Source organism: Variovorax sp. FW305-3-2-15-B-LB1 (assembly GCF_058787635.1).
On the sequence record NZ_JBYSZY010000045.1, the window covers coordinates 1 to 48,950 of the forward strand.

General features: G+C 69.3%; 51 protein-coding genes and 1 pseudogene. 17 read left to right on the forward strand and 35 right to left on the reverse strand.

All coding sequences use genetic code 11. The features are described from left to right. Positions 1–350: 350 nt before the first annotated feature. The 5 genes and pseudogenes from dxs to ispC all read left to right on the forward strand — a co-directional run. Positions 351–1,931, forward strand: a pseudogene (gene dxs, locus AC3WQR_RS23290) (1-deoxy-D-xylulose-5-phosphate synthase); the annotation flags it as partial. Between the two features lie 17 nt (positions 1,932–1,948). Beyond that, entirely contained in the window at positions 1,949–2,890 is a 942-nt protein-coding gene (locus AC3WQR_RS23295; protein WP_062480112.1) for an SAM-dependent methyltransferase, read from the forward strand. A 35-nt stretch (positions 2,891–2,925) separates the two neighbouring features. Further along, entirely contained in the window at positions 2,926–3,792 is an 867-nt protein-coding gene (gene ispH, locus AC3WQR_RS23300; RefSeq protein ID WP_492743992.1) for a 4-hydroxy-3-methylbut-2-enyl diphosphate reductase, read from the forward strand. Next, entirely contained in the window at positions 3,789–5,087 is a 1,299-nt protein-coding gene (gene ispG / locus AC3WQR_RS23305) for a flavodoxin-dependent (E)-4-hydroxy-3-methylbut-2-enyl-diphosphate synthase (RefSeq protein ID WP_492743952.1), read from the forward strand. Before ispH ends, ispG begins: the two co-directional genes overlap by 4 nt. Before the next feature lie 10 nt (positions 5,088–5,097). Then, a complete protein-coding gene (gene ispC, locus AC3WQR_RS23310) occupies positions 5,098–6,345 on the forward strand; it encodes a 1-deoxy-D-xylulose-5-phosphate reductoisomerase (RefSeq protein ID WP_492743954.1) in 1,248 nt (415 codons plus the stop codon). 94 nt (positions 6,346–6,439) lie between these two features. Here ispC and phnY read toward each other — a convergent pair whose 3' ends face one another. The 4 genes from phnY to psrA form a co-directional block, all read right to left on the reverse strand. Then, positions 6,440–7,897, reverse strand: a complete 1,458-nt coding sequence (phnY, locus tag AC3WQR_RS23315; protein WP_492743956.1) for a phosphonoacetaldehyde dehydrogenase — start codon at positions 7,895–7,897, stop codon at positions 6,440–6,442. Positions 7,898–7,918: 21 nt separating this feature from the next. Then, the gene (phnA, locus tag AC3WQR_RS23320) at positions 7,919–9,166 is read right to left on the reverse strand and encodes a phosphonoacetate hydrolase (protein ID WP_492743958.1); all 1,248 of its coding nucleotides are present in this window, start codon (positions 9,164–9,166) and stop codon (positions 7,919–7,921) included. A 44-nt stretch (positions 9,167–9,210) separates the two neighbouring features. Continuing rightward, complete coding sequence (locus AC3WQR_RS23325) at positions 9,211–10,527, reverse strand: MFS transporter (RefSeq protein ID WP_307638488.1); 1,317 nt, start codon at positions 10,525–10,527, stop codon at positions 9,211–9,213. A gap of 111 nt (positions 10,528–10,638) precedes the next feature. After that, entirely contained in the window at positions 10,639–11,733 is a 1,095-nt protein-coding gene (gene psrA, locus AC3WQR_RS23330) for an iron-containing alcohol dehydrogenase PsrA (RefSeq protein ID WP_307638487.1), read from the reverse strand. Between the two features lie 175 nt (positions 11,734–11,908). On the opposite strand from psrA, the gene AC3WQR_RS23335 reads away from it, so the two are divergent. From AC3WQR_RS23335 to AC3WQR_RS23360, 6 genes are all read left to right on the forward strand, one after another. Next, positions 11,909–12,793: a LysR substrate-binding domain-containing protein gene (locus AC3WQR_RS23335; protein WP_492743961.1), complete on the forward strand. Its 885-nt coding sequence runs from the start codon at positions 11,909–11,911 to the stop codon at positions 12,791–12,793. A gap of 87 nt (positions 12,794–12,880) precedes the next feature. Then, the gene (locus AC3WQR_RS23340) at positions 12,881–14,434 is read left to right on the forward strand and encodes a class I adenylate-forming enzyme family protein (RefSeq protein ID WP_492743994.1); all 1,554 of its coding nucleotides are present in this window, start codon (positions 12,881–12,883) and stop codon (positions 14,432–14,434) included. Positions 14,435–14,438: 4 nt separating this feature from the next. Beyond that, positions 14,439–15,566: an SLC13 family permease gene (locus AC3WQR_RS23345; RefSeq protein ID WP_492743963.1), complete on the forward strand. Its 1,128-nt coding sequence runs from the start codon at positions 14,439–14,441 to the stop codon at positions 15,564–15,566. Between the two features lie 40 nt (positions 15,567–15,606). After that, positions 15,607–16,296, forward strand: a complete 690-nt coding sequence (locus AC3WQR_RS23350; RefSeq protein ID WP_492743965.1) for a helix-turn-helix domain-containing protein — start codon at positions 15,607–15,609, stop codon at positions 16,294–16,296. A 64-nt stretch (positions 16,297–16,360) separates the two neighbouring features. Continuing rightward, positions 16,361–17,212 carry a DMT family transporter gene (locus tag AC3WQR_RS23355; RefSeq protein ID WP_492743967.1) on the forward strand — a complete coding sequence of 284 codons (852 nt, stop codon included), beginning with the start codon at positions 16,361–16,363 and terminating at the stop codon, positions 17,210–17,212. 79 nt (positions 17,213–17,291) lie between these two features. After that, complete coding sequence (locus AC3WQR_RS23360; protein ID WP_062482731.1) at positions 17,292–17,618, forward strand: hypothetical protein; 327 nt, start codon at positions 17,292–17,294, stop codon at positions 17,616–17,618. A gap of 31 nt (positions 17,619–17,649) precedes the next feature. Here the strand turns inward: AC3WQR_RS23360 and AC3WQR_RS23365 are convergent, their stop codons facing one another. The 7 genes from AC3WQR_RS23365 to AC3WQR_RS23395 all read right to left on the reverse strand — a co-directional run bounded on the left by AC3WQR_RS23365 (position 17,650) and on the right by AC3WQR_RS23395 (position 26,289). Further along, the gene (locus AC3WQR_RS23365) at positions 17,650–18,693 is read right to left on the reverse strand and encodes an NADP-dependent oxidoreductase (protein ID WP_369645443.1); all 1,044 of its coding nucleotides are present in this window, start codon (positions 18,691–18,693) and stop codon (positions 17,650–17,652) included. A gap of 118 nt (positions 18,694–18,811) precedes the next feature. Beyond that, positions 18,812–19,174 (reverse strand): DUF3325 domain-containing protein, encoded by a 363-nt coding sequence (locus AC3WQR_RS23370; RefSeq protein WP_447747628.1) that lies wholly within the window; start codon positions 19,172–19,174, stop codon positions 18,812–18,814. Between the two features lie 31 nt (positions 19,175–19,205). Then, positions 19,206–19,844: a DUF4198 domain-containing protein gene (locus AC3WQR_RS23375; RefSeq protein WP_492743970.1), complete on the reverse strand. Its 639-nt coding sequence runs from the start codon at positions 19,842–19,844 to the stop codon at positions 19,206–19,208. 58 nt (positions 19,845–19,902) lie between these two features. After that, positions 19,903–22,077 (reverse strand): TonB-dependent siderophore receptor, encoded by a 2,175-nt coding sequence (locus AC3WQR_RS23380; RefSeq protein ID WP_492743972.1) that lies wholly within the window; start codon positions 22,075–22,077, stop codon positions 19,903–19,905. A gap of 171 nt (positions 22,078–22,248) precedes the next feature. Beyond that, positions 22,249–24,732 carry a TonB-dependent siderophore receptor gene (locus AC3WQR_RS23385; RefSeq protein WP_492743974.1) on the reverse strand — a complete coding sequence of 828 codons (2,484 nt, stop codon included), beginning with the start codon at positions 24,730–24,732 and terminating at the stop codon, positions 22,249–22,251. Between the two features lie 86 nt (positions 24,733–24,818). Next, a complete protein-coding gene (locus tag AC3WQR_RS23390; RefSeq protein WP_492743976.1) occupies positions 24,819–25,757 on the reverse strand; it encodes a FecR family protein in 939 nt (312 codons plus the stop codon). Then, entirely contained in the window at positions 25,750–26,289 is a 540-nt protein-coding gene (locus AC3WQR_RS23395) for a sigma-70 family RNA polymerase sigma factor (protein WP_174250314.1), read from the reverse strand. Before AC3WQR_RS23395 ends, AC3WQR_RS23390 begins: the two co-directional genes overlap by 8 nt. Positions 26,290–26,468: 179 nt before the next feature. Between AC3WQR_RS23395 and AC3WQR_RS23400 the strand changes: the two genes are divergently transcribed. From AC3WQR_RS23400 to AC3WQR_RS23410, 3 genes are read left to right on the forward strand one after another with little or no spacing between them, the layout of a single operon-like run. Continuing rightward, entirely contained in the window at positions 26,469–27,662 is a 1,194-nt protein-coding gene (locus tag AC3WQR_RS23400) for an efflux RND transporter periplasmic adaptor subunit (RefSeq protein WP_492743978.1), read from the forward strand. Further along, positions 27,659–29,635 (forward strand): MacB family efflux pump subunit, encoded by a 1,977-nt coding sequence (locus AC3WQR_RS23405; protein WP_492743979.1) that lies wholly within the window; start codon positions 27,659–27,661, stop codon positions 29,633–29,635. The genes AC3WQR_RS23400 and AC3WQR_RS23405 overlap by 4 nt, the downstream gene beginning before the upstream one ends. 8 nt (positions 29,636–29,643) lie before the next feature. Further along, positions 29,644–31,017: an efflux transporter outer membrane subunit gene (locus tag AC3WQR_RS23410; protein WP_492743980.1), complete on the forward strand. Its 1,374-nt coding sequence runs from the start codon at positions 29,644–29,646 to the stop codon at positions 31,015–31,017. Here AC3WQR_RS23410 and AC3WQR_RS23415 read toward each other — a convergent pair. The 10 genes from AC3WQR_RS23415 to AC3WQR_RS23460 form a co-directional block, all read right to left on the reverse strand. Further along, positions 30,998–32,398, reverse strand: a complete 1,401-nt coding sequence (locus AC3WQR_RS23415) for a sensor histidine kinase (protein WP_095950133.1) — start codon at positions 32,396–32,398, stop codon at positions 30,998–31,000. The genes AC3WQR_RS23410 and AC3WQR_RS23415 overlap by 20 nt on opposite strands. Beyond that, positions 32,395–33,093 carry a response regulator transcription factor gene (locus tag AC3WQR_RS23420; protein WP_062478915.1) on the reverse strand — a complete coding sequence of 233 codons (699 nt, stop codon included), beginning with the start codon at positions 33,091–33,093 and terminating at the stop codon, positions 32,395–32,397. The genes AC3WQR_RS23415 and AC3WQR_RS23420 overlap by 4 nt, the downstream gene beginning before the upstream one ends. A gap of 50 nt (positions 33,094–33,143) precedes the next feature. Further along, positions 33,144–33,524, reverse strand: coding sequence for a hypothetical protein (locus AC3WQR_RS23425; RefSeq protein WP_492743982.1), 381 nt, complete (start codon positions 33,522–33,524; stop codon positions 33,144–33,146). 5 nt (positions 33,525–33,529) lie between these two features. Next, positions 33,530–34,021 carry a DUF4260 domain-containing protein gene (locus AC3WQR_RS23430; RefSeq protein WP_095747040.1) on the reverse strand — a complete coding sequence of 164 codons (492 nt, stop codon included), beginning with the start codon at positions 34,019–34,021 and terminating at the stop codon, positions 33,530–33,532. Next, a complete protein-coding gene (locus tag AC3WQR_RS23435; RefSeq protein ID WP_159279625.1) occupies positions 34,014–34,478 on the reverse strand; it encodes a Spy/CpxP family protein refolding chaperone in 465 nt (154 codons plus the stop codon). Before AC3WQR_RS23435 ends, AC3WQR_RS23430 begins: the two co-directional genes overlap by 8 nt. A gap of 89 nt (positions 34,479–34,567) precedes the next feature. Next, a complete protein-coding gene (locus tag AC3WQR_RS23440; protein ID WP_062478905.1) occupies positions 34,568–34,951 on the reverse strand; it encodes a hypothetical protein in 384 nt (127 codons plus the stop codon). A gap of 247 nt (positions 34,952–35,198) precedes the next feature. Continuing rightward, a complete protein-coding gene (gene ptsP, locus AC3WQR_RS23445; RefSeq protein WP_492687402.1) occupies positions 35,199–37,010 on the reverse strand; it encodes a phosphoenolpyruvate--protein phosphotransferase in 1,812 nt (603 codons plus the stop codon). A 10-nt stretch (positions 37,011–37,020) separates the two neighbouring features. Further along, positions 37,021–37,290 carry an HPr family phosphocarrier protein gene (locus AC3WQR_RS23450; protein ID WP_062478901.1) on the reverse strand — a complete coding sequence of 90 codons (270 nt, stop codon included), beginning with the start codon at positions 37,288–37,290 and terminating at the stop codon, positions 37,021–37,023. Continuing rightward, positions 37,259–37,714, reverse strand: coding sequence for a PTS sugar transporter subunit IIA (locus AC3WQR_RS23455; RefSeq protein ID WP_062478898.1), 456 nt, complete (start codon positions 37,712–37,714; stop codon positions 37,259–37,261). The genes AC3WQR_RS23450 and AC3WQR_RS23455 overlap by 32 nt, the downstream gene beginning before the upstream one ends. 188 nt (positions 37,715–37,902) lie before the next feature. Next, positions 37,903–38,439, reverse strand: a complete 537-nt coding sequence (locus tag AC3WQR_RS23460) for a hypothetical protein (RefSeq protein ID WP_159274724.1) — start codon at positions 38,437–38,439, stop codon at positions 37,903–37,905. 102 nt (positions 38,440–38,541) lie between these two features. Here AC3WQR_RS23460 and AC3WQR_RS23465 point away from each other — a divergent pair, with 102 nt between their 5' ends. After that, positions 38,542–39,039: a TlpA disulfide reductase family protein gene (locus tag AC3WQR_RS23465; protein WP_070061896.1), complete on the forward strand. Its 498-nt coding sequence runs from the start codon at positions 38,542–38,544 to the stop codon at positions 39,037–39,039. 65 nt (positions 39,040–39,104) lie between these two features. Here AC3WQR_RS23465 and AC3WQR_RS23470 read toward each other — a convergent pair whose 3' ends face one another. Then, positions 39,105–39,551 (reverse strand): c-type cytochrome, encoded by a 447-nt coding sequence (locus tag AC3WQR_RS23470; protein WP_062478890.1) that lies wholly within the window; start codon positions 39,549–39,551, stop codon positions 39,105–39,107. Positions 39,552–39,711: 160 nt separating this feature from the next. Between AC3WQR_RS23470 and AC3WQR_RS23475 the strand changes: the two genes are divergently transcribed. Both AC3WQR_RS23475 and AC3WQR_RS23480 read left to right on the forward strand, forming a co-directional pair. Then, a complete protein-coding gene (locus tag AC3WQR_RS23475) occupies positions 39,712–40,419 on the forward strand; it encodes a cytochrome b/b6 domain-containing protein (RefSeq protein ID WP_062478887.1) in 708 nt (235 codons plus the stop codon). Then, entirely contained in the window at positions 40,416–41,006 is a 591-nt protein-coding gene (locus AC3WQR_RS23480) for a GNAT family N-acetyltransferase (protein WP_492743987.1), read from the forward strand. Before AC3WQR_RS23475 ends, AC3WQR_RS23480 begins: the two co-directional genes overlap by 4 nt. Before the next feature lie 7 nt (positions 41,007–41,013). Here AC3WQR_RS23480 and AC3WQR_RS23485 read toward each other — a convergent pair whose 3' ends face one another. The 13 genes from AC3WQR_RS23485 to AC3WQR_RS23545 all read right to left on the reverse strand — a co-directional run. Then, on the reverse strand, positions 41,014–41,520 hold the full coding sequence (locus AC3WQR_RS23485; protein ID WP_159274727.1) for a peroxiredoxin: 507 nt from the start codon (positions 41,518–41,520) through the stop codon (positions 41,014–41,016). Between the two features lie 83 nt (positions 41,521–41,603). Then, complete coding sequence (rpsQ, locus tag AC3WQR_RS23490) at positions 41,604–41,873, reverse strand: 30S ribosomal protein S17 (protein ID WP_062478880.1); 270 nt, start codon at positions 41,871–41,873, stop codon at positions 41,604–41,606. A 9-nt stretch (positions 41,874–41,882) separates the two neighbouring features. Then, positions 41,883–42,092, reverse strand: coding sequence for a 50S ribosomal protein L29 (gene rpmC / locus AC3WQR_RS23495; protein ID WP_056577224.1), 210 nt, complete (start codon positions 42,090–42,092; stop codon positions 41,883–41,885). Between the two features lie 55 nt (positions 42,093–42,147). Further along, entirely contained in the window at positions 42,148–42,564 is a 417-nt protein-coding gene (gene rplP, locus AC3WQR_RS23500) for a 50S ribosomal protein L16 (RefSeq protein WP_007838137.1), read from the reverse strand. Positions 42,565–42,616: 52 nt separating this feature from the next. Further along, on the reverse strand, positions 42,617–43,528 hold the full coding sequence (gene rpsC / locus AC3WQR_RS23505) for a 30S ribosomal protein S3 (protein ID WP_062478877.1): 912 nt from the start codon (positions 43,526–43,528) through the stop codon (positions 42,617–42,619). Positions 43,529–43,545: 17 nt separating this feature from the next. Continuing rightward, positions 43,546–43,878, reverse strand: coding sequence for a 50S ribosomal protein L22 (gene rplV / locus AC3WQR_RS23510; protein ID WP_007838134.1), 333 nt, complete (start codon positions 43,876–43,878; stop codon positions 43,546–43,548). Between the two features lie 9 nt (positions 43,879–43,887). After that, entirely contained in the window at positions 43,888–44,166 is a 279-nt protein-coding gene (gene rpsS, locus AC3WQR_RS23515; protein ID WP_062478874.1) for a 30S ribosomal protein S19, read from the reverse strand. 10 nt (positions 44,167–44,176) lie between these two features. Continuing rightward, positions 44,177–45,001 carry a 50S ribosomal protein L2 gene (rplB, locus tag AC3WQR_RS23520; RefSeq protein WP_056576555.1) on the reverse strand — a complete coding sequence of 275 codons (825 nt, stop codon included), beginning with the start codon at positions 44,999–45,001 and terminating at the stop codon, positions 44,177–44,179. Positions 45,002–45,003: 2 nt separating this feature from the next. Further along, positions 45,004–45,339: a 50S ribosomal protein L23 gene (rplW, locus tag AC3WQR_RS23525; protein WP_056576559.1), complete on the reverse strand. Its 336-nt coding sequence runs from the start codon at positions 45,337–45,339 to the stop codon at positions 45,004–45,006. Then, entirely contained in the window at positions 45,336–45,956 is a 621-nt protein-coding gene (rplD, locus tag AC3WQR_RS23530) for a 50S ribosomal protein L4 (RefSeq protein WP_062478869.1), read from the reverse strand. Before rplD ends, rplW begins: the two co-directional genes overlap by 4 nt. Beyond that, the gene (rplC, locus tag AC3WQR_RS23535; protein ID WP_062478866.1) at positions 45,956–46,636 is read right to left on the reverse strand and encodes a 50S ribosomal protein L3; all 681 of its coding nucleotides are present in this window, start codon (positions 46,634–46,636) and stop codon (positions 45,956–45,958) included. Before rplC ends, rplD begins: the two co-directional genes overlap by 1 nt. Before the next feature lie 237 nt (positions 46,637–46,873). Continuing rightward, positions 46,874–47,428, reverse strand: coding sequence for a hypothetical protein (locus AC3WQR_RS23540; RefSeq protein WP_062478864.1), 555 nt, complete (start codon positions 47,426–47,428; stop codon positions 46,874–46,876). Positions 47,429–47,445: 17 nt separating this feature from the next. Continuing rightward, positions 47,446–48,950, reverse strand: a 1,505-nt coding sequence (locus tag AC3WQR_RS23545) for a hypothetical protein (protein ID WP_492743990.1), incomplete at its 5' end; no start/stop codon positions are given.

Below are 48,950 nucleotides of genomic sequence, written 5' to 3' on the forward strand. Positions count from 1 at the left end.
ACCTCGCACCGCGGCCGTTTTGGAACGGCCGTGGCGGTCGTGCGCGCGCGCCGCACCATCCAAAAAACTAATTAAAACCTCGGGGGTAAATAACCCGGGGTATCAAAAAATTTGCAGCCGTATTCGCTTGCGTGCGCCAAATCCATCCCCTACGCTGACCTCCTGATTTCGCCCGACCCGGAATTAAAAACCCGGAGCCGACGCGCTTTCAGGTTCCCTCGGAGGCTTTGACAAGGAAATTGAACCGTCAATTTCCAAGGCATTGTTTTGTCCGAAATTAGCCAGTACCGCATCGCATAAAAAATTCAGTCGCCACGGCCCGCGCGTTTCCATCTCACGGAGAAACAGGAATGCATGCCCTGCTCGAAGCCATCGATTCGCCCCATTCGCTGCGCCAGCTCGGCATTGCGCAATTGCTGGGCCTTGCGGATGAATTGCGATCCTTCATCGTCGACAGCGTGTCCCGCACGGGCGGCCACTTCGCCTCCAACCTGGGCACGGTCGAGCTGACGGTCGCCCTGCACTACGTGTTCGACACCCCGCGCGACCGCATCATCTGGGACGTCGGCCACCAGAGCTACGCCCACAAGATCCTGACCGGCCGGCGCCAGGCCATGCCCACCTTGCGCCAATTCGGCGGTATTTCCGGATTTCCGAGGCGCACCGAATCCGAGCACGATCATTTCGGTACTGCGCATTCCAGCACCTCCATTTCCGCCGCCCTGGGATTTGCACAGGCCGCCCGCATTTCCAATTCGACCGACCACGCCATTGCGGTGATCGGCGACGGGGCCTTGAGCGCCGGCATGGCTTTCGAGGCCATGAACAATACGCAGGCCTGCGGCCGCTTATTGGTGATATTGAACGACAACGACATGTCGATTTCGCCGCCCGTCGGCATGCTTCGCCTTTATCTGGGCGGATTGATTTCAGAACGCGCCTATGCCAGCGCCAATGAAGCCAGCCGGCAAAGATTGCGCGCCATGCGCCCGGCGCTGGCCCCCTGCGAGCCCTCGGAACTCGGCCTGTCGCCCGCCACCCTGTTCGAGCAATTCGGCTTCCACTACACCGGCCCCATCGACGGCCACGACCTGGGCGCATTGATTCCGGCCCTGCAGAAGCTGCAGGCGCAGCCAGGCCCACAGCTGCTGCACATCGTCACCCAGAAGGGCCACGGCTACCGCCCGGCCGAGCAGGACCCGGTCCTGTACCACGGCCCCGGCAAGTTCGACCCCGCCGCAGGCATCAAGACCGCCCCCGCGTCAGCCCCCGCCAAGCCGACCTACGCCCAGGTCTTCAGCGACTGGCTCTGCGACGAGGCCGAGGCCGATGCGCGCGTGGTCGCCATCACGCCGGCCATGCGCGAGGGCTCGGCCCTGATGGACTTCGAGCGCCGCTTTCCCGAGCGCTACTTCGACGTCGGCATCGCCGAGCAGCACGCCGTGACCTTCGCCGCAGGCCTCGCGGCGGCGGGGATGCGGCCGGTGGTCGCCATCTACTCGACCTTCCTGCAGCGCGCCTACGACCAGCTGATCCACGACGTGGCCTTGCAGAACCTGCCGGTCGTGTTCGCGGTCGACCGCGCCGGCATCGTCGGCGCCGACGGCGCGACGCACATGGGCGCCTTCGACGTCGCCTACCTGCGCTGCATTCCGAACATGGTCGTGATGGCCGCGTCCGACGAAGACGAGTGCCGCCAGATGCTGCACACCGCCCTGCGCCACGACGGCCCGGCCGCCGTGCGCTACCCGCGCGGCGGCGGGCCCGGCGCGCTGCCCGTGCGCGCGCTGCAGCCGCTGCGCATCGGCCGCGGCCAGGTGCGGCGCGAGTCGACACAGCCGATGGGCGCGCGCATCGCCATCCTGGCCTTCGGCACCATGGTCGCGCCCAGCCTGGCCGCCGCCGAACGGCTCGACGCCACGGTCGCCAACAGCCACAGGAGAACCCGATGAGCACAGCCACCGCACGCCGCATCGACGCGCCCGCCCCGCCTTCGCTTCAAGTGATCCGGGGTGCCGAGGCCAACCCGTACCACGCCAAGGTCGAGTACACCTACCAGGACGACCCCGAGGACTGGCGCAAGGCCATCGGCGAGGACCTGATGTTCCAGTTCGGCGTCTACGACGACCCGCGCTCGGTGCCGCCGATCTCGCTCAACGAATCGGGCCTGCGCTACTTCGACCAGCAGATGGAAATCGCGGGCCTGGACCAGCCCCCGCCGTTCCCCATCCGCCGCATCCTCGACGTGGGCTGCGGCTGGGGCTTCGGCCTGCGCTACCTCGCGGAGCACTTTCCGCAATGCCGCCAGCTCGACGGCATCAACATCAGCGAGACGCAGCTCGCGCACTGCGCCCGCTACCACGCCCAGCAGCACCTGAGCGACCGCGTGAACCTGTACCTGTGCGATGCGCAGGACGTCGCCCTGCTGCCCAACCCCGACACGCCCTACGACCTGGTGACGATCCGCGGCGTCATCTCGCACTTTCCGAACGACCTGTACGAACGCTCGATGAAGCAGGTGGCCGCGCGCATGCGCCCGGGGGCCAAGGTCGTCATCTCCGACAACCTCTACAACATCCCGCTGGACAACTACCGCTCCGACATCGAGGACGAGGTCGACCGCCTCGCCTGCAAGCACCGCAAGACGCCGGCCTACTTCCGCCGCGTGCTCGAAGAAAGCGGCTTCGTGGTCGAAGACATGCGCGTGCTCCCGCGCAACATCGACGTGGCGCGCTGGTTCACCGACGTGAAGGAAAACATCGAGAAGAACTTCACGCCCGACACCATCCCGCCGCCGCTGGAAGAGCTGCGCGTGATGGCGGTCAGCCTCTCGGTCGCGCTGATCAAGGACAAGTTCTCGACCTACAGCGTCATCGCGCGACGCCTCTGAATTTCCCCCACCAGGAGCGCCCACACCATGCAAGCATCCGCGCAAGCCGTCGGCATCGACGTCATCCACAGCCGCACAACAAGCACGTCGTCGACGACCTGAAGGCGCAGGGCGCCGTGTTCGTCGAAGAGCTGGCCGAAGTGCCCGCGGACGCGGTGGCGATCTTCAGCGCGCATGGCGTGAGCCACGCGGTCGAGGTCGAAGCCCGCGCGCGCGGCCTGCGCGCGATCGACGCCACCTGCCCGCTGGTCACCAAGGTGCACGAGCAGGGCCGCCGCTATGCCGCCAAGGGCTATGCGCTGATCCTCATCGGCCACGCCGGGCACCCCGAGGTGACCGGCACGCTGGGGCAGATTCCCGCGCCGGTCACGCTGGTGCAGACCGAGGCCGACGTGGACGCGCTGGTGCTCGATGCCGACACGCCGCTGGCCTACATCACGCAGACCACGCTGTCGGTGGACGACACGCGCGGCATCATCGACGCGCTGCAGCGGCGCTTTCCGCAGATCGTCGGGCCCGACACGCGCGACATCTGCTACGCCACGCAGAACCGGCAGACGGCCGTGCGCGAGCTGAGCCAGCAGGTCGACGTGGTGCTGGTGGTCGGCGCGCAGAACAGCTCCAACTCGCAGCGCCTGCGCGAGATCGCGGCGCAGGCCGGCGTGCGCAGCTACCTCATCGCGCAGGGCAGCGAGCTCAAGCCCGACTGGGTGCGCGACGCCGGCGCGGTGGGCGTCACCGCCGGCGCCTCGGCGCCCGAGACCATGGTGCAGGACGTGGTCGCCGCGTTGCGCCGGCTGGCCGAGGTGGAACTGCTGACGCTGCCCGGGCGCGAGGAGCACGTGGTGTTCCGGCTGCCGGCCGAACTCGCGGCGGACACGGCCATAGAGGCCGCGCCATGAAGCCCCCGGTCGCACGCCGCCGCTCGCGGCAGGTGCGCGTCGGCACCGTGCGCATCGGCAGCGACGCGCCCGTGGCCGTGCAGGCCATGACCAACACCGACACCGCCGACGCGGCCGCCACCGTGGCGCAGGTGGCGGCGCTCGCGCGCGCGGGGGCCGAGCTGGTGCGCCTCACGGTCAACAACGAGGAGGCCGCCGCGCAGGTGGCGCCGATCCGCGATGCGCTCGCGCGCCAGCAGGTGAATGTGCCGCTGGTGGGCGACTTCCACTTCAACGGCCACCGCCTGCTCGCGCAGTACCCCGACTGCGCGCAGGCGCTGGCCAAGTACCGCATCAACCCCGGCAACGTCGGCCGGGGCGACAAGCGCGACGCGCAGTTCTGCCAGCTCATCGAGATCGCCTGCCGCCACGGCAAGCCGGTGCGCATTGGCGTGAACTGGGGCAGCCTCGACCCCGCGCTGCTGGCGCGCCTGATGGACGTCAACGCGCAAGCCGCGCAGCCGCAGCCGGCCGACGAGGTGATGCGCCAGGCGCTCATCGTCTCGGCGCTGGAGAACGCCGCGCGCGCCGAGGACGTCGGCCTGCCGCCCGATCGCATCGTGCTGTCGGCCAAGGTGAGCCAGGGGCAGGACCTGATCGCCGTGTACCGCGAACTGGCCGCGCGCTGCGACTACCCGCTGCACCTGGGCCTGACCGAAGCGGGCATGGGCTCCAAGGGCATCGTGGCCTCGGCCACCGCGATGGGCGTGCTGCTGCAGCATGGCATCGGCGACACCATCCGCGTGTCGCTCACGCCCGAGCCGAACGGCGACCGCACGCGCGAGGTGCTGGTGGCGCAGCAGATCCTGCAGTCGATGGGCCTGCGCGCCTTCACGCCCAGCGTGACCGCCTGCCCCGGCTGCGGGCGCACCACGAGCACCTTCTTCCAGTCGCTGGCCAGCCAGATCGAAGCTTGGCTGCACGCGCAGGCGCCGGCCTGGCGCGTGCGCTTTCCGGGCGTGGAAGACATGCACGTGGCCGTGATGGGCTGCGTGGTCAACGGCCCCGGCGAGAGCCGCCTCGCGCACCTGGGCATCTCGCTACCGGGCTCGGGTGAGCAGCCCGTGGCCCCCGTCTACATCGACGGCGAACGCGCGCTGACGCTCAAGGGCGAGCACATCGCCGACGACTTCACGCGGCTGGTCGAGACCTACGTGGCCGCGCGCTACGGCGCCGATGCCGAGGCGAGCGAGCGGCTCGGTGCGTGGATGAAGCCGTCGTCGCGCGAGCGCGTCGTGCCGATCGCTGCCGTCTGAAGGCATCTCCATGGCCACGCAACGCCTCACCCTGCTCGGCGCCACCGGGTCGATCGGCGACAGCACGCTCGACCTGGTGGCGCGCCACCCCGACCGCTTCACGGTGCATGCGCTGACGGCGCACCGCAACCTCGACAAGCTCTTCACGCACTGCGTCGCGTTTCGCCCCGAGATCGCGGTGGTCGGCGATGCGCCAGACGCCATGCGGTTGCAGGCGCGGCTGCGTACGGCCGGCCTGCGCACCGAGGTCATGCACGGCCCGCAGGCGCTGTGCGAGGTGGCGCAATCGGCGGGCTGCGACACGGTGGTGGCGGCCATCGTCGGCGCGGCGGGGTTGCTGTCGTCGCTGGCGGCGGCGCGGGCGGGCAAGAAGATCCTGCTGGCGAACAAGGAGGCGCTCGTGATGTCCGGCGCGCTGTTCATGCGCGCGGTGGCCGCGCACGGCGCCACGCTGCTGCCGCTGGACAGCGAGCACAACGCGATCTTCCAGTGCCTGGCGGGCGCACCGGCCGGCGGCGCGGGCGTGCAGCGGCTGGTACTCACCGCCTCGGGCGGGCCGTTCCTGCACCGCCCGCTGGAGGCGCTGGACCGCGTCACGCCCGACGAGGCCTGCGCGCATCCCACCTGGCGCATGGGCCGCAAGATCTCGGTCGACTCCGCGACGATGATGAACAAGGGCCTCGAGACCATCGAGGCGCGCTGGCTGTTCGCGATGCCGCCCGAGCGCATCGAGGTGGTGATCCACCCGCAGAGCGTGATCCATTCGATGGTGGCCTATGCCGACCAGTCGGTGCTGGCGCAGCTGGGCCGCCCCGACATGCGCACGCCGATCGCGCACGCGCTGGCCTGGCCCGAGCGCATCGACTCGGGCGTGGCGCCGCTGGACTTCCTGCAGCTCGCCCACCTGAGCTTCGCCGCGCCCGAGCTGAAGCGTTTTCCCTGCCTGCGCCTGGCGCTGGAGGTGCTGCGCTCGGGGTGCGCGGCGAGCGTGACGCTCAATGCGGCGAACGAAGTGGCGGTCGATGCCTTCCTGAACGGGCGCTTGCGCTACACCGACATCGCCTGCGTGGTGGAAGACTGCCTGCAGCAGGCGCCCTCGTCCGCGCACGAGAACCTGGACGACATCCTCGCGGCCGATGCGCGCGCGCGCGTGCTGGCGGGTCAGGCGATCCAGCGTGCGGCGTTGCGGTCCCCGTCGCCGGCAGTCCCTCTTTCCGAGTCGGTCACCTTGGCCAAAGGCATCGGCGCGCGGCTGTAGCGCGACAGCCACTTGGCCGCCACGGCCAGCGCCATCGGCGGTGGGGTTTCACGCACGGCGCGCGATGCGCCATGCGCCTCGTGCGCCGCGCCGCTCACCATGGCAGCGAGTAGGTCTTGGTGTTGGTGAAGCTCTTCATCGCTTCGAGCACGCCTTCCTTGTAACCCAGGCCCGAGTCCTTGATGCCGCCGAAGGGCGTGAGCTCCAGGCGGTAGCCCGGCACCTCGCGCACATTCACGCTGCCCACGTTCAGCTCGCGGATGAAGCGCGTGATGTAGTCCAGGCGGTTGGTGCAGATCGACGACGACAGACCGTAGGCGGTGCCGTTGGAGATGCGGATCGCCTCGTCGATGTTCCTGAAGCGGATCACCGGCGACACGGGGCCGAAGGTCTCGTGCTTGGCGACGGTCATCTCGGGGTCGACGTGGTCAAGCACGGTGGGCGAGTACAGCGCGCCGCGGCGCTCGTTGCCGTAGAGCAGCTTGGCGCCGGCCGCGATGGCTTCGTTGACTACCGCTTCGAACTGCTTGGCAGCCGCTTCGTCGATCACGGTGCCCATGTCGGTGTCCGGGTCCATCGGATCGCCGTACTTCAGCGCGCGGGTCTTCTGCACCAGCAGCTCGACGAAGCGATCTGCGACCGACTCGTGCACCAGCATGCGTTTGACTGCCGTGCAGCGCTGCCCCGAGTTCTTGTACGACCCGTTCGCAGCGAGCGTCGCAGCCTCTTCGATGTCCGCGTCTTCCATCACGATGATCGGGTCGTTGCCGCCCAGCTCCAAAATCTGGCGCTTGTAGGTGGCCTTGCCCGCGATGTACTTGCCGATGGGCACGCCGCCGGTGAAGGTGACGAGGTCGACGTCGGCGTTGGTCAGCAGCTCGTCGGCGATCTCCTTCGGGTCGCCCGTGAGCACCGACAGCATCTGCGGTGGCAGTCCTGCCTCGTACAGGATGTCGGCCAGCAGGAAGGCCGTGAGCGGCGTCTTCTCGCTGGGCTTCAAGACGATGCGGTTGTTGGTCGCAATGGCCGGCGCCACTTTGTGGATCACCTGGTTCAGCGGATGGTTGAACGGCGTGATGGCGGTGATGGCACCCAAGAGCGGCTCGCGCATCGTGTAGACCTTGCGGCTCTTGCCGTGGTGCGTGAGGTCGCAGGAGAACACCTGGCCGTCGTCCACCAGCGCCTGGTTGGCGGCGAACAGCAGCACGTCGGAGGCGCGGCCCACTTCGTACAGCGAGTCCTTGCGCGACAGGCCCGACTCGAGCGTGATGGTGCGCGACATTTCATCCAGGCGCGAAGCGATGATCTCGCCGGCGCGCATGAGGATCTTGTAGCGCTCGTAGCGCGTGAGCGTGGGCTTGTAGTCGCGGGCGATGCGCAGGGCATTGCGCACATCGTCCAGCGTGGCCTTGGGCACGGTGGCGATCACCTCGCCGGTGTACGGGTAGGTGACCTCGATGGTGCGGTCGCGGTGGACTTTCTCGCCGGCGATGCGCAGCGCTTCGCGGTACACGGTGCCGGGCTTCAGGGCGGCGTGGTCGGACTTGCTCATGGAATGCTCCGTCAAATAAGTTCAGGCGGCGGCCACCAGCGGGCCTTGGGCGTGGTTCAGTGCGAGGTCGAGCGCGTCGAAGTTGCGCAGCCGCCGCGTGCTCGCCACGCCTGCGACGGGGCGGTTGCAGATCAAGGGCACCTTCTGCTCCGACACGCCACCGTGCGAACGCAGCGGCACTTCGAGCGCCGTGAGATCGTGGCGCGTGGCCGAGGTGCCGATGACGGTGCTTTGCTCGCTCACCACCACGATGTCGCCGATGCGGTCGGGCGGCAGCTCGAAGCGCTGCGCGGCCTCCTTGCGCGAGAGCACGAACTGCATGCCGGGGATGCGCTGGATGCGGTCGATCCAGCCGGGCACCTCGTCCTCGCTGGGCACATACACGGTGGCAAACGAGCCGAGCGCGCCGTGGTGCACCACGTACGGATCGGTGATCGGCAGGATCACGCGCGCGCGGTCCGGGCCGTACCAGCCGTCGAGCACGTCCTGCAGGTAGATGACGTTGGGCGAACCGTCGGCACCATGCTTGTCGTTCATGCCGTGGTCGGCCGTGAGCACGATGGTGGCGCCGAGTGCATCGAGCTGTGCCAGGTAGCCGTCCATCATTTGGTAGAAGGCATTCGCTGCGGGGCTGCCCGGCGCGGCCTTGTGCTGCACGTAGTCGGTGGTCGACAGGTACATGAGGTCGGGGCGGCGCGATTCCATGAGCTTCACGCCGGCGGCGAACACGAACTCCGACAGCTCGGCGCTGTACACCGAAGGCACCGGCATGCCGACCATGTCGAGCACGTTGTCGATGCCGTTCTCTTCCATCGTCACCTGGTCCGACTTCTCCGACGAGAAGCAGATGCCCTTCATCTTGTGGCCCAGCAGCTTGCGCAGCTTGTCCTTGGCCGTGACCACCGCGAGCTTGGCGCCCGCGTCGGCAAAGGCCGCGAGCACGGTGCCGGCGCGCAGGTACTTGGGGTCGTTCATCATCACTTCCTGGCCCAGCTCGCGGTCGAAGAAGTAGTTGCCGCAGATGCCGTGCACCGCGGGCGGTGCACCGGTCACGATCGACAGGTTGTTGGGGTTGGTGAACGAGGGCACGACGCAGTCGGCGAGCAGGTCGGCGCCGTCCTTGCGCATGGCTTCGAGGTACGGTGCCACGCCGGCGGCAATGGCCGCATCGAGGTACGCGGGCTCGCAGCCGTCGACGCAGACGACGACGACCGGGCGGACCATCCAGCGGTAGCTGCGGCCGTTCACTTCGAGTCGATCGGATTTCATGAAGAGATGCTCCTTGGCAAGTTGGGTGTGTCGGTGCGCAGGCCTCAGCGGCGGATGAACAGCGCGATGAAGGCACTGATGAGGCAGCTGGCCGCGACGATGGGGAACACCACCGAGGTGCTGCCCGAGTGGTCCAGCATCCGGCCGATCAGCGGTTCGCCCAGGCCGGCCAGCAGGTACGAGAAGAAGTTCATGACACCGGTGGCGGTGCCGGCGCGCTTGGCGCCCACGAGGTCGGGGCACAGGGCCCAGAACGACGAGGCCGGGCCGTAGACGAAGAAGCCCGCCAGGAACAGCAGCCCCAGGCCGAGGATGCTGGTGGGCAGCAGGTACATGCCCATCGAGGCGATGGCCCCCAGCAGCATGTACAGCACGATGGCCTTGTAGCGCTTGGAGCCGAACACCTTGTCGGAGATCCAGCCGTTGGTGAGCGCGCCGAAGGCCATGCCCACGGGCAGCGCCACCGAGATCCAGGCCGGGTCGATCATGCCGTCGGCGGCCTTGGCCCAGTCCTTGCCCAGGAAGTGCACCGGCACCCAGACGATGAGGCCGTAGCGCGCTGCGTTCTGGAAGCCGATGGCCAGCGCGGCGATCATCAGCTTGGGGTTGCTGAGCACGGCCTTGTAGCGCGACCACGAACTCTCTTGCGGTTCGCCGTCGGCCACGCCGGCCTTGTCGGCGTCCTGCGGGTTGTTGTTGGCCACGCCGGTGTCGGGCGACTTGAAGCCCAGGTCTTCCGGCCGTTCACGGGCGATCAGGTAGAAGGCGATGCCGCCCACCAGCATCAGCAGCACGGGGAGCCGGAAGATCCAGCGCCAGTCCAGGTGCAGCACGTTGACGACGATGATCGAGGTCACGAACGACAGCACCGAGGCGCAGCCGGCGGCGAACACGTAGAAGCCGTAGACCTTGCCGCGCTCGCCCGCGCCCCACCAGTTCGACAGCAGCCGGCTGCCCGGCGCCCAGCCCAGGGCCTGGAAGTAGCCGTTGATGCCCCACGGGATCGCCAGGCTCTTGAAGCCGACCGCGAAGCTCACGACCCAGTTGGCGGCGCACGAAAGGATGGCGCCGGCGGTCATCACGCGGCGCCCGCCGAACTTGTCGCCCAGGTTGCCGTTGATGGCCTGCCCGACGGCATAGCACCACAGCAGCGAGGTCGAGGCCCAGCCCAGCATTTCCTTGGAGAGGCCGAACTCCTTCTGGATGCCGGGGATGGCGAAGCCGAAGGTCTGCCGCCCCGTGTAGAAGAAGAAGTAGCAGAACATGGCCGCCAGCAGCATCCGCCACTGCGCCTTGCGGAACGAATTGTCGAGGGGGCGTGCGTAGGTGCCCGCCTGCAGGATGGGATTGGCCGCTTGCATGGTATGTCTCCTTGTCTTGACGGGCGTGGGGCCCGTGGGGCCGGCTCGATGGCCGGCATATGGCTGTCTGTCTTGTCTTGCTGACTTGTCTCGCTGCGCAGTCCCTGTCCGTCAGGCCAACGCCGCCGCGCCGATGAAGTTCTTGCCGCGCGCCCCGTCCATGGCGCGCGCGATCATGGCCGCCGCTTCGCTGTCCGCCACGCCATAGTCGGCAAACTCGGTCTTCACGCCAAGCCCCTGCAGGAAAGCCCGCAGTCGCTGCGTGGCGGTCGCCAGGTCGGTGCCGAACAGCAGCTGCAGCGTCCGGTCGCGGTCGGGCGAGCGGGCCCAGGCTTTCTCCAGCACGAGGGGCAGCGTGAACGAGCACGCGATGCCGTGGGCCAGGCCGTGGCGCAGCGTCATCTCGTAGGAGATGGAATGCGCCAGCGCCGTCTTGGTGTTGGAAAACGCCATGCCGGCCTTCAGCGCGGCCAGCGCCATGCGCTCGCGCAGGTCGAGGTTGCCCAGGTCTTTCAGCAGCGCCGGCAGGCAGTCGAAGATGTCGCGCACGGCCGAGACGGCGAAGGTGTCGGAGACCGGGTTGGCATTGACGTTCCAGATCGCTTCGAGCGCGTGCGACAGCGCATCGAGCCCCGTCGACACCGTGGTGCCCGCCGGCACCGAGAGCATGAGCTCGGGGTCGACGATGGCGGCCTCGGGCCAGGTGGCGTCCAGGTGCAGCGAGTATTTCTTCTGGTTGCCGGCGTCCCAGATGGTGGCCCAGGGCGTTACTTCGCTGCCGGTGCCGGCGGTGGTCGGCACGGCGATCAGCGGCTTGACGCTGGCGGGCACGAAGGGCTTGCCGGTGGCCAGCAGCGCAACGAGCTCGTCGAACTGCCCGTTGGCCGTGCCCACCATCAGGGCCTTGGCCGTGTCGATGGCGCTGCCGCCGCCGACCGCCACGATGGCGTCGCAGGGCGCGTCCGACTGCCAGAAGGTGTTGTACAGGTCGCGCAGGTGGGCGACGTCGGGGTTGGGGCGCACGTCGTCGATCACGGTGACGAGCGCGTCGCCCAGCAGCGCCTGCAGGCGATCGACCAGGCCCAGGCCGCGGGCCTCGGGGAAGGTGACGAGGGCGACGCGGCGCCCCGCCAGGAGCGAGGGCAGCCGTGCGAGGCTGCCTCGCCCGGAATGAATGGACACGGGGTTGCGGTAGGCGTGGGGCATGTTTTTTGTCTCCGGTTTCTGTCTGGGCCGCAGTGTCGAAGCGGCGCACCGGGGCGTCCAATCGCATTTCGCGCGTGCAACCCGTCCAAAACCGATGGATGCCTTCGGGAAAGCCTGCATAGGCGCCGGCGCCGCATCTGAGGGAGGCTCGGCGCACGCCCCTCACGATCGCCCCATGTTTCACCAGTACTACAAGTGGATCCGCTGCTTCCACGCCGTCGCCAAGACCGGCGGCTTCACCACGGCCGCGCGCTACCTGCACATCGGCCAGCCCACCGTGACCGACCAGGTCAAGGCGCTGGAAGAGCGCTTCAACGTCGAGCTGTTCCTGCGCAGCGGGCGCGCCGTGCGGCTCACGGCCGCGGGTGAGCAGCTGTATGCGATCACGCAGGGCCTGTTCGGGCAGGAGGAAGAGGCGATGCAGTTCCTGCAGCGCGCCCACAAGCTGCGCACGGGGCTGGTGCGCGTGGGCGCGGTGTCGCCGCCCATTGCGCTGGAGCTGGCGCGCAGCTTCAAGCGCAGCCACGCCGGGCTCGACCTGACGGTGTCGATCGGCTCCGAGGCCTCCACGCTCAGCGGGCTGCAGGACTTCGACATCGACGTCGGCATCCTCGTGGAGCCGCCCGAGATCGAAGGCCTGCACCAGGTGCCGTACCGCGTGGAGCGCATCGTGGCCGTGGTGCCGGCGAAGCACCCGTGGGCGAAGAAGCGCACCATCGCCACGCGCGACATCGCGGGCGAGCCCGTGATCCTGCGCGAGCCCGGCTCCAAGACGCGCCACCGCGTGGAGCGCGCCTGCGCGCAGCAGGGCGTGCAGATGCACTGCGTGATGGAGATCAACAGCCGCGAGGCCATCCTGCACGCCGTGGCCAACGGCATGGGCGTGGGCTTCGTGACGCAGATCGAGTGCATTCCGCTGCCCGGCCTGAAGATGGTGGAGATCGACGACGACGAGCTGTCGATCAGCTACTCGCTGTGCTGCCTGGCGGTGCGCAAGGACCGGCCGCTGATCCGCGCGCTGTTCGAGGTGGCGCAGCAGGGCGACGACACGGCCGACTGATCAGGGTTTCGTCGCGGGCGGCACACCCCGCGCCGGGCTTCTTCGCTATCCTGCCGTCTGGCCCCAGACGAAGGATCGACCTTGAACTTGCACCCCGCCCTCCAGGACGCCGCCGCGCGCGACTTCGGCACCCTTGCCGACCTGGTCCGCCTCCACGCCCAGCACACCCCCGAGCGCCCCGCGCTGGCCGATGCCCAGCAGACGCTGGACTACCGCGCGCTCGACGCGCTCATGGACCGCATCGCCGCCGCCCTGCAGCGCGACGGCCTGCGCGCCGGCGACGCCATCGCCGTCTGCGCCGCCTCGTCGGTGCCTTATGCCGCCGTGTTCCTGGGCGCGCTGCGCGCGGGCGTCGCGGTGGCCCCGCTGGCCCCCGGCTCGGCGCCCGCCAGCCTGGCGCGCATGATCACCGACGCCGACGCGCGCCTGCTGTTCACCGACGCCTCGGCCGCCGAGGTGGTCGGCGCCGCGCAGGCCACGGGCCTGCCGCACATCGCGCTCGACGGCTCCGGTGTCGGCCGCGCGCTCGACGACTGGCTCGCGGCGCCCGGCGCGAAGCCGGAACCCGTCGAGGTGCAACCCGACTGGGCCTTCAACATCATCTATTCGTCGGGCACCACCGGCGAGCCCAAGGGCATCGTGCAGGGCCACGGCATGCGCTGGTCGCACATCCAGCGCGGCGCCAAGTACGAGTACGGGCCCGAGACGGTCACGCTGCTGTCGACGCCGCTGTACTCCAACACCACGCTGGTGGTGTTCTTCCCCACCCTCGCCTTCGGTGGCTGCGTGGTGCTGATGCCCAAGTTCGACGCGCTGGGCTACCTGCAGCTGGCCGTGCAGCACCGCGTGACGCACACCATGCTCGTGCCGGTGCAGTACCAGCGCCTGATGGCGCACCCGCGCTTCGACGCGCACGACCTGTCGACCTTCCGCCACAAGTTCAGCACCAGCGCGCCCTTCAACGCGGCGCTCAAGGCCGACGTGCTCAAGCGCTGGCCGGGCGGGCTGGTCGAGTTCTACGGCATGACCGAGGGCGGCGGCACCTGCATCCTGGAGGCGCACCTGAACCCGACCAAGCTGCACACCGTGGGCCAGCCCGCGCCGGGCAGCGACATCCGCCTGATCGACGAGGAAGGCAACGAGCTGCCGCGCGGCGACACCGAGGTGGCCGGCGAGGTGGTGGGCCATTCGGCCGGCATGATGACCGGCTACCACCGCCAGCCCGCGAAGACGCGCGAGGCCGAGTGGTTCGACGCCACCGGCAAGCGCTTCATCCGCACCGGCGACGTGGGCCGCTTCGACGCCGACGGCTTCCTCACGCTGTTCGACCGCAAGAAGGACATGATCATCAGCGGCGGCTTCAACATCTACCCGAGCGACCTCGAAGGCGTGCTGCGCGGCCATGCGGCGGTGGCCGACGTGGCGGTGGTCGGCGTGCCGTCCGAGCAGTGGGGCGAGACGCCCGTGGCCTTTGTGGTGCGCCGCGAGGGCGACGCCACCACCGAAGACGCGCTGCTGCAGTGGGCCAACGCCCAGGTCGGCAAGACCCAGCGGCTGGCGCGCCTGCGCTTCATCGACGAGCTGCCGCGCAGCGCGATCGGCAAGGTGCTCAAGCGCGAGCTGCGCGACCTGAGTGCCTGATCGAGTGAGCGCCTCCCCGACTGTTGACACCGCCGCCCCGTCCGAACACGGCGGCGGCAACGGCCTGCTGTGGGTGCTGGTGGCCGTGGCGGTCGTGTTCGCCTTCGTGCGCCCGCGCGCGCCGATGGACTGGCTGCGGCTGGTCGACTGGCAAACGGTGGGCGCGCTCGCGGGCCTGCTCGCCATCACGCAGGGCGTGGAGAAGAGCGGCATGCTGCAGGCCGCCGCGCGGCGCCTGCTGGCGCACACGCACAGCCAGCGCGGGCTGGCGATGGCGCTCACGGCCACGGCCGCGCTGCTGTCGGCGCTGGTCACCAACGACGTGAGCCTGTTCCTGCTGGTGCCGCTCACGCGCGTGCTGGCCGTGCAGGCGCACCTGCCGCTGGCGCGGCTGGTGGTGCTGCAGGCGCTGGCCGTGAACGCGGGCTCGGCGCTCACGCCCATCGGCAACCCGCAGAACCTGTACCTGTGGCACCGCTCGGGCGAGAGCTTCTTCGGCTTCATGGCCATGATGGGACCGACCGTGGCGATCATGCTGTTCTGGCTCTTCGTGGCCGTGTGGTGGCTGGTGCCGCGCACGCCCATCGCGCTGCGCGAGGAGACCGAGGCCGCGCCCGTGCAGCCGCGCCTGCTGGCGCTGGCCGGCGTGCTGTTCGTCGGCTTCGTGGTCGCGCTCGACCGCCACTGGTTGTTGCCCGGCCTGGGCGCGGTGTTCGGCGTGCTGCTGCTCACCTACCCGCGCGTGCTGCGCGGCATCGACTGGGCCTTGCTGGCCATCATCGCCCTGATGTTCGTCGACCTGCGCCAGGCCGCCGAGCTGCCCGCCATCGCGGCGCTGCTGGGCCACTGGCCCATCGGCGAAGGCTGGCGCGCCTACCTCGCGGCCATTGCCGCTTCGCAGGTCATCAGCAACGTGCCGGCGGCGATCCTGCTCGACCGCTACGTGCACGACCTGCCCGCGCTGGCGGCCGGCGTGAGCGTGGGCGGGTTCGGCTGCGTGCTGGGCTCGCTGGCCAACCTGATCGCGCTGCGGCTGGCGAAGCTGCCGCACGGGCTGCGCGAGTTCCACCGCATCAGCATTCCCTTCCTGCTGGTGTGCGCGGCCTCGGCGCTGCTGCTGCGGCTGGGGTAATGACAGGCGGCGGGGCGGCGCGGACAATCGGTTCCGCGTCATGAACACCTCCGCCCCCGTCCTCTCGCTGCGCGACTACACGCAATCTCGCGGCAGCCACGCGCACGACCACTTCCAGGTGCTGCTCGGGCTCGACGGCGTGCTCGAGATCGAAGTCGAAGGCCGCGGCTCGGGCATCGGCACGGGCCAGGCCCAGGTGGTCGCGCCCGGCGACCGGCACGACTTCGAGGCCCGGCGCGGTGGCAGCGTCTGCCTCGTGCTCGACACGCCGCATGCCCCGTGGGCGCGCTGCGTCGAACAGCCGCCGGCCGATGCGCCCCGGCTGCATGCGCTGGCCCGCTACCTCGCGCACTGCCTGCAGCAGCCGCAGCACGCGGCCCTCGCCCTGCAGCACGGCCCGGCGCTGCTGCTCGAGGCCTGGGGCGCCGCCCCTTCGGTCGCGGACACGCGCCGCCGCCGCATCGACTGGCCGGCCCTCGCGGCCTGGGCGCAGGCGAACTGGCACCGGCCGCTGGGCGTGGCCGACCTGGCCGAGGTCGCCTGCCTGAGCCCCAGCCAGTTCGCGCAGCGCTGCCGCGAGGAACAAGGCCAGAGCGCGATGCTCTGGCTGCGCACGCTGCGGCTGGCCCATGCGCGCGAGCTGCGGCTCGAAGGCCTGAGCGTGGCCGAGACGGCACGCCGCACGGGCTACCGGTCGCCGTCGGCGCTCACGGCCGCGCTGCGCCGCTGACACCGTCGTTGCGCGACGACGCACCGTCGGGCCGCGACGAACGCGGCGCGTAGCCTCGGCGTCCATGCCCGCCACCTTCTACGCCCTGCTCGCCATTGCGCTGTGGGCCACGCTCGCCACCCTCGGCACCGCGCTGTCGCACCTGCCGCCCTTCCTGCTGACGGGGCTGGCGCTGATCGTCGGCAGCGTGCCGAGCTGGCCGCTGGTGCTGCGCGACCGCCGCGCCTGGCGCGTGCCGCCGCGCACGCTGGCGCTCGGGGTGTACGGGCTCTTCGGCTTTCACTTTCTGCTGTTCATCGCGCTGCGGCATGCACCGCCGGTCGAGGCCAACCTCGTGAACTACCTCTGGCCGCTGCTGATGGTGGTGCTGGCGCCGGTGCTGCTGCCGGGCGTGTCGCTGCGCCCGCTGCACGTGGTGGCGGCGCTGCTGGGCTTCGCGGGCGCGGCCATCGCGATCCTCGGCGCGCGCGGCGGCAGTGCGGTGCTTCCGGGCGCGCCCGCCACGTACTGGGGCTTCCTGCCGGCGGCCGGCTCGGCCTTCATCTGGGCCAGCTACTCGCTGTGGACCCAGCGCGTCACTCCCTTCCCGACCTCGGCCATCGGCCTGTTCGGGCTGGTGTCGGGTGCGCTCTCGCTGGCCTGCCATGCGCTGCTGGAGCCGTCGGTGGCGCTGTCGGCGAAAGACGGGCTGCTGGTCGCGCTGTGCGGCCTGGGCCCGCTGGGCGCGGCCTTCTTCGTGTGGGACATGGCGCTCAAGCGCGGCGACGCGCGGCAGATCGGCATCCTGAGCTACCTCACGCCGCTGGCCTCCACCGCGCTGCTGCTGGCCGTGACCGGCCGCGCGCTCACGGCCAGCATCGCGCTGGCGGCGGCGCTGATCATCTCGGCCGCGGTGATGGGCACGCGTGCGAAATGAGACAAATCAGGGCGATGCCCGACAGAGCTTGTCGTTTTTTGTGGCTAGAGTGGAGGCTCAGGAAAAAGGAGTCACCCCCATGGATCAGAAGAACAACAAGACCGAGGATTTCGAGATCACGCCCAAGCTGGTGTTCGACATGAACCTGGCGCTGTACCTCGACCTGGTGGCCGCGCTGGAGGGCGCGGGCGCCGTCACCTACCGGCAGATGGCGGCGCGGGTCCTGAACATCAGCATGGACGCCCGCACCGACGGCGACACCAACCTGTCGACCGTGCTCGAAGGCATCGCCCAGGGCTTCGCAGGCCACGGCGACGGCCTCTCGATCGAACTGCTGAAGGCCGCACGCGGGCTGCGCGAGGACGATGCGATGGGCGACATTCCGATGCGGCCCACCGACGATTGAGGTTCCGGGCGCCGCGGCGCCCCTTCTCTTGTTACTCCTCGGCGACCTGCAGCACCAGCTTGCCGAAGTTCTCCCCCGCGAACAGCTTGTTCAGCGACTCGGGGAAGGTGTCGAGGCCCTTCACGATGTCTTCCTTGCTCTTCATGCGGCCGTCCTTCAGGTAACCGGCCATCTCGGCGATCGCGATCGGGTAGCGGTCGGCGTAGTCGAACACCACGATGCCTTCCATGCGCGCGCGGTTCACCAGCAGGCTCAGGTAGTTCTTCGGGCCGGCGGCCGGCATGCTGTTGGCGTTGTTGTACTGGCTGATGGCGCCGCAGATGATCACGCGGGCCTTGCGCGCCAGGCGTGCCAGCACGGCGTCCAGGATGTCGCCGCCGACGTTGTCGAAGTAGATGTCCACGCCCTTCGGGCAGTGGGTCTTCAGGCCCTCGCGCACCGCGCCCGCGCCGGCCTTGTAGTCGATGCAGGCGTCGAAGCCCAGCTCCTTGACCACCCAGTCGCACTTGGCGGCGCCGCCGGCGATGCCGACCACGCGGCAGCCCTTGATCTTGGCCAGCTGGCCCACGGTCTGGCCCACGGCGCCGGCCGCGCCCGAGACGACGACGGTTTCGCCTGCCTGGGGCATGCCCACGTCCATCAGGCCGAAGTAGCCGGTCATGCCGGGCATGCCCAGCACGTTGAGCCACTGGGTGATGGTGCCCACGCGCAGGTCGACCTTCACGAGGCCGTTGCGCTTGATCTGGTCCTGCGGGATCAGCATGTATTCCTGCACGCCGAGCGTGCCGTACACGGTGTCGCCCACGGCGAACTGCGGGTTCTTCGAGGCCACCACGCGGCCGATGCCGCCGGCGCGCATCACCTCGTCGATGGCCACGGGCGGGATGTAGCTCTTGGCGTCGTTGAGCCAGCCGCGCATGGCGGGGTCGAGCGACAGCGACAGCGTCTTGACCAGCACGCCGCCCTCGTCGGGCTGGGCCACGGGCTCGGTGCTGAAGCGCCAGTGCTCGCGCGTGGCCGTGCCCTCGGGGCGCTTGGCAAGACGGACCTGGTGGTTGGTGAGGGCGCTGCTCATGGTGTCTCCTTGATGGGTGAATGTGCCGGGCATCGGCGACGCAGCCGCATCGTAGTCGCGGGCCAAGACCCCGCGCGTAGCGCAGGCGACAGCCCGCGCGCGCCCTCCGGGCACCCTGCTATGGAAGCAGGAGCAGCCCGTACGCCGCCGCCGTGGCGACGCCCAGCACCGAGGCCACGGCGCCGACGCGCCGCGCCCAGCCGGGCCGGTAGCTCACGAGGCCGACCACCACGAGCGCGGCGGCCGTGAGGGCGCCCAGCCACAGCACCCAGCCCATGGCCGGCCCGCGCAGCCGCAGCGCGGCGACCAGCGACAGCCCCAGCAGCGCCGCGCCGCCCAGCTGCTGCCAGGGCCGCGACGGCCCCGGCGTGCGGCCGCGCCCGTGGGCGTCTTCGTAATGCCGGTCCATCGCCAGGCTCAGCGTGACGAAGCCGCCGAGCGCCGACGCGAACAGGGCGCACACCAGCGCGAAGGTGCTCATGGGCAGCACCCCCGCGCCGGAAGCCCCGCCCTCACCGGACGACGAAGCTCAGCGTGGCGACGTGGCGCGTCTGCGTGTAGGGCTTGCCGTCCCAGGTGCCCTTGCCGTCCTTGTCGGTGTGGTTCACCTCGACCACGTACTGGCCGGGCCAGGGCGTCTGCAGCGTGACCTTGCCGGCGTCGTCGGTGGTGAACTTCTTCTCCCACTTGGGCGGGCCGAACACGACCACCTCGGCCTTGGGCAGCGGCTTGCCCGCCAGCAGCAGCGTGAAGCTGTTGCTGTTGGCGGCCTGCGGCACGAGCTCGAGCGTGTGGCGCGCGACGGTTTCGGTGCGGCCGGTGCGCGCCTGGTAGAGGCTCGCCACGCCCTTGTCGCTGACGTAGGCGCCCACGAGCCGCGCGTCGCCGCTGGCGTCGGCCTTGACCACGAAGTGGTCGGCATGGCGCGTGGCCGGCGTCTGCTTGCCGTCGGCGGCGATGCCGCGCGGCGCGCTGACCAGCTTCAGGTGGCCGGACTCGGTCTCGCGCAGGTCGTCGGCCCATTCGCCGAAGTAGGCCTTGGCCTCGCCGCCCGCGGCGGGCTCGAGCCAGACGAAGTGGGCGTGCGCGGCGCCCGAGAAAACGAACGCGGCCGCCGCGAGGGTGGCAAGGGAGAACAGGGGTTTCTTCATGGTCGATGCTCCTAGGTTGATGGATGGCATGGTTGAGACGGAATGGAAGACGGCTTGTTCAGAACTTGGCGCGCAGGGTCAGGCTCACGTTGCGCGGCTCGCCCCAGAACACGCTGTCGTAGAAGCCCACGTTGCGGTAGTACTTCTTGTCGAAGACGTTGCGGATGTTCAGTTGCGCCGTGACGTTCTTGTTGATCTCGTAGCTGGCCATGAGGCTGAAGACCGCGTACGCCTTCTGCGAGATGCGCGGCAGCGGGTCCTTCATGCTGAACAGCGGCGGCTGCCCATACCACGACTCGCCGTAGATGCCGCTTTGCGCCGTCATGTCGCCGCCGACCTTCAGGCCGCGCCAGGCGCCACTGAAGCGGTAGGCGGTCGACAGGCGCAGCAGGTGCTTGGGCTGGTTGGGCACGGCACGCGCGCCCTTGGCGGTCTTGGCATCGAGGTACGTGTAGCCGGCGGCCACGTTCCAGTCGGGCGTGATCTGGCCCGACACGTCGAACTCGAGGCCGCGCGCCGTCACGCCGTCGCCGCTGGCCACGTAGGCCTGACCGCCGTCGGGCAGCCGAAAGCCCGCGGGCACGCTGCGGTCGAGCTCGGCCAGGTTCTTCTTCTTGACCTGGAACACGGCGGCCGACGCATTGAGCGCGCCGCCAAAGTACTCGCCCTTCAGGCCCAGTTCGGCGCTGGTGCCGGTCTCGGGCGTGAGGTACTGGTCGTTGCGGTCCTTCGAGGTCTGCGGACGGAACAGTGTGGTGTAGCTCGCATACAGCGAGTGCTGCTTGTCCAGGTCATAGACCGCGCCGACATACGGCGTGACCTCGTCCTTCGACTCCGACTTGCCCGTGGTGCGCGTGTACTGCAGCGCCGTGTTGTAGGCGTGCGTGTAGCTGCGGTAGTTGCTCACGCGCGCGCCGACGATCACGCTCAGCGGGTCGGTGAGGCTGAAGCGACCCGCCACGTAGCCGCCGTTGAGCTGCGTGAAGCCCACGGTCTTGGAGCCGTCGGCCAGGAAGATCGGGCGCGGGATGTTGCCGGTCCACGTGCGGTAGTCGGGAATCGACGCCGAATACGGCACGATCGAGCGGCCGCCCGGCGACGTGTAGGTCTGGTTGCCGCCGTTCCATCCGGCGATGAAGGTGTGACGCCGCCCGAACAGGTTGAAGGGGCCGGTGGCATAGAGGTCGAAGTTGTCGTTGACGTACTTGCCTTCGCCGTAGTTGCCGGTCCACAGCGACATGCCCTGGCCCGTGAAGCGGTTGGGGTAGCCGGCGCCGCCGTAGGCCACGGTGGTGTTGTTGGCGCTGGTGGTGCGCGCATAGCCCAGGTGCACCTTCCAGTCGTTGTCGAAGCGGTGCTGCAGCGAGACGAAGGTCGTGTGCTGCTTGTTGGCCCAGGTGCTCCAGGGCGTGCTCAGGCTGGTGTTGCGCGGCAGGTTGGCGAGCGAACCGTCGTGGTTCCAGTACGGAATGGCGCCCCAGGTCGCGCCCGTGGGCTTGTTGTCCTGGAAGTCGATGCCGGCGGTGAGCAAGGTGGAGCGCGTGAGGTCGGCCTCGACGATCACCATGCCCACGGTTTTTCGCTCGTGGTACATGTCCATGTGCGAGTCGCGGTCCTGCCAGGCCAGCGCGGTGCGCGCGCGGATGCGGCCGTCGGCCGTGAGCGGCACCGACAGGTCGACCTCGGCGCGCTTGTGGTTCCAGCGCCCGTAGGTGAGCGAGGCGCTGCCCTGGAACTCGCGCGTGGGGCGCTTGCGCACCGAGTTGATGGTGGCCGACGGGTCGCCCGTGCCGCCCATGAGGCCGGTGGCGCCGCGGATGACCTCGATGCGGTCGTACAGCACGGTGTCGGACAGCGGCGAATTCGGGCCGCGCGGCATGCCGTCGATCTGGAAGTTGTTGATCGAGAAACCGCGCGCCGAGTAGTTCACGCGCTCGCTGTCGGCCTGCCCGACCATGATGCCGGTGGTCTGGCCCAGCACGTCGTCGATGCGGGCGCTGCCCAGGTCGTCCATGCGCTCGCGCGTGATCACGGTCACCGACTGCGGCGTCTCGCGGATCGACAGGTCCATGCGCGTCGCGGTGGAGGCCTGCTCGGCGGTGTAGGAGCGGCTGCCCTCGGTGCGGCCGCTGCGGTCGCCCGAGACGGTGACCTCGGACAGCGCCGCGCCGCTGGCGGCGGGCTGTTGTTGCGCGCCGGCTGCGCCGCACAGGAGCAGGGCGACGAGGGCCACGGGAGACCGCCGGAAGCGGGCGCGTGAAAACGAATGCTGGTTCATGGCATGAAGAAAGGGGGCGGCCCGACCCGTGAGATCGGCAACGCCCGTTGGCAGGAGATGGCTAGCGACGCACCCGGCCGCGAAGGGACCGGCAGCGACCTGGCTGCGGAGAAAAAACGCGGTGCGTCAGTAGGTGCCGCGCAAGGTCACGAGCAGGTGACGCGGGGCGCCGTAGAAGCTGCTGCTGGTGCTGGTGCGGTAGCGCGTGTCGAAGACGTTGTTCAGCGCCACCGACACGGCGAGGTGCTTGTTGATCGGGTAGCGCGCCATGAGGTCGAGCGTGGTGTAGGCCTGCTGCGTGAAGCGCGCATGGCCCGAGGGACCAAGGCCGGTGCTGTAGGTGTCGCTCTGCCAGTTCAGGCCGCCGCCCACCGTGAGGCCGTTGCCGATGCCGGCGATGCGGTAGCTGGTGAAGAGCTTCAGCAGGTTCTTCGGCACCTGCGTGTTCAGGCGCTGGCCGGCCGCGTCGCGGGCCACGCTGTGCGCAAAGCCGCCGCCAACCTGCCAGCCGGGCAGCAGCTCGCCGGCAATTTCAAATTCGTAGCCGCGCGTGGTCGTGCCCTTGGCGGCGCGGTAGGCGGCCGAGCCGTCGGGCGCGAACTCGTTGTCCAGGCGCACGGCGAGGTTGTCCTGCTTCACCTGGAACACGGCGGCGCTGAGGTTGAGGCGGTCGTTGTGGAACGCGCCCTTCACGCCCGCTTCGTAGGCGTGCCCCTCGAGCGGGTCGAGGTAGGTGCCGCTGCGGTCCTTGCTGGCCTGCGGCTTGAAGATGCTGGTGTAGCTGGCGTAGGCCGACCAGTGCTTGTCGAGGTCGACCACCACGCCCGCGTACGGCGTGACGACGCCCTTCTCGCTGCGCGTGGTGAGGGTGGCGGCGCGCTGCAGGGGGACGGTGCGCGTCACGTCCTTCCAGTCGCTCGCGCGTGCGCCGACGATCACCGAGAGCGCGTCGGTCGGCCGCAGCCGCACCGTGGCATAGGCGCCCGACTGGCGCGTGGCCGTTTCCTGGCGGCCGGTCACGGGCTGGTGCGGCTGGGCCGGCAGGTCGCCGGTCCAGCTGTTGAAGTTCGCGATCCACGGATCGAAGCCCGCCACGTTCCAGCCCGCGTACAGCGGCGCGTCGCTGTGCGTGCGCGAGGCGTTGTAGCCCAGCACCAGCTCATGGCGCCGGCCGAAGAGTTCAAAGGGGCCGCTGGCGTACAGGTCGAATGCGTTCTGCACCGGCACCGCGTTCCAGCGGTTCGTCCACAGGCCGAGCCCCGCACCGGTCGCGCGGTCCATGTAGCCGCGCAGCGCGTAGCCGATGACGTCGTCGTAGGCGCGGCGCGAGCGGTTGAAGGCGGCGTGCACGGCCCAGCCGTTGTCGAAGCGGTGGTCGAGCGCGGCGAAATACTGGCGCTGGTCCTGGTACGAGTGGGCCCAGCGCGCGGCGGCGCTGCGCGAGCGGCCGTAGCTGGCCTCGCTCCCGTCGCTGAAATGCAGCGGCAGGCCGGCACGCGCCACGCCGTCGTTGTCGTGCCGCTGCAGCTCGAAGCCGGCGCTCAGGCGTGTGCTGCGCGCGAGGTCGGCTTCGACGATGCCGTAGAACAGGCGCTTCTTTTCATGGTGGCGCTCGATCCATGAATCGCCGTCCTGCACGGCCGCGACCACGCGCGCGCGCACGCGGCCGTCGGCGGTGACGGGCCCGCCGATGTCGAGCTCGGCGCGCTGCCGATTCCAGGTGCCCGCGCTGAACGAGGCGCTGGCCTGCAGCGCGTTGCCGGGGCGCTTGCGCACGAGGTTGACGGTGGCCGCCGGCGTGCCCACACCGTTGAGCAGACCGGTGGCGCCGCGCACCACCTCGACGCGGTCGTAGAAGGCCAGGTCACCGGTCTGCAGCAGCCAGGTGCCGGCCTGCGGGATGCCGTCGACCTGGTAGTTCTCGACCTCGAAGCCGCGCGAATAGACGGCGTTGGCGTCGGTGCCGGCGTTGCCGCTTTGCACGAAGCTCAGGCCGGGCGCCTGGCGCAGCACGTCGCTGATCTGGCCCAGGCCCTGGTCGTCGAGGCGGTCGCGCGTGAGCACGCTGACCGACTGCGGCGTCTCGCGCAAGCTGAGTTCGAGCCGCGTCGCGGTGCCGATCGCGCCGTCGGTGGTGTAGGAGCCGGTGCCTTCGGTGACGGTGCCGGTGTCGCGCCCGCCGGTGACCGTGACTTCGCTGAGCGCACCGCCTGCTGCGGGCGCTTCGGCCTGCGGCTTCGGGCCCGGTGTGCGCTGCGCCGCGACGCGCAGCGCGTAGCCGCCCGAAGCGCCACGCACCGCTTCGAGGCCGCTGCCTTCGAGCAGCTGCAGCAGCGCCTCGCGCGCCGTGTAGCGGCCCTGCAGCGCGGGCGCGCGCTTGCCGCGCACCACCTCGGCATCGACGCCGAGCAGCAGCCCCGTGCGCACGGCGAGCGCGGTCAGTGCGCTGCTCAGCGGCTGCGCGGGCTGGTGCCACTCGAAGGCCGCATCGGCAGCGGGCGTTTGCGCGGCGGCCGGCACGGCAAGCAGCACCAGGCTCGCCAGCGCGAAGGCACGGCGCAGGCGATGCCAGCGCTGCGCGGTCTCGGTCGGGTCTGCGGGTCCTGTCATGGTGTGGTGAATCTCTTTTCACCACCTATGACAAGCGGGCACGGGAAACGGGTAGCGGCGCGCGCGGAAAAAGTTCGCCCGCCCGGTCACGGCGACGCCGTGGTGGTCACCCGCACCAGCCACGGCGACAGCGTCGACACGCGCAAGCTCGGCAGCGCGCTGGCGAGCAGCGCGAGCGCGGCGTCGCTTTGCTGGATCGGCAGCACGCCGGTGAAGCGCAGCGCGCCCAGGGCCTCGTCGTCGGCCAGCAGCAGCCCGGGCCGGTGCCGGCCGAGCTGGCGCAGCACCTCGGCCACCGGTGCGTCGTCGAACACCAGCCGGCCCTGCGGCCAGGCCAGGCCGCCGGGCGCGGCGGGCACGGTGTCGGTGGTGACGCCGCGGCGATCGAAGCGCACCTGCTGCCCCGCCTGCACGTCGACCCAGCGGTCGTCGCCGCCGTCCAGCGGCTGCACGCGCACGCGCGATTCGGTGACGGTGACGAGCGTGTCGCTCGCCTCGCGCCGCACGGCGTAGCGCGTGCCCAGCGCCTGCGCGCTGCCGTCGCGGTCGACCACGGCAAAAGGCTTGTCGCCGTGCGCGACCTCGACGAAGACCTCGCCGCGCAGCAGCTGCACCCGGCGCACGCTGCCGGAGAAATCGATGTCGATGGCCGAGTCGCTGTTCAGCGCGACGCGGCTGCCGTCCTCGAGCGTGAGGTGGCGGATCTCGCCGGCGCCGGTGCGTTCATCCGCCAGCCAGGCCTGCCACGGCATCGCGGCGCCCGCCACGAGCAGGCAGGGCAGCAGCACGAGCGCGCCCAGCGCCTGGCGCGAGAGGCCACGGCGCGCAGGTTGCGGCGCGGGGGTGTCGGGCGTGACCGACTCCCACATGCGGCGCATCTCGGCCAGCAGCCGCGCATGGCGTTCGTCGAGCGCGCACCACGCCGCGCAGGCGGCGCGCGTGGCGTCGTCCACGCTGTCGTCGGCGAGGGTCACGGCCCACAGCGCCGCCTCCTCGCGCAGGCGCTCGGCGGCCGCGTCAGGCATGGGCCGGGGCGTCGGCGCTTTCCGCTTCGGGCACGGCCGCGGCCATGCGGCCGTGGCAATGCGCCAGCACCTTCGCGAGGTACTGCTTCACGCGCGTCTCGGACACGCCCAGTTCGGCCGCGATCTCGCGGTACGAGCGGCCTTCGACGCGCGCCATCAGGAAGGCGGTGCGGCTCTTCACGTCGAGCTCGGTCGCCAGCAATGCGAGCACCTGGCCCAGCAGTTCGCGCGCGCAGGCCTTGTCCTCGGCGCTGGGCGCGCAGGCGTCCTCAGCCATCAGCGCCACGGTGCGCAGCACCTCGGCCTCGACCTGCATGCGGCGAAAGCGGTTGATCATCAACCGGCTGGCCACCACCTGCAGGAAGGCGCGCGGCTGGCGCAGCACCGGCTGTTGCGGCAGCTCGATGAGGTTGAGAAAGGTGTCGTGCGTGAGATCGGCCGCGGTGAAGCCGCAGCGCAGGCGGCCCAGCAACCAGCTGCGCAGCCAGCCCTGGTGGTCGACGTACAGCTGCCGGACTTCCGGATGGGACATGGTGTGAAGGGGCATCGCGGGCAGCGACGCAATTGAGAGTTATTCTCATTATAGATTTGTAAAGTTTGTCCTGTCCCCCGAAACGTCTCATTCCGCATGAGGCACCGCGCGGGCTACCCGTTTCCGCGCCTCGCACGTCTTAGCAGCATGACCCTCGCTTTCTTCTGCAGGGACGCCCGGTGACGGCGCCCGCTTCCCGTTCGCGCGCCGGCACACGCCTGCGCATCGCCGCCTTCGCGGCGCTGGCCCTGGCCGCCGTTGCCGTGGCCTATGTCTGGGCGAGCCCGCGCGACCCCGGCTGGGAAACCGCCGTGCTGCGCCGTGGCGACATCGAAAGCAGCGTGACCGCCATCGGCACGCTGCAGCCGCGCCGTTATGTGGACGTGGGCGCGCAGGTGTCGGGCCAGATCCTGCGGCTGCACGTGCAGCCCGGCGACCCGGTGAAGAAGGGCCAGCTGATGGTGGAGATCGACCCCAGCGTGCAGCAGGCCACCGTGGACGCCGGCCGCGCCTCGCTCGCGGGCCTGCGCGCGCAACTGGCCGACCAGCACGCGCAGCACCGCCTGGCACGCCAGCAGTTCGCACGCCAGCAGCAGATGGCCGCCGAAGGCGCCACGCGCGCCGAAGACGTGCAGACCGCCGAAGCCACGCTGGCCTCGGCCGCCGCGAAGATCGCGCACCTCGAAGCCCAGATCGCCCAGACCCAGGCCACGCTGAAGGCCGACGAGGCCCGCCTGGGCTACACGCGCATCTACGCGCCGATGGCCGGCAGCGTGGTCTCGGTGCAGGCGCGCGAGGGCCAGACGCTCAACGCCACCTACCAGACGCCCGACATCCTGCGCGTGGCCGACCTGTCGAGCATGACCGTGTGGACCGAGGTCTCGGAAGCCGACGTGCGCCGTGTGAAGCGCGACATGGCCGTGTACTTCACCACGCTCGGCGCCGACCGCCGCCGCTGGGAAGGCACGGTGCGCCAGGTGCTGCCCTCGCCGCCCGTGCCCGCGGGCAAGAGCGGCGGCGACGCGCCGCAGGCGCCCGCCGCCAGCAAGGTCGTGCTCTACACGGTGCTGTTCGACGTCGACAACGCCGACGGCGAGCTCATGCCGCAGATGACCGCGCAGGTGAGCTTCGTCGCCGCCTCGGCGCGCAACGTGGTGGTGGCGCCGCTGCCCGCGCTCACGGCCGTGAAGGGCCAGAGCGGGCGCTTCACCGCGCGCGTGCTCGGCCCCGACGGCCAACCCGCGCCGCGCGAGGTGCGCATCGGCGTGCGCGACCGGCTCTCGGGCGAGGTGCTCGAAGGCTTGGCGGAAGGCGAGCGCCTCATCACCGGCGAGCGCGCGGCCGGTGGCGGCACGCGGAAGTTCCAGCTGTGAGTGCGGCCGAGACGAAGACGCCCCCGCTGATCGCGCTGCACGACCTGCGCAAGTCCTACGGCGGCCACGACGGCGCGCCGGCCGTCGAGGTGCTGCGCGGCATCACGCTCGAGCTGCATGCGGGCGAGTTCGTCGCCATCGTCGGCAGCTCGGGCTCGGGCAAGTCGACGCTGATGAACCTGCTGGGCTGCCTCGACCGGCCGACCGGCGGGCGCTACCTGTTCGCCGGCCAGGACGTGGCCGGCATGGACGCCGACGCGCTCGCGCGATTGCGGCGCGAGGCCTTCGGCTTCGTGTTCCAGGGCTACCACCTGATCTCGACCGAGTCGGCGCAGGAGAACGTCGAGATGCCCGCCATCTACGCCGGCGCGGCGCCCACCGAGCGCGCCTCGCGCGCACGCGGGCTGCTCACGCGCCTGGGCCTGGGCGAGCGGCTGGGCCACCGGCCGCACCAGCTCTCGGGCGGCCAGCAGCAGCGCGTGTCGATCGCGCGCGCGCTCATGAACGGCGGGCGCATCGTGCTGGCCGACGAGCCCACCGGCGCGCTCGACTCGCGCAGCGGCGAAGAGGTGATGGCACTGCTCGACGAGATGGCCGCCGCCGGCCACACCGTGATCCTCATCACGCACGACCGCGAGGTGGCGCAGCGCGCGCGCCGCGTGATCGAGATCCGCGACGGCTGCATCGTGTCGGACAGCGGGCGCGCGCCCGTCGAAGCGCCACCAGAGCCACTTCCGCTGCCCTCGCCCACGCACACAGCCGACGCCGCCGACACCCCGCGCGCCCTGCTCTCCGAGCTGCACGAGGCGCTGCGCGCAGCGTGGCGCGTGATGTGGATCCACCGCTTTCGCACCGGCCTCACGCTGCTGGGCATCGTGATCGGCGTGGCCTCGGTCATCGTGATGCTCGCGGTCGGCACCGGCTCGCAGGAGGCGGTGATGAAGCAGATCTCGCTGTTCGGCGCCGACAAGATGTACGTGGCCGCCATTCCCGACAGCGCGCGCGGGCGCGGCGGCAAGCTCACGCTGGCCGATGTCGACACCATCCGCCGCCTGCCCAACGTGCGCGTGGCCATGCCGTACATCGAGGGCTTCGTGGTCGCGCGGCGCGGCAACGTGGACCACCGCACCGAGGGCGGCGGCGCCACCACCGATTTCGAGCAGGCGCTGAAGTGGCCGACCGCGCGCGGCATCTTCTTCGACGAGAGCGACGAGCAGGGCCTGGCCAAGGTCGCGGTGATCGGCGAGCGCGTGCAGGCCGCGCTGTTCGCCGACGGCACCGACCCCGTGGGCCAGCGCATCCTCTTGGACAACGTGCCCTTCGACGTGCTGGGCGTGCTCGCCGCCAAGGGCGCGGGCGGCGGCCAGGCCAGCGAGGACGAGCGCGTGATCGTGCCCTTCTCCACCGCCGCCGCGCGGCTGTACGGCAGCAACCACCCGACCTGGGTGGCGGTGGCCGTGCACGACGTCGACAAGGCCTCGGAGACGGCGGCCGAGATCGTCGAGGTGCTGGCCGCGCAGCGCCACGTGCGCGACGTGCAGGTGTTCAACCAGACCGAGTCGATCAAGGCGCGCGCGCAGACCCAGCGCACCATGACCGTGATGCTCGGGCTGATCGCGGCGGTGTCGCTGGTGGTCGGCGGCATCGGCGTGATGAATGTGATGCTCATGACCGTGCGCGAACGCACGCGCGAGATCGGCATCCGCATGGCCACCGGCGCACGCCAGCGCGACATCCTGCGGCAGTTCCTGGTCGAGGCGGTGCTGGTCACGGTGACCGGCGGCGTCGCGGGCGTGGCGGGCGGGCTGCTCGTGGGCGCCGCGCTCATCGTGTGGAGCGTGCCGGTGATCTTTTCCCTCACGGCCATCGCGGGCGCCTTCGGCTGCGCCGTGCTCACCGGCCTGGTGTTCGGCTTCATGCCGGCCCGCAAGGCCGCCGCGCTCGACCCGGTCGCGGCCCTGTCTTCCGAATGACGACTGCCATGACGCGCCTTTTCTTCTCTCCCGCCGCGCTGGCCCTGGCGGCGCTGCTGCTCGCGGGCTGCGCGACGCCATCGGCCGATGCGCCCGCCACCGCAGCCCCCGTCGCAGACCCGTGGTGGAGCGGCTTCGGCAGCACCGAGCTGCCGGCCTTCGTCGCCGCAGTCGATGCCGGCAACCCCGACGGCGATGCCGCCGAAGCTCGTCTGCGCCAGGCCGAAGCGCAGGAGCGCATCACTGGCGCCTCGGCCTGGCCCGAGCTGTCGGCCACCGCCGATGTGCAGCGCCAAGGCCGGCTCGGCGGCGATGCGAACGTGAGCGGCAACCGGCGCGCGCTCGGGCTCGATGCGCGTTACGAGGTCGACCTGTGGGGCCGCCTGCGCGCACAGCGCGACAGCGCCGGCGCCTCGCGACGCGCCAGCGCCTTCGACCGCGACGCGGTGCGCCTCGCACTGCGCGCGGGCGCGGGCGCGGCCTGGCTCGACGCGCTGGGCCTGCGCGAGCGCACGGCCATCGCGCGGCGCAGCCTGGACGATGCCGAACGGCTGCTGCAGCTGGTCGAGGCCCGTGCGCGCGCGGGCGCGGCCTCGCCGCTCGAACTCGCACAGCAACGCGGCATCGTCGCGTCGCAGCGGCGCACGGCCGCCACGCTGCGGCAGCAGTCGCGCGCGGCGGACGTCCGCATGGCACGCTGGCTCGGCCAGGCGGGCAGCGAAGTGCCGATCGCCGTCGCCAGCCTGCAGCAGCTCGCGCTGCCGTCGGTCGAGGCGGGCCTGCCGGCCGACCTGCTCGCGCGCCGGCCCGACATCGCACGCGCCGAAGCCGCACTGGCCGCGGCCGATGCGGACGTGGCCGCGGCGCGCGCGGCGATGTTCCCGACACTCACGCTGAGTGCCGGCCTCGCGGCCGCGGGCCCGCGCTTCGGCACGCTGTTCGACCACCCGGTGTACAGCCTGGCGGCGGCGCTCGCGGCGCCGATCTTCGACGGCGGTCGGCGGGCAGCGGCGCGTGACCTGTCGGCTGCGCGGCGCGAGGAACTGCTCGCGAACTACCGCGCCGCCACGGTGGCCGCCTTCACGGATGCACTGACCGCACTCGAGGCCGTGGCCGCGCTCGACACGCAGCGCGTGGCACAAGACGAAGAACTGGCGCAGGCCGAACGCGCGCGCACGCTCGCCGAGTCGCGCTACCGCGCGGGCGCCGAGACGCTGCTCACGCTGCTCGATGCGCAGCGCACGCTGTTCGCCGCGCAGGACGCGCGTGCCCAGTTGCTGCAGGCGCGCTTGCAAGCCAGCGTGGCGCTGTACCACGCGCTCGGCGGCGGATGGTCTGCCGAAGCGGCAGCCTCCACGCGCCTCAGCCGAACCGCACGCTGATCTGCAGGCCCGGGTGCGCGTTGCGCACCGTGAGCCGGCCGCCGTGGGCTTCGGCGATGAGCCGGCACAGGTACATGCCGAGGCCGACACCGCCGGTGGCGCGCGCCCGCGCGCCGTCGGTGCGGTAGAAGGGCTCGGTCAGGCGTTCGAGCTGCGCGTCGTCCACGCCGGGGCCGAAGTCGCGCACCTCCAGCTCGGCACCGCCGTCGGCCGGCGCGCGCAAGCTCACGGTCGGCGGCTGCGGTGCGCCGGCGCTGTAGCGCAGCGCGTTGTCCAGCAGGTTGCGCACCATCAGGCGCACGCGCATGCGGTCGACGGGCTGCGGCGCCAGGCCGTCCGCGAGGTCGAGCTGCACCGCTTGCGCGCCGGGCATCTCGGCCACGATCTCGCGCACCAGCGCAGCCAGGTCTACCGGCTCGCGCTGCAACGCGGCATGCGGGCTCGCGAGGCGTTCGCTTTCGAGCAGGTCGCTGATCAAGTCGCGCATCTCGTTGAGGTCGCGCAGCAGTGCCTCGCGCTCGGCCTCGCCTTCGGGCGTGGCGGGCAGCAGCTCGGCGTTGAGGCGAGCGCGCGTGAGCGGCGAGCGCAGCTCGTGGCTCAGCGCCAGCAGCAGGCCGCGCTTGGCATCGAGCATGGCCTGGATGTCGCTGGCCATGGTGTTGACGCGCTGCGCGAGGTCGCCCAGGTCGTCGTTGCGGCGGATCGGAATGGGCTGCGTGAACTCGCCGCGGCCGAAGCGCTGCGCGCCCTCGCGGATGTCGATCAGCGGACGCAGCAGCCGGCTCACCAGTGCGTAGGCCACCACCACGAGCAGCAGCAGCACGCACAGCGTGGTCCAGCCCGCCGCGCGCGGCGCGAGCTGCCACAGCCGGGGCGCCCAGCCGAAGATGACCTTGTGCCCGTCGGCCGTGGGGCGCACGAACCAGCGCTCGGTGGAGAACATCGACTCCTCGCGGTCGCGGTCGTAGAACCAGCCGCCGCGCGCGTGCATGTCGTTTCCGGGGTTCGACTCCCAATTCACGCTGGGCCCGGTGATGCGGATCGTGATCGGCAGCCGGTCGACCAGCGCCTGCGCGCGCACCGTGTCGGGCGGCGTGCCGAGTTCGGCGACGAGGCGGTCGGCGTAGTCCATCAGCATCGGCTGCGCGGCCTCGGCCCAGGTGCTGGAGAACGACCGCTTCATGCCGCCCACGAACACTGCCGCCATCACGAGCGCGAGCACCACGAACATCATCACGATGCGCACGCGCACCGAGCTGCGCCAGCGCTGCTGCATGTGCGCGTGCATGCGCGCGTGCCAGTGCCGGCGGCGCTCCTTGCCGGGGCACAGGCCTTCGTTGTCGGCGGGCACGGCGCCTGCGCGCCTGCGGGGAAATCTCATGAAGACGGCTCGCCCGGCGCCACGGCCAACGCGTAGCCGGCGTTGCGCAGCGTCTTGATGCAGTCGAGCGGCTCGAGCTTCTTGCGCAGCCGGCTCACCACGATGTCGACCGCGCGCGTGAAGAGCTCGGCCTCGTGGCCGCGCAGCCGGTTCAGGATGTCGTCGCGGCTGAACACCTTGCCGGGCTCGCCGGCCAGCAGCGCGAGCAGGTCGAACTCGGTGCCGGTGAGTTCCACGCGCTCGCCGTGGCGCAGCACCTGGCGCCGGTCGAGGTCGATCGAGAGCCCGTCGAACACGCGCAGCTGCGCGTTGGCGGCGGCCGCTGCCGGCGCGCTGCGCTGGCGGCGCAGGATGGTCTGCACGCGCGCCACCAGTTCGCGCGGCTCGAAGGGCTTGGGCACGTAGTCGTCGGCGCCGAGTTCGAGGCCGACCACGCGGTCCATGACCTCGCCGCGCGCGGTGAGCATCACGATGGGGATGTCGCTTTCCTTGCGGATCTCGCGGCACAGTTCGAAGCCGTCCATCTCGGGCAGCATGACGTCGAGGATGGCCGCGTCGTAGTGCCCCGCACGCAGCTTGGCAATGCCTTCGCTCGGGCGCTTGGCGCTGTCGAGCGTGCAGCCGAAACGTGCGAAGTAGGTGGTCAGCGGCGCGGCGAGGTGTTCGTCGTCGTCGATCAGCAGGATGCGCGGCATGGCGGGATTGTGCCTCCTGGCAAAGAGAGCGCGAATGGCAAGGCTTGCAATCAATCCGGCCGGCATCGCACCGTCCAGACCAGGCCGGCGGCGAGGCCGGCGAGCAAGAGCACGTGATAGACCACGTCGGGCACCGTGCGCGGGCCGATGCCCGCGACGATGGTGCCCAGGCCGACCAGCGTGCCCAGCAGGGCAAAGCCCTGTCCGGCGATCGCCGCCGTGCGGGCATGCGCGGGGCGGCGCCAGGTTTCGAGCGCCGCGAGCACCAGCACGGTGGCGATCACGGCCTCGGCGGTGCGCGCCTGCGGATGCGCGTGGCCGGCCACGAGCCAGCCGCCGTGCACCGCCGACGCGACGGCGAGCGTGAGCGCCTCGCCCAGCATCACGGTGCGCGCGAGCGCGGGGCGCGTCGAAGGACGCGAACGGGCCACGGCACTCACCACGGATCGGCGCGGCCGATGCGGCCGAGGTGGGTGGACGCAAAACCGGTCGCGTACTTCAGGCCGAAGCCCAGCGCATGGTCGAGCCCGACGCGGGCCAGCCAGATCAGGCCGCCGGCCACCGCCCACGGCTGCGCCGCGAACACGCCCAGCGCCAGCAGCAGCACCGGCCCGATCAGCGCGTGCGCGGCGTTGTACAGCGCCGCGCCGACACGCGGCCCCGCGAGGTAGCCGAGCAGCGAAAGGTCGGGTGCGAACAGCCAGAGCGCGAACACGCCCCAGCCCATGCCGAACTGGGCATAGCCGACCAGCGCCACCGCGAGCACCACCGCGCCTTCGAAGCGCAGCACGGTGCGCACGCCGTCCATGGCCGGTGCTTCGGGTTCGCGGGACACCACGGAGGCGACGTGGTGCTGCGGCGCCCGCAGAGCGGGTCGATGCAGCGACACGAAGCGCGCCCAGCCCGGGGGCGAGCCGATTTCAGCCATGACGGTTCCAGCGGCGGCCACCGCGGTCCATGAAGTCGCGCACCTTCTGCTGTTGCGCCGGGTTCAGGTGGTCGAAGAAATCGGCCGCGGCGGCGATGACCTCCGGGCTGCCGGTGCGCACCACGGCAGTCTTCTCTTCGATCAGGCGTGCGGCGCCGGCCTGGTCGAGCGTGTTGCCCGCGAACAGGGCCTTGAACTGCGAGCGCGGATCGCCCGAGCCGCCCGCACCGCGCATCGCCTGGCGCTGCGCCTGCAGCTTCTCGGCGAGCACGGTGAGCTTCTGCTTCTGCGCGGCGTCGAGTTCGAGCTTGCTGCCGACACGCTCGACCATCTTGGCGCGGAACTCGGCGCTGTCGCCGCCCCAGCCGTGGCGGTGGCCGGCACAGCCGGCGATGCTGCCGGCGACGACGGCCAGGCCGGCGAATCCGAACAGGGTGCGTTTGATCCAGTGCTTCATGGGGGTGCTCCTTCATGCGCCCCTGCGCGGGGCTGCTTCAGTGATGGACGAGGCGACGGCGGCGCCGCCCGGGGCGCCGCATCGTCGGCTCAGAGACGGTTGCCGCTGTCGCGCGCGGCGGCGGCACGCGCGTCGACGGGGTTCTGCATCGTCGAGATGACCTTGCTGTTCACGCGCGAACCGGAGGTCACGTTCTGGTCGGGGGCGGCGGCGGTGCGCACGGCTTCGGCGATGACGCGGGCGCGGTCGGTCGACACGGCCACGGTCTCGGGGCCGCGCGAACCGCGCACGACGTTCTGGTCGGGGGCGGCGGCGGCGCGCACGGCTTCAGCGTTGACATCGGCGCGGCTCATGGCCGACACGGGCGCGTGGACGCCCTCGTAGCTTTCAGCCTTGGCGCCGGCGGCGGCGAGCATGGCGAAGGAACCGACAGCAACGAGCTGCGCGAGGGAGAAGGACGACTTGACGATCATGATGCAGGCCTTTCTTTCAGGGGTTGGAAGAGGAGACCTGATGGTGCGCGTCGATGCCCCGAGAGTCCTTTCACCCCCGTATCGCCGTATTTCGGTTTGTTTCACCAGGATTGGCTCGGCCCCAGGCTGCGCGCACTTCGTGTCGCTTCGCCAACCCCCTACCGGGGGCAACACCGACGGCCCGGCAAAGCCGGTTCCGTGGTGTTCCTGGTGCTTGCGTCCCACCGCGAAGGGCGGGGTTACGGGCTCAGCCCGCGAGTGCGGCCGCGGGATCGTCCGCGTCGAGCACGCCCTGCGCCCAGGGCTCGAGCTTGCCGGTGTCGGCGCGCAGCACTTCCTGCTTCACGGCCAGGATGCGCGAGGGGTGCATGGAGAAGCTGCGCAGGCCCAGGCCCAGCAGCAGGCGCGTGAAGGCGACGTCACCGGCCATCTCGCCGCACACCGACACGCCCTTGCCCTGGCGGCGGCACTCGGTGATGGTGTCGGCCACGAGCTTGAGCACCGCGGGGTGCGCGGGGTCGTACAGGTGGGCGACGGCCTCGTCGGCGCGGTCGATGGCCAGCGTGTACTGGATCAGGTCGTTGGTGCCGATCGAGAGGAAGTCGAAGTGCTTCAGGAAGGTCTTGAGCGTGAGCGCGGCGGCCGGGATCTCGATCATGGCGCCGAGCTTGACCGGGCCGTACACGGCGCCGCGGTTGTCGAGTTCGGCGCGCGCGAAGTCGATCAGCGACAGCGTCTGGCGGATCTCGCTGGCGTGCGCGAGCATCGGAATGAGCAGGTGGATCTCGCCATGCGCCGCCGCGCGCAGGATGGCGCGCAGCTGCGTGAGGAACATCGCCGGATCGGCCAGACTCCAGCGGATGGCACGCAGGCCGAGCGCGGGGTTCAGGTGCTCCTGTTTGCTGCCCGATTTACCGTCCAGCGGCTTGTCGGCGCCCACGTCGATGGTGCGGATGGTGACGGGCATGCCCTGCATGCCCTCGACCGCGCGCTTGTAGGCCTGGTACTGCTCTTCCTCGTCGGGCAGGCGCGTCTGGCGCGCCGAGTTCTCGCGGCCCATGAAGAGAAATTCGCTGCGAAAGAGGCCCACGCCCACGGCGCCGGCCTTGACGGCGCCGGCCGTGTCCTCGGGCATCTCGATGTTGGCCAGCAGGTCGACGCGCTGGCCGTCGAGCGTGACGGCCGGCTTGTGGCGCAGCCGCGCGAGCCGGCCGCGCTCGAGGTCGCCCTGGCGCTGCTTGAAGCCGTACTCGGCCAGGATGATCGGCGACGGGTCGACGATCATCACGCCGGCCTCGCCGTCGATGATCACCCAGTCGTCCTGGCGCACCAGCTGGCTCGCGGAGCGCGCGCCGACGATGGCCGGGATGTCCATGCTGCGCGCGACGATGGCGGTGTGCGAGGTGCGCCCGCCCACGTCGGTGACGAAGCCCGCGAACACGCTCTTCTTGAACTGCAGCATGTCGGCCGGCGAGAGGTCGTGCGCGATGAGTACCAGCGGCACGTCGAAGCCGTCGCCCGCGGTGGGGTCGTCGTCTTCGTCGTCGTGGTCGTGATGGGCGGCGGCGCGCTTGCGCCGCGGCGGGCTCGGCGCGAGCACGGCGGCCGTGCCCTTCATGCGATGCAGCATGCGCTCGACCACCTGTTCGAGGTCCGCCTTGCGCTCGCGCAGGTACGGGTCCTCCATCTCGTCGAACTGGCGCGCGATGATCTCGAGCTGCGTGGTCAGCGCCCATTCGGCGTTGTACAGCCGCTCGCTGATCCAGTGCTTCACGCCGCCGCTGAGCACGTCGTCCTGCAGCAGCATCTGGTGCACCTCGAGCAGCGCCGCAAGCTCGTGCGGCGCGTCGTTCGGGCCCATCTGCGCCACGCTGGCCTGCAGCTTGGTGAGCTCGTCGGCCACCGCGTTGCGCGCGGTGCGCACACGGTCGATCTCGGTCTCGATCTCTTCGGGCTTGATGAAGTAGTGCGCCACGTCGATGCGGCTGGACACGACCAGCACCGCGCGGCCGATGGCAATGCCACGGGCGACCGGGAGACCGTGGACTGCGAAGGTCATGCGCGGGTCCTTATTCGCCTTCGCCGAACTTGTCGTCCATCAGTTGGACGATGGCGTTCATGGCTTCGTCTTCCTGCGGGCCGTTGGTCTCGAGCTCGACGGTCACGCCGAGGCCGGCGGCCAGCATCATGACGCCCATGATGCTCTTGGCGTTGATGCGGCGGTCGCCGCGCGACAGCCACACCTCGCAGGGGAAGCTGCCGGCGAGCTTGGTCAGCTTGGCCGACGCGCGTGCGTGCAGGCCCAGCTTATTGCTGATGGTCACGGATTTCTTGATCACTGTGCTTTCTTTTCGCCTGGTTCTGGGGAGCCGCCACCGCCACCTGCATCACGCCGGCGGTGCCGCCCGCGAGGGCCCGCTGCACCAGGGTGTCGAGCGGTTCGTGGCGGTAGGTGACGGCGCGCAGCAGCATCGGCAGGTTGACACCGGCCACGAGCCGCGAGCGCACGCCGTCCACCAGCTTCTGCGCCACGTTGCAGGGCGTGGCGCCGAACACGTCGGCCAGCACCAGCACTTGCGAGCGCGGGGCATGCAGCTGCTGCGCGAGCGTGATGCGCGCGGCGGCCAGCGTTTCCTCGGGCGACACGTTGGGCAGCACGTCGAGGGCCACGACGGCCTGTTCGCAGTCGGGGAACACATGCAGCGCGCACTGCCGCAGCGCCTGTGCGAACGGGGAGTGGGCAATGATGAGGATGCTGTTCATGCGGCTCGGAGGACGACGCGTCGATTATGCGGGGGCGCCCAAAGGAAGTAGAGACATCGAGGACACAACGCGGCAGCCAGGGAAGACGGCCAATTCGGGCGCGTGGCCAGGGTGTCGATTGGCGCGGCGGCAACAGCTATGAAAACGATAGCTGGCCCGCGCATCGCGGCCCGCCGGCCGGCCCTCGCTCATGGCAGGCGCAGGCCCTCGAAGAAGGTCTTGGTCGCCTCGGGCGAGGACGGGCGGCCGAGCACGGTGGCCTGGTAGAGCGACACGCTGCCGTCTTTCTGCGACTGCGCGAACCAGAGCACCTGGACCGGCGCCACGCCCTGCTGCGCCGATTGCCCGTCGAGCCGCCACGGTGCGGGAACGGCCGTGGCGCGCGGCAAGGTGGCCGGCCCCTGGATCACCTGCGCGACGCCCAGCTGGCCGTGCGTGGCCGTGCGCCAGGCCGTGAGCCAGGCCTCGGCCTGCGCCGGGCTGGTCGCGGCGGCATGGGCCACGGCGAAGGTCGCGCCGCCGGCTTCGCAGCCGGTCATGTCGACCTGCACCGACTCGGCGCCCAGCGGCACCGCGCGCTGGGCGCGGTCGGCCTTGCAGGGCAGCAGCGCGACCAGGCCGGCGTCGGCGATCGGCACTTCGCGCCAGTTGAAGGTGGGGCTGCAGGCGCCCAGCGCGGCGGCCAGGGCCAGCACGGGCCAGGAGGGGGAAGGAAGCGAGGGCATCGGAGGACGATTATCGAGCGGCCTTCGGGGAATGAAGCGGGTGTGCCGGCGCGTTCCGGCACGCGGAACTAAAATCGCGCCGCCTCTCTCCTTCAGGTGCCCATGAAAAAATACATCGCTGCCGCCGCCGTCGTGATCGCCCTGGCCGCCGGCGTGGGCGTGTACCTCGGTTCGGGCAGCACCGCCGCCCCGGCCTCGACCTTCGTGCTGCTCGACGGCACCACCAAGAGCACGGCCGACCTGAAGGGCAAGGTCACGCTGGTCAACTTCTGGGCCACCAGCTGCGTGACCTGCGTGGCCGAGATGCCCAAGGTGATCTCGACCTACGACAAGTACAAGTCCAAGGGCTATGACACGCTGGCGGTGGCCATGAGCTACGACCCGCCGAGCTACGTCGTCAACTTCGCCGAAACCCGCAAGCTGCCGTTCAAGGTGGCGATCGACAACACTGGCAGCGTGGCGCAGGCCTGGGGCGACGTGAAGCTCACACCGACCACCTTCATTGTCAACAAGAAGGGCGAGATCGTGAAGCGCTACGTGGGCGAGCCCGACTTTGCCGAGCTGCACAAGCTGATCGAAAAGCTCCTGGCCGAGGCCTGACCTTCGGCCCCAGAAAAGCAAAAGGCGCTCCGAGGAGCGCCTTTTTCGTGGCGAAAGCCCGCGGCTTACTGGTTGCGGAAGCTGTCGTGGCAGGCCTTGCAGCTCGCGCCGGTCGGGCCGAACTGGGCCTTGAGCGCGTCGATGTTGCCGGCCTTAGCGGCAACCACCAGCTTGCCGGTCTCGGCGATCACCTTGTCCTGGTGTTCCTTGAACTTCGCGGCTTCCTTCCAGACCTCGGGCTTGGCCTTGCCGCCCTCGGTGCCGGCGCCAAAGCCGGCCCAGGGCAGCTTGGCCATGTCGGCGACGATCTCGGCGTTGGCGGCCGCAGCGGCGGCGTCGTAGGGCGCCCGGCCGTTGGCCATGGCGCCGAGGCGGCCGAAGTGCTGGGCCATCACGAACAGCGCGCTCTGGCGGTACTTGATGGCATCTTCGGGCTTGGCAAACTGTGCCGCGGCGGGCAGGGACATCGCAGCGCAGGCGGCTGCAAGGGCGAACGAAGCAAAACGGGTCATCGTGGGTCCTTGTGTGGGGGTTTGGGCACCGTCGAACGCGGTGCTGCAGGCAGTGTAGGGGCTGCCCGTGTCGGGCGCATAGCAACAACCCGGTGGAACGACCGGGCCGGACTTTGCTAATCTGCGCCTTCCGCAGCCTCGCGCCCCGGCGCCTTTTTCGATGACCGACACCCTCTCGGTGGCCCGCACACGCGTCTGGGACCTGCCGACCCGCCTCTTTCACTGGGCGCTCGCCTTCGCCGTGATCGGCCTGATCGTGACGGGCCTGAACGGCATCATGGAATGGCATTTCCGCCTCGGCTACACCGTGCTGGCGCTGCTGCTGTTCCGGCTGATCTGGGGGGTCGTGGGCGGGCGCTGGTCGCGCTTCGCGGCCTTCATCTATGCGCCGGGCTCGGTCATCGCCTACCTGCGCGGCAAGTCGCACCCCGACCACCTGATCGGCCACACGCCGCTGGGCGCGCTGTCGGTGTTCGCGGTGCTGGCGCTGTTGATCCTGCAGGTCGCCACCGGGCTGATGGCCGACGACGAGATTTCCGCCTCCGGGCCGCTGACCCGCTTCGTGTCGGGCGCCATGGTGAGCCTGGCGACGGGCTGGCACAAGGCGCAGGGCAAGTGGATCGTGATCGCCCTGGTGAGCCTGCATGTGCTGGCGGTGCTGTTCTATGTGCTGGTCAAGCGGCACCGGCTCGTCGGGCCAATGCTGTCGGGTGACAAGCTGGTGGTCGCCGGTGCGGCCTCCAACGGGAATGGCAATGGCAACGGCGTGGCTCCGAGCCGCGACGATGCGGTGTCGCGCACGCTGGCGCTGGTGCTGTTCGCGCTGTGCGCGGGCGTGGCGTTCTGGGTGGCTTCGTTGCGCGTATGAGCGGCTTTTCCGTCTCCCGCCCGCTGCCGCTGTCGGACACGCCGGCGGTGGTGCTGCTCACGCCCGACGAACCGCATGAAGTCAACGCCGTGCGCGCCATCTTCCGCGACTACGCGGGCTCGCTGGCCATCGACCTCGGCTTCCAGGATTTCGACGGCGAGCTGGCCGGACTCCCCGGCGAGTACGCCGAGCCGCGCGGCACCTTGCTGCTGGCGCTGGTCGATCCCGCCCATGTGAACGAAGACGCCGGCCGCGCCGCACCCACGCTGAAGCGCGCCGACGGCACGCTCGCCCACGTGGCGGGCTGCTGCGCGCTGCGCCCGATCGACAGCACGGACTACGCGAACGCGGCGGAAATGAAACGGTTGTATGTGCGCCCCGGGTTCCGGGGGCTCGGGCTCGGCCGGCAGCTGGCCGAGGCCATCCTCGATGCGGCCCGCAGCGCAGGCTATGCCTGCGTGCTGCTCGACACCCTCGACGACATGGAGTCGGCGCGCGCCCTCTACGAAGACCTGGGCTTCGCGGAGGTGCCGCCCTACTATCACAACCCCGTCGCCGGGGCTCACTACCTCAAGGTAGAGCTGTAGGCCGGGCTCAGCCGCGGGCTTGCGCCAGCAGCGTGTCGGCGTCGCTCACTTCGAACTTGCCCGGGCCTTCGACGTTCAGCGTCGCGACCTTGCCGTCCTTCACGAGCATCGAGTAGCGGTTGCTGCGCAGGCCCATGCCGCGGCCGGTCAGGTCCAGCGTGAGGCCGGTGGCTTTTGCGAAGTCCGCACTGCCGTCGGCCAGCATGCGCACCTTGGCGCCGGTCTTCTGGTCGCGCGCCCAGGCGCCCATCACGAACGCGTCGTTCACGCTCACGCACCAGATCTCGTCCACGCCGGCGGCCTTGAAGTCCTCGAAGTGCTGCACGTAGCCCGGCACATGCTTGGCCGAGCAGGTGGGCGTGAAGGCGCCCGGCAGTGCGAACAGCGCGATGGTCTTGCCCGCCGTGGCCTTGGTCACGTCGACCGGGTTCGGGCCGATGCTGCAGCCCTCGCCCTCCACTTCGGAATATTCCTGCAGGGTGGCCGAAGGAAGGGTGTCGCCGACTTTGATCATGTGAATTGCTCCTGAAAAAGAAAAACGGCCCACATTGTGGGCCGTTTCCGGATGGGTTGCCTCAAGGGCGACCGAGTGCCTGATCAGACCAGGACGGCCTTCTCGACCAGACGGGTCACGACCCAGTTCTTGGTCTTCGAGATCGGACGGCTTTCCGTGATCTCGATGGTGTCGCCGAGGTGGTACTCGCCCTTTTCGTCATGGGCGTGGTACTTGCTCGTCTTGGCCACGATCTTGCCGTAGAGCTCGTGCTTCACACGGCGCTCGACCAGCACGGTCACGGTCTTGGCACGCTTGTCGCTGACCACCTTGCCGATCAAGGTGCGCTTGAGGGATTTTTTAGCTTCCGTCATGTTCACTCCTTACTTGGCGGCTTGGGTCTCTTGCTCTTTCTGAGCAAGAATGGTCTTGGCGCGAGCGATGTCGCGACGCGTCACGCGCAGCGTCGTGGTGTTCGACAGCTGTTGCGTGGCCTTCTGCATGCGCAGGCCGAAATGGGCCTTCTGCAGATCCTTGATTTCGGCTTGCAGGCCTGCGACGTCCTTCGTGCGCAGGGTTGCGGCCTTCGTCACCTTGGCCGAAGCCGCGGTTTCTTTCTTCTTACGTGTTGCCATGGATGTTCTCCTCTCAGGCGCCGAGCTGGCGAGCGACGAACGTCGTGCGCAGCGGAAGCTTGGCGGCGGCCAGGCGGAACGCTTCGCGGGCGAGTTCTTCGGGCACGCCGACGATCTCGAACACGATCTTGCCAGGCTGGATTTCAGCGACGTAGTACTCGGGGTTGCCCTTACCGTTACCCATCCGCACTTCAGCGGGCTTGGTAGAGATCGGCTTGTCCGGGAACACGCGGATCCAGATACGGCCACCGCGCTTCACGTGACGCGAAATCGCGCGACGAGCGGCTTCGATCTGGCGCGCCGTGAGGCGACCGCGGTCGGTGCATTTGAGACCGAAGTCACCGAACGCAACCGAGTTACCCGTGGTTGCGATGCCGGTGTTGCGGCCCTTTTGTTCCTTGCGGAACTTTCTGCGTGCAGGTTGCAGCATGTTTTGTTACTCCGTGAGGGCCCCAGGCACTTGCGTGCCCGGGAGCGACCGATTACTCGGTCTTGGCACCGTCCGCTGCTGCAGCGGGCGCGGCTTTGCGGACGCGCTTAACGGCGGGTTTCGAGTCTGCACCGGCACCGCCGGTTGCTTCTGCGGGCTTGTCGCTGCCATCGGCCGGAGCGGTGTTGCCACCGATCGGACCACGGGCACCGGCACGGGGGCCGGGACCACGACGGTCGCCACCCGGACGGTCGCCAGGGCGACCATCACGGCGGGGACCACGCGGGCGGCGCTCTTCGTCCGGACGCGGCGTTTCGACGGCCGGCAGGTCGTTGCGACCCAGCGTGTCGCCCTTGTAGACCCAGACCTTGACGCCGATGACGCCGTAGGTGGTCTTGGCTTCCGAGGTGCCGTAGTCGATGTCGGCGCGCAGGGTGTGAAGCGGCACGCGGCCTTCGCGGTACCACTCGGTACGTGCGATTTCGATGCCGTTCAGGCGGCCAGCCGACATGATCTTGATGCCCAGGGCACCCAGACGCATGGCGTTCTGCATGGCGCGCTTCATGGCGCGGCGGAACATGATCCGCTTTTCGAGCTGCTGCGTGATGCTGTCGGCGATCAGCTGCGCATCGATTTCGGGCTTGCGCACTTCTTCGATGTTGACCGCAACCGGCACGCCGAGCTGCTTGCCCAGTTCGCGCTTGAGGTTCTCGATGTCTTCGCCCTTCTTGCCGATCACGACGCCCGGACGAGCCGAGTAGATCGTGATGCGTGCGTTCTTGGCGGGACGCTCGATCATGACGCGCGACACCGAAGCGTTCTTCAGCTTCTTCTTCAGGTATTCGCGAACCTTGATGTCTTCGGCCAGCATGCCCGCGAAATCGCGGTCGCTTGCGTACCAACGGCTGGACCAGTTACGGGTGACCGCAAGGCGGAACCCGGTTGGGTGGATTTTCTGTCCCATATTTCTTCCAGGCCTTCTTAGTTGCCAACCGTCACGTACACATGGCACGTGGGCTTGCTGATGCGATTGCCGCGACCCTTGGCGCGCGCCGTGAAGCGCTTGAGCGTTGCACCTTGCTCGACGTAGATGGTCTTGACCTTCAGCTCGTCGATGTCGGCACCGTCGTTGTGCTCGGCGTTGGCAATCGCCGACTCGAGCACCTTCTTGATGATCACAGCGGCCTTCTTCTGCGTGAATTGCAGAACGTTGAGCGCTTGATCGACCTTCTTGCCGCGGATCAGGTCCGCGACCAGACGGCCCTTGTCGACCGACAGGCGGACACCGCGGAGGACTGCACGTGTTTCAGACATGGTCGTTCCTTACTTCTTCTGGACTTTTTTGTCCGCGGGGTGCCCCTTGAACGTGCGCGTGAGCGCAAATTCGCCGAGCTTGTGGCCGACCATCTGGTCGGTGATGTACACGGGCACGTGTTGCTTGCCGTTGTGCACAGCGATGGTCAGACCGATGAACTCGGGCAGAACCATCGAGCGGCGCGACCAGGTCTTGATCGGCTTCTTGTCCTTGTTCGTCACGGCCTTGTCGGCCTTGGCCACGAGGTGGTGGTCGACGAAAGGACCCTTTTTGAGAGAGCGAGTCATTGGCTATCCCTTACTTCTTGCGACGCGACACGATGAAGACCTGCGTGCGCTTGTTGTTACGGGTGCGATAGCCCTTGGTCAGATTGCCCCACGGGTCGACAGGATGGCGGCCTTCGCCAGTCTTGCCTTCGCCACCACCGTGCGGGTGGTCGACCGGGTTCATCACCACGCCGCGAACGGTCGGGCGGATACCCATGTGACGCTTCACACCGGCCTTGCCGAGCTGGCGCAGGCTGTGTTCTTCGTTGGCCACTTCACCGATGGTCGCGCGGCATTCGATGTGAATGCGGCGGACTTCGCCCGAACGCATGCGGACCTGGGCGTACACGCCTTCACGGGCCAGCAGCGTGGCCGAGGTACCGGCCGAACGTGCGATCTGCGCGCCCTTGCCGGGTTGCAGTTCGATGCAGTGGATCGTCGAACCCACGGGGATGTTGCGGATCGGCAGGGTGTTGCCGGCGCGGATCGGGGCTTCGGCGCCCGACATCAGGGTTGCACCGGCTTCCAGACCGCGCGGGGCGATGATGTAGCGGCGCTCGCCGTCGGCGTAGCAGACCAGAGCGATGTGGGCGGTGCGGTTCGGGTCGTACTCGATGCGTTCGACCTTGGCCGGGATGCCGTCCTTGTTGCGCACGAAGTCGACAATGCGGTAGTGGTGCTTGGCACCACCGCCACGATGGCGGATCGTGATGTGACCGTTGTTGTTACGGCCGGCCTTCTGGAACTGGGGTTCCAGCAGGGCTGCGTGAGGCGCACCCTTGTGCAGGTGGTCACGCGAAATCTTCACCGCGCCGCGTTGGCCCGGCGAAGTGGGTTTCATCTTGATGACGGCCATGATTAAGCGCCTTCCCCGACGAGGTTGAGCTCTTGACCGGCCTTCAGCGTCACATAAGCCTTGCGCACGTTGTCGCGGCGGCCGATGGACTTGCCAAAGCGCTTGGTCTTGCCCTTGGTGTTGAGCACCGACACGCCCTGGACTTCGACCTTGAACATCAGTTCAACAGCGGCCTTGATCTCGGGCTTGGTGGCGTCTTGCAGCACCTTGAAAGTGACAGCGTTCGACTTCTCGCCGACCATCGTGGCCTTTTCGGACACGATCGGTGCGACCAGCACGTTCATGAGACGGCCTTCGTCGAACTTACGTTGTGCAGGGGTGGGGTTCACGCGGCTCATGCGAACATCTCCTTGAGCTTGTCGACGGCACCCTTGGTGACCAGCACCTTCTTGTAGTGAACCAGCGACACCGGATCGGCGTAACGGGGTTCGACCACGAGGATGTTGACCAGATTGCGCGAGGCAAGGTACAGGTTTTCGTCGACTTCTTCGGCGATCACGAGCACGGACTCGAGATTCATTGCCTTGAAACGGGCTGCCAGCGGCTTCGTCTTGGGCGAATCCACGGTCAGCGAATCGACCACGGCCAGACGGCCTTCGCGAGCGAGCTGCGAGAAGATGGAGGCCATGCCGGCGCGGTACATCTTCTTGTTGATCTTCTGCGAGAAGTTTTCGTCAGGCATGTTCGGGAAGATCCGGCCGCCTCCGCGCCACAGGGGCGAGGACGTCATACCGGCGCGGGCGCGGCCCGTTCCCTTTTGCTTGAAAGGCTTCTTGGTCGAGTGCTTGACCTGTTCGCGGTCCTTCTGGGCGCGCGTGCCTTGACGGGCGTTGGCCTGGAATGCAACGACGATCTGGTGGACCAGGTCTTCGTTGTAGTCACGGCCGAACACGGTCTCGGGGGCGTCGTACTTCGACGCGGCCTGGCCTTGTTCGTTCAGGAGTTCGAGTTGCATTACTTCGCTCCTTCAGCCGCTTGCGGCTTGGCCTTGATGGCGGGACGCACGGTGACGAAGCCACCCTTCGAACCCGGGATCGCGCCCTTGATGAGCAGCAGCTGACGTGCTTCGTCGATGCGGAACACGTCGAGGTTTTGCGTCGTGCGGGTGACGTCGCCGAGGTGGCCCGTCATGCGCTTGCCGGGGAACACGCGACCGGGGTCTTGTGCCATGCCGATCGAGCCGGGCACGTTGTGCGAACGGCTGTTACCGTGCGACGCGCGCTGCGAGCTCATGTTGTGACGTTTGATCGTGCCGGCGTAGCCCTTGCCGATGGTCGTGCCTTGCACGTCCACCTTCTGGCCCACGGAGAACACGCTGCTTGCCGCGATCACGCCGCCAGCCTTGTGCTGACCTGCGGTATCGGCGGTGACGCGGAATTCCTGGATGATTTCACCAGCTTCGACACCTGCCTTGGCAAGGTGGCCGGCTTGGGGCTTGGTCACGCGCGATGCTTTGCGCGAACCGAACGTCACCTGCAGGGCGACGTAGCCATCGGTCTCTTGGGACTTGATCTGGGTCACACGGTTGTTGGACACATCCACCACCGTGACAGGAACTGCGTCCCCGTCATCGGTGAAGAGACGCATCATCCCCACCTTGCGGCCCAGCAACCCGAGGGAGTTGCTCAGACTCATTTGTTTTCTCCAAAAATGGAAGACTTCCTTCGCCGCTGCCACTTCAATTGGCGACAGCGTTTGGCTGGTTTCCCGGCCTGCGAGAGAAGGTTGATAAATCTCCGCCGAAAGCGGCGACCGAACGGGCGCAACAAGGGCAGAGCCAGAGATTATAGCCCGCAGTCGAACCGGGGCGCAAGTGACCCTTTTCGGGCCGGATTCAGGGGGTTCCGGCCCCGTTTCGGGTGGCTTTCGGGCCTATTTCGCGGGCAGCGAGATGATGTTGTCGCCGCCTGGCAGCGACTTGATCTCGCCATTGGCCTTCATGGCGGGCGCCGCCGCGCCGGTCTGGATCGGGATGGAAATGGCACTGGTCCGACCAGCCTGCTTGATGAACACGTTCAGGTAGGCCAGACCGTCACCCTGGCTGACCACCGTGACGGAAGCGTCGGAGCGCTGCCCCGGCGGCAGGCTCAGCGACGCGCTGCCGGACAGCGTCAGGCCCGCATCGACCGTCAGCGTCACGCTGGCGCCCGCGGGGTCGCTGACGCCGTCGAACTGAAGAACGACGACCGTCGGCTTGCCGGCCTGAGGCGCGCCGTCCAGCCGGTACTGCAGCTTGACGCCGGAGTCATTGGGTTTTCTCGATGCGGTCACCCAGGGGGTGGCGGAGCCCTTCAGGCCTGCAGGCGACAACTTCGCGGTGGTGCGCGTCGGCGGCATCCCGTCAGCCAGGGCGCAGGCCGAGAGCGCGGACAGTGCAAGTCCCGCCGTCAGTGCGGCAGCCAGAGAGAGGCGAGTGTTCAGGATCATCGCGAGCCTTCCCTTCCTTATTGAACGAGCACGGTGAGGCACACCGGCGTAGCAGAGGAGCTCGTCATTGCGGCATCCCGCACCGCCAGAACGTACTCACCCGCGCTCAGGCTGACCCGGTTGCCCGACCGGGCGATCTCTCCGCCTCGGAAGACGTCGAAGTCCGGCAGCGTGGCGCCCCCGACCGTGACTTGGTAGTCCCGGTTCGCCGGCGCGGTGAAGCGCAGGTAGGCAATGTTGCCGAGCTTGTTGCCCGTGCCCGCCACGCTGGAGACACAGACGTTGTTGACCACCGCACCAACAGCCAAGGCCCGGTACATCGGCAGCACGCCGGGCACGCTGGGCAACCCGCCGTCGTTCGATTCGCCCGCGCCGAATGCATCGCTGGAGGTGATGTTCTGCGCGCTCAGCAGGCTGTTCAGCGCCGAGGCGTTGCCAGGCGACGTCGCATTGAACGCGGCGGCGAAGGCGTGGATCGACGTGACCGGCGCGCCGCTTCGGAACTGGAAGCCGGTTAAGGCGTCGTGGATGGGCTTGAAGCCGGCCTGCCGGTTGAGGTTCCACAGGATGGCCTGGACAGATGACTCGCGGGACCAGCCGGGATTGCTTGCAGGACCACGCGAGAGATCCAACGGGCTGCCCCCCCTTTGCTGCGGCAGCTTTGAGTCGACATAGTTGCTTCGTTCCAGGGCAATGCCTGACCACGCATTACCCCAACCCTCGGAGAAAGCAAGTCGCCGATCGAGACGATCGTCCATCGAATGCCCGCCTCCGATCGAGTCATCCCGACTGAAGGCCGATTGGTAGTAGTGCCCCCATTCGTGCGCGATCACTGGTGCATCGAACTCGTCGGTGTCCACATCCTCCTTGCCCAGCACGTAGATCTGCCGACCGTTGCTTCCGCTGTTGAAGAAGAAGGTCGTGCCAATCTGCCCCGCCGAAAGATTGATTCCGTCCGACGGCGCGTTGTTGACGCTCCAGAAAACCTTCAACGAAGGAAACGCCGAAGCCGGCGCCACCGACAGCACCTTCTGCATGGAGGTGTAGATCGTGTCGAGCACGGCGAACGGCGCTGCGACGCGCGTCCCGCTGTAGCCAGAACCTCCCCAGCCGCTGTCCGCACGCAGGTCGCGCGTCAATGCCACGCTTCCCGAAGAAAAGCTCGCCGACTGCATCGAGTACAGCGCATCGCTGCGCGTGTTGTCGCGCACCGTGACATCCCAGGTCGCGCCCGGACCGGTCCGGGTCAGCTGGGCCCGGACGCGCACGGTGATGTTCGTGTTCGCCGGCACCGAGACCGCGTAATTGCCACCGTCATCCGTGGTGGTCAACGCGAGCTGCGCCGATGTGGTGGCATCGAGCACCTCTACCGTGGCGCCGCGCACGGGCTTGGCCGTGGTGTTCGCGTACAGGAGGGGCCCGCTGTTGTTCGGCACCGAGTCGTAAGTGGCTTTCCCGCTCAGGGTGACCGGGTTCAGCACGATCGGCAGGCCGATGGGAAACCCACCGCCGCCTCCGCCAC

Bases quoted from the DNA above. Each gene is read 5' to 3' on its own strand.
- AC3WQR_RS23440 (WP_062478905.1), bottom strand. From the start codon at position 34,951: ATGATCGTCAAGTCGTCCTTCTCCCTCGCGCAGCTCGTTGCTGTCGGT.
- AC3WQR_RS23410 (WP_492743980.1), top strand. From the start codon at position 29,644: ATGACGCGCCTTTTCTTCTCTCCCGCCGCGCTGGCCCTGGCGGCGCTG.
- AC3WQR_RS23360 (WP_062482731.1), top strand. From the start codon at position 17,292: ATGGATCAGAAGAACAACAAGACCGAGGATTTCGAGATCACGCCCAAG.
- AC3WQR_RS23460 (WP_159274724.1), bottom strand. From the start codon at position 38,439: ATGCCCTCGCTTCCTTCCCCCTCCTGGCCCGTGCTGGCCCTGGCCGCC.
- rpsS (WP_062478874.1), bottom strand. From the start codon at position 44,166: ATGACTCGCTCTCTCAAAAAGGGTCCTTTCGTCGACCACCACCTCGTG.
- rplD (WP_062478869.1), bottom strand. From the start codon at position 45,956: ATGCAACTCGAACTCCTGAACGAACAAGGCCAGGCCGCGTCGAAGTAC.
- rplP (WP_007838137.1), bottom strand. From the start codon at position 42,564: ATGCTGCAACCTGCACGCAGAAAGTTCCGCAAGGAACAAAAGGGCCGC.
- AC3WQR_RS23455 (WP_062478898.1), bottom strand. From the start codon at position 37,714: ATGAACAGCATCCTCATCATTGCCCACTCCCCGTTCGCACAGGCGCTG.
- AC3WQR_RS23385 (WP_492743974.1), bottom strand. From the start codon at position 24,732: ATGACAGGACCCGCAGACCCGACCGAGACCGCGCAGCGCTGGCATCGC.
- AC3WQR_RS23435 (WP_159279625.1), bottom strand. From the start codon at position 34,478: ATGAAGCACTGGATCAAACGCACCCTGTTCGGATTCGCCGGCCTGGCC.
- rplB (WP_056576555.1), bottom strand. From the start codon at position 45,001: ATGGCCGTCATCAAGATGAAACCCACTTCGCCGGGCCAACGCGGCGCG.
- ispC (WP_492743954.1), top strand. From the start codon at position 5,098: ATGGCCACGCAACGCCTCACCCTGCTCGGCGCCACCGGGTCGATCGGC.
- rpsQ (WP_062478880.1), bottom strand. From the start codon at position 41,873: ATGACGGAAGCTAAAAAATCCCTCAAGCGCACCTTGATCGGCAAGGTG.
- rplC (WP_062478866.1), bottom strand. From the start codon at position 46,636: ATGAGTCTGAGCAACTCCCTCGGGTTGCTGGGCCGCAAGGTGGGGATG.
- AC3WQR_RS23355 (WP_492743967.1), top strand. From the start codon at position 16,361: ATGCCCGCCACCTTCTACGCCCTGCTCGCCATTGCGCTGTGGGCCACG.
- AC3WQR_RS23465 (WP_070061896.1), top strand. From the start codon at position 38,542: ATGAAAAAATACATCGCTGCCGCCGCCGTCGTGATCGCCCTGGCCGCC.
- rpsC (WP_062478877.1), bottom strand. From the start codon at position 43,528: ATGGGACAGAAAATCCACCCAACCGGGTTCCGCCTTGCGGTCACCCGT.
- AC3WQR_RS23325 (WP_307638488.1), bottom strand. From the start codon at position 10,527: ATGCAAGCGGCCAATCCCATCCTGCAGGCGGGCACCTACGCACGCCCC.
- phnY (WP_492743956.1), bottom strand. From the start codon at position 7,897: ATGAGCAAGTCCGACCACGCCGCCCTGAAGCCCGGCACCGTGTACCGC.
- AC3WQR_RS23430 (WP_095747040.1), bottom strand. From the start codon at position 34,021: ATGGCTGAAATCGGCTCGCCCCCGGGCTGGGCGCGCTTCGTGTCGCTG.
- rplW (WP_056576559.1), bottom strand. From the start codon at position 45,339: ATGAGCCGCGTGAACCCCACCCCTGCACAACGTAAGTTCGACGAAGGC.
- AC3WQR_RS23335 (WP_492743961.1), top strand. From the start codon at position 11,909: ATGTTTCACCAGTACTACAAGTGGATCCGCTGCTTCCACGCCGTCGCC.
- AC3WQR_RS23540 (WP_062478864.1), bottom strand. From the start codon at position 47,428: ATGATCCTGAACACTCGCCTCTCTCTGGCTGCCGCACTGACGGCGGGA.
- AC3WQR_RS23485 (WP_159274727.1), bottom strand. From the start codon at position 41,520: ATGATCAAAGTCGGCGACACCCTTCCTTCGGCCACCCTGCAGGAATAT.
- AC3WQR_RS23365 (WP_369645443.1), bottom strand. From the start codon at position 18,693: ATGAGCAGCGCCCTCACCAACCACCAGGTCCGTCTTGCCAAGCGCCCC.
- AC3WQR_RS23295 (WP_062480112.1), top strand. From the start codon at position 1,949: ATGAGCACAGCCACCGCACGCCGCATCGACGCGCCCGCCCCGCCTTCG.
- AC3WQR_RS23350 (WP_492743965.1), top strand. From the start codon at position 15,607: ATGAACACCTCCGCCCCCGTCCTCTCGCTGCGCGACTACACGCAATCT.
- ptsP (WP_492687402.1), bottom strand. From the start codon at position 37,010: ATGACCTTCGCAGTCCACGGTCTCCCGGTCGCCCGTGGCATTGCCATC.
- AC3WQR_RS23370 (WP_447747628.1), bottom strand. From the start codon at position 19,174: ATGAGCACCTTCGCGCTGGTGTGCGCCCTGTTCGCGTCGGCGCTCGGC.
- AC3WQR_RS23480 (WP_492743987.1), top strand. From the start codon at position 40,416: ATGAGCGGCTTTTCCGTCTCCCGCCCGCTGCCGCTGTCGGACACGCCG.
- AC3WQR_RS23470 (WP_062478890.1), bottom strand. From the start codon at position 39,551: ATGACCCGTTTTGCTTCGTTCGCCCTTGCAGCCGCCTGCGCTGCGATG.
- psrA (WP_307638487.1), bottom strand. From the start codon at position 11,733: ATGCCCCACGCCTACCGCAACCCCGTGTCCATTCATTCCGGGCGAGGC.
- AC3WQR_RS23375 (WP_492743970.1), bottom strand. From the start codon at position 19,844: ATGAAGAAACCCCTGTTCTCCCTTGCCACCCTCGCGGCGGCCGCGTTC.
- AC3WQR_RS23420 (WP_062478915.1), bottom strand. From the start codon at position 33,093: ATGCCGCGCATCCTGCTGATCGACGACGACGAACACCTCGCCGCGCCG.
- AC3WQR_RS23390 (WP_492743976.1), bottom strand. From the start codon at position 25,757: ATGCCTGACGCGGCCGCCGAGCGCCTGCGCGAGGAGGCGGCGCTGTGG.
- rplV (WP_007838134.1), bottom strand. From the start codon at position 43,878: ATGTCTGAAACACGTGCAGTCCTCCGCGGTGTCCGCCTGTCGGTCGAC.
- AC3WQR_RS23415 (WP_095950133.1), bottom strand. From the start codon at position 32,398: ATGAGATTTCCCCGCAGGCGCGCAGGCGCCGTGCCCGCCGACAACGAA.
- AC3WQR_RS23395 (WP_174250314.1), bottom strand. From the start codon at position 26,289: ATGTCCCATCCGGAAGTCCGGCAGCTGTACGTCGACCACCAGGGCTGG.
- phnA (WP_492743958.1), bottom strand. From the start codon at position 9,166: ATGAAATCCGATCGACTCGAAGTGAACGGCCGCAGCTACCGCTGGATG.
- ispG (WP_492743952.1), top strand. From the start codon at position 3,789: ATGAAGCCCCCGGTCGCACGCCGCCGCTCGCGGCAGGTGCGCGTCGGC.
- AC3WQR_RS23475 (WP_062478887.1), top strand. From the start codon at position 39,712: ATGACCGACACCCTCTCGGTGGCCCGCACACGCGTCTGGGACCTGCCG.